At 66.8% G+C, this 56673-nt stretch carries 53 protein-coding genes and 1 pseudogene (1 of these 54 only partly in view); 27 read left to right on the top strand and 27 right to left on the bottom strand.

From position 1 onward, the window contains the following. Positions 1 to 257, bottom strand: the 5' portion of a protein-coding gene (locus ACMGDM_RS19505; protein ID WP_436805796.1) for a LacI family DNA-binding transcriptional regulator. The gene continues 805 nt to the left of window position 1, outside the view; only the first 257 of its 1062 coding nucleotides appear in the window; it begins with the start codon at positions 255 to 257; its stop codon lies off the left edge, out of view. Between the two features lie 90 nt (positions 258 to 347). Here ACMGDM_RS19505 and hisD point away from each other — a divergent pair, with 90 nt between their 5' ends. After that, positions 348 to 1649, top strand: coding sequence for a histidinol dehydrogenase (gene hisD / locus ACMGDM_RS19500; protein WP_436805795.1), 1302 nt, complete (start codon positions 348 to 350; stop codon positions 1647 to 1649). A 468-nt stretch (positions 1650 to 2117) separates the two neighbouring features. Here hisD and ACMGDM_RS19495 read toward each other — a convergent pair whose 3' ends face one another. Next, entirely contained in the window at positions 2118 to 3128 is a 1011-nt protein-coding gene (locus tag ACMGDM_RS19495) for a cupin domain-containing protein (protein WP_436805794.1), read from the bottom strand. A 109-nt stretch (positions 3129 to 3237) separates the two neighbouring features. Here ACMGDM_RS19495 and ACMGDM_RS19490 point away from each other — a divergent pair, with 109 nt between their 5' ends. Next, positions 3238 to 5109: an alpha/beta fold hydrolase gene (locus ACMGDM_RS19490; RefSeq protein WP_436805832.1), complete on the top strand. Its 1872-nt coding sequence runs from the start codon at positions 3238 to 3240 to the stop codon at positions 5107 to 5109. A 762-nt stretch (positions 5110 to 5871) separates the two neighbouring features. Here ACMGDM_RS19490 and ACMGDM_RS19485 read toward each other — a convergent pair. Beyond that, entirely contained in the window at positions 5872 to 6630 is a 759-nt protein-coding gene (locus tag ACMGDM_RS19485) for an aspartyl/asparaginyl beta-hydroxylase domain-containing protein (RefSeq protein WP_436805793.1), read from the bottom strand. Positions 6631 to 6948: 318 nt separating this feature from the next. Between ACMGDM_RS19485 and ACMGDM_RS19480 the strand changes: the two genes are divergently transcribed. The 3 genes from ACMGDM_RS19480 (at position 6949) to ACMGDM_RS19470 (ending at position 9365) form a co-directional block, all read left to right on the top strand. Continuing rightward, positions 6949 to 7368, top strand: coding sequence for an HAD family hydrolase (locus ACMGDM_RS19480; RefSeq protein ID WP_436805792.1), 420 nt, complete (start codon positions 6949 to 6951; stop codon positions 7366 to 7368). A gap of 681 nt (positions 7369 to 8049) precedes the next feature. Continuing rightward, positions 8050 to 8652 (top strand): outer membrane protein, encoded by a 603-nt coding sequence (locus tag ACMGDM_RS19475; protein ID WP_436805791.1) that lies wholly within the window; start codon positions 8050 to 8052, stop codon positions 8650 to 8652. 185 nt (positions 8653 to 8837) lie between these two features. Then, entirely contained in the window at positions 8838 to 9365 is a 528-nt protein-coding gene (locus ACMGDM_RS19470; protein WP_436805790.1) for a Dps family protein, read from the top strand. Positions 9366 to 9481: 116 nt separating this feature from the next. Here ACMGDM_RS19470 and ACMGDM_RS19465 read toward each other — a convergent pair whose 3' ends face one another. Further along, the gene (locus ACMGDM_RS19465; RefSeq protein ID WP_436805831.1) at positions 9482 to 10351 is read right to left on the bottom strand and encodes an SDR family oxidoreductase; all 870 of its coding nucleotides are present in this window, start codon (positions 10349 to 10351) and stop codon (positions 9482 to 9484) included. 92 nt (positions 10352 to 10443) lie between these two features. Between ACMGDM_RS19465 and ACMGDM_RS19460 the strand changes: the two genes are divergently transcribed. Beyond that, entirely contained in the window at positions 10444 to 11103 is a 660-nt protein-coding gene (locus tag ACMGDM_RS19460) for a hypothetical protein (protein WP_436805789.1), read from the top strand. Between the two features lie 264 nt (positions 11104 to 11367). On the opposite strand, the gene ACMGDM_RS19455 is transcribed toward ACMGDM_RS19460, so the two are convergent. The 5 genes from ACMGDM_RS19455 to ACMGDM_RS19435 all read right to left on the bottom strand — a co-directional run bounded on the left by ACMGDM_RS19455 (position 11368) and on the right by ACMGDM_RS19435 (position 14283). Further along, a complete protein-coding gene (locus ACMGDM_RS19455; RefSeq protein WP_436805788.1) occupies positions 11368 to 11859 on the bottom strand; it encodes a cupin domain-containing protein in 492 nt (163 codons plus the stop codon). After that, entirely contained in the window at positions 11856 to 12374 is a 519-nt protein-coding gene (locus ACMGDM_RS19450) for a VOC family protein (RefSeq protein WP_436805787.1), read from the bottom strand. The genes ACMGDM_RS19455 and ACMGDM_RS19450 overlap by 4 nt, the downstream gene beginning before the upstream one ends. Then, entirely contained in the window at positions 12371 to 13219 is an 849-nt protein-coding gene (locus ACMGDM_RS19445; protein WP_436805786.1) for an alpha/beta fold hydrolase, read from the bottom strand. Before ACMGDM_RS19445 ends, ACMGDM_RS19450 begins: the two co-directional genes overlap by 4 nt. An 80-nt stretch (positions 13220 to 13299) precedes the next feature. Beyond that, positions 13300 to 13929 carry a TetR/AcrR family transcriptional regulator gene (locus ACMGDM_RS19440; RefSeq protein ID WP_436805785.1) on the bottom strand — a complete coding sequence of 210 codons (630 nt, stop codon included), beginning with the start codon at positions 13927 to 13929 and terminating at the stop codon, positions 13300 to 13302. 69 nt (positions 13930 to 13998) lie between these two features. Next, on the bottom strand, positions 13999 to 14283 hold the full coding sequence (locus ACMGDM_RS19435) for a hypothetical protein (RefSeq protein WP_436805784.1): 285 nt from the start codon (positions 14281 to 14283) through the stop codon (positions 13999 to 14001). Between the two features lie 421 nt (positions 14284 to 14704). Between ACMGDM_RS19435 and ACMGDM_RS19430 the strand changes: the two genes are divergently transcribed. The 8 genes from ACMGDM_RS19430 (at position 14705) to ACMGDM_RS19395 (ending at position 21886) form a co-directional block, all read left to right on the top strand. Then, positions 14705 to 15622, top strand: coding sequence for an HAD family hydrolase (locus tag ACMGDM_RS19430; RefSeq protein ID WP_436805783.1), 918 nt, complete (start codon positions 14705 to 14707; stop codon positions 15620 to 15622). Next, positions 15610 to 16329: a phosphocholine cytidylyltransferase family protein gene (locus ACMGDM_RS19425; protein ID WP_436805782.1), complete on the top strand. Its 720-nt coding sequence runs from the start codon at positions 15610 to 15612 to the stop codon at positions 16327 to 16329. Before ACMGDM_RS19430 ends, ACMGDM_RS19425 begins: the two co-directional genes overlap by 13 nt. After that, on the top strand, positions 16326 to 17429 hold the full coding sequence (locus tag ACMGDM_RS19420; RefSeq protein ID WP_436805781.1) for a CDP-glycerol glycerophosphotransferase family protein: 1104 nt from the start codon (positions 16326 to 16328) through the stop codon (positions 17427 to 17429). The genes ACMGDM_RS19425 and ACMGDM_RS19420 overlap by 4 nt, the downstream gene beginning before the upstream one ends. Positions 17430 to 17439: 10 nt before the next feature. Then, complete coding sequence (locus tag ACMGDM_RS19415) at positions 17440 to 18558, top strand: CDP-alcohol phosphatidyltransferase family protein (RefSeq protein WP_436805780.1); 1119 nt, start codon at positions 17440 to 17442, stop codon at positions 18556 to 18558. A 49-nt stretch (positions 18559 to 18607) separates the two neighbouring features. After that, complete coding sequence (locus tag ACMGDM_RS19410; protein WP_436805779.1) at positions 18608 to 19075, top strand: DUF2141 domain-containing protein; 468 nt, start codon at positions 18608 to 18610, stop codon at positions 19073 to 19075. 113 nt (positions 19076 to 19188) lie between these two features. Continuing rightward, positions 19189 to 20226: a diacylglycerol/lipid kinase family protein gene (locus ACMGDM_RS19405; RefSeq protein ID WP_436805778.1), complete on the top strand. Its 1038-nt coding sequence runs from the start codon at positions 19189 to 19191 to the stop codon at positions 20224 to 20226. Further along, on the top strand, positions 20223 to 21122 hold the full coding sequence (locus tag ACMGDM_RS19400; protein WP_436805777.1) for a hypothetical protein: 900 nt from the start codon (positions 20223 to 20225) through the stop codon (positions 21120 to 21122). Before ACMGDM_RS19405 ends, ACMGDM_RS19400 begins: the two co-directional genes overlap by 4 nt. Continuing rightward, the gene (locus ACMGDM_RS19395) at positions 21119 to 21886 is read left to right on the top strand and encodes an NTP transferase domain-containing protein (protein WP_436805776.1); all 768 of its coding nucleotides are present in this window, start codon (positions 21119 to 21121) and stop codon (positions 21884 to 21886) included. The genes ACMGDM_RS19400 and ACMGDM_RS19395 overlap by 4 nt, the downstream gene beginning before the upstream one ends. Here the strand turns inward: ACMGDM_RS19395 and ACMGDM_RS19390 are convergent. After that, complete coding sequence (locus ACMGDM_RS19390; RefSeq protein WP_436805775.1) at positions 21859 to 23184, bottom strand: lipopolysaccharide biosynthesis protein; 1326 nt, start codon at positions 23182 to 23184, stop codon at positions 21859 to 21861. The two genes, ACMGDM_RS19395 and ACMGDM_RS19390, sit on opposite strands and share 28 nt — an antisense overlap. A gap of 113 nt (positions 23185 to 23297) precedes the next feature. On the opposite strand from ACMGDM_RS19390, the gene asnB reads away from it, so the two are divergent. Both asnB and ACMGDM_RS19380 read left to right on the top strand, forming a co-directional pair. Next, positions 23298 to 25193: an asparagine synthase (glutamine-hydrolyzing) gene (gene asnB / locus ACMGDM_RS19385; protein ID WP_436805830.1), complete on the top strand. Its 1896-nt coding sequence runs from the start codon at positions 23298 to 23300 to the stop codon at positions 25191 to 25193. Between the two features lie 74 nt (positions 25194 to 25267). After that, positions 25268 to 25519: a hypothetical protein gene (locus ACMGDM_RS19380; RefSeq protein ID WP_436805774.1), complete on the top strand. Its 252-nt coding sequence runs from the start codon at positions 25268 to 25270 to the stop codon at positions 25517 to 25519. Here ACMGDM_RS19380 and ACMGDM_RS19375 read toward each other — a convergent pair. The 5 genes from ACMGDM_RS19375 to ACMGDM_RS19355 form a co-directional block, all read right to left on the bottom strand. After that, positions 25465 to 26634, bottom strand: a complete 1170-nt coding sequence (locus tag ACMGDM_RS19375) for a putative hexosyltransferase (protein ID WP_436805773.1) — start codon at positions 26632 to 26634, stop codon at positions 25465 to 25467. The two genes, ACMGDM_RS19380 and ACMGDM_RS19375, sit on opposite strands and share 55 nt — an antisense overlap. A 106-nt stretch (positions 26635 to 26740) precedes the next feature. Next, on the bottom strand, positions 26741 to 28771 hold the full coding sequence (locus tag ACMGDM_RS19370) for a TonB-dependent receptor (RefSeq protein WP_436805772.1): 2031 nt from the start codon (positions 28769 to 28771) through the stop codon (positions 26741 to 26743). 452 nt (positions 28772 to 29223) lie between these two features. Then, the gene (locus ACMGDM_RS19365; RefSeq protein ID WP_436805771.1) at positions 29224 to 30153 is read right to left on the bottom strand and encodes a FecR family protein; all 930 of its coding nucleotides are present in this window, start codon (positions 30151 to 30153) and stop codon (positions 29224 to 29226) included. Further along, positions 30150 to 30638 (bottom strand): RNA polymerase sigma factor, encoded by a 489-nt coding sequence (locus tag ACMGDM_RS19360; protein ID WP_436805770.1) that lies wholly within the window; start codon positions 30636 to 30638, stop codon positions 30150 to 30152. Before ACMGDM_RS19360 ends, ACMGDM_RS19365 begins: the two co-directional genes overlap by 4 nt. A gap of 140 nt (positions 30639 to 30778) precedes the next feature. After that, a complete protein-coding gene (locus tag ACMGDM_RS19355) occupies positions 30779 to 33916 on the bottom strand; it encodes an autotransporter outer membrane beta-barrel domain-containing protein (RefSeq protein WP_436805769.1) in 3138 nt (1045 codons plus the stop codon). 180 nt (positions 33917 to 34096) lie between these two features. On the opposite strand from ACMGDM_RS19355, the gene ACMGDM_RS19350 reads away from it, so the two are divergent. Further along, entirely contained in the window at positions 34097 to 34342 is a 246-nt protein-coding gene (locus tag ACMGDM_RS19350) for a hypothetical protein (protein WP_436805768.1), read from the top strand. Between the two features lie 245 nt (positions 34343 to 34587). Here ACMGDM_RS19350 and ACMGDM_RS19345 read toward each other — a convergent pair whose 3' ends face one another. Both ACMGDM_RS19345 and ACMGDM_RS19340 read right to left on the bottom strand, forming a co-directional pair. Further along, a complete protein-coding gene (locus ACMGDM_RS19345; RefSeq protein WP_436805767.1) occupies positions 34588 to 35334 on the bottom strand; it encodes an MASE1 domain-containing protein in 747 nt (248 codons plus the stop codon). Between the two features lie 101 nt (positions 35335 to 35435). After that, entirely contained in the window at positions 35436 to 36245 is an 810-nt protein-coding gene (locus tag ACMGDM_RS19340) for a hypothetical protein (RefSeq protein WP_436805766.1), read from the bottom strand. A 582-nt stretch (positions 36246 to 36827) separates the two neighbouring features. On the opposite strand from ACMGDM_RS19340, the gene ACMGDM_RS19335 reads away from it, so the two are divergent. Then, positions 36828 to 37817 (top strand): alpha/beta hydrolase, encoded by a 990-nt coding sequence (locus tag ACMGDM_RS19335; protein WP_436805765.1) that lies wholly within the window; start codon positions 36828 to 36830, stop codon positions 37815 to 37817. A 216-nt stretch (positions 37818 to 38033) separates the two neighbouring features. Then, positions 38034 to 38780 (top strand): YoaK family protein, encoded by a 747-nt coding sequence (locus ACMGDM_RS19330; protein ID WP_436805764.1) that lies wholly within the window; start codon positions 38034 to 38036, stop codon positions 38778 to 38780. Here ACMGDM_RS19330 and ACMGDM_RS19325 read toward each other — a convergent pair. The 4 genes from ACMGDM_RS19325 to ACMGDM_RS19310 form a co-directional block, all read right to left on the bottom strand. After that, entirely contained in the window at positions 38739 to 40016 is a 1278-nt protein-coding gene (locus ACMGDM_RS19325; protein ID WP_436805763.1) for an MFS transporter, read from the bottom strand. The two genes, ACMGDM_RS19330 and ACMGDM_RS19325, sit on opposite strands and share 42 nt — an antisense overlap. A gap of 125 nt (positions 40017 to 40141) precedes the next feature. Further along, the gene (locus ACMGDM_RS19320) at positions 40142 to 40564 is read right to left on the bottom strand and encodes a GFA family protein (RefSeq protein WP_436805762.1); all 423 of its coding nucleotides are present in this window, start codon (positions 40562 to 40564) and stop codon (positions 40142 to 40144) included. Positions 40565 to 40739: 175 nt separating this feature from the next. Next, a complete protein-coding gene (locus tag ACMGDM_RS19315) occupies positions 40740 to 42854 on the bottom strand; it encodes a xanthine dehydrogenase family protein molybdopterin-binding subunit (RefSeq protein ID WP_436805761.1) in 2115 nt (704 codons plus the stop codon). After that, a complete protein-coding gene (locus tag ACMGDM_RS19310) occupies positions 42851 to 43312 on the bottom strand; it encodes a (2Fe-2S)-binding protein (protein WP_436805760.1) in 462 nt (153 codons plus the stop codon). The genes ACMGDM_RS19315 and ACMGDM_RS19310 overlap by 4 nt, the downstream gene beginning before the upstream one ends. 287 nt (positions 43313 to 43599) lie before the next feature. Between ACMGDM_RS19310 and ACMGDM_RS19305 the strand changes: the two genes are divergently transcribed. Both ACMGDM_RS19305 and ACMGDM_RS19300 read left to right on the top strand, forming a co-directional pair. Continuing rightward, positions 43600 to 44871: a c-type cytochrome gene (locus tag ACMGDM_RS19305; protein ID WP_436805759.1), complete on the top strand. Its 1272-nt coding sequence runs from the start codon at positions 43600 to 43602 to the stop codon at positions 44869 to 44871. 137 nt (positions 44872 to 45008) lie between these two features. Beyond that, entirely contained in the window at positions 45009 to 45386 is a 378-nt protein-coding gene (locus tag ACMGDM_RS19300) for a hypothetical protein (RefSeq protein WP_436805834.1), read from the top strand. Positions 45387 to 45436: 50 nt separating this feature from the next. On the opposite strand, the pseudogene ACMGDM_RS19295 reads toward ACMGDM_RS19300, so the two are convergent. Beyond that, positions 45437 to 45550: pseudogene (locus tag ACMGDM_RS19295) on the bottom strand (histidine kinase); the annotation flags it as partial. Positions 45551 to 45751: 201 nt separating this feature from the next. Between ACMGDM_RS19295 and ACMGDM_RS19290 the strand changes: the two are divergent. Further along, positions 45752 to 46627, top strand: a complete 876-nt coding sequence (locus tag ACMGDM_RS19290) for an endonuclease/exonuclease/phosphatase family protein (protein WP_436805758.1) — start codon at positions 45752 to 45754, stop codon at positions 46625 to 46627. Between the two features lie 454 nt (positions 46628 to 47081). Here the strand turns inward: ACMGDM_RS19290 and ACMGDM_RS19285 are convergent, their stop codons facing one another. Next, positions 47082 to 47237: a hypothetical protein gene (locus ACMGDM_RS19285; RefSeq protein ID WP_436805757.1), complete on the bottom strand. Its 156-nt coding sequence runs from the start codon at positions 47235 to 47237 to the stop codon at positions 47082 to 47084. 526 nt (positions 47238 to 47763) lie between these two features. Next, the gene (locus ACMGDM_RS19280; protein WP_436805756.1) at positions 47764 to 48324 is read right to left on the bottom strand and encodes a Ros/MucR family transcriptional regulator; all 561 of its coding nucleotides are present in this window, start codon (positions 48322 to 48324) and stop codon (positions 47764 to 47766) included. Between the two features lie 237 nt (positions 48325 to 48561). Here ACMGDM_RS19280 and xth point away from each other — a divergent pair, with 237 nt between their 5' ends. Both xth and ACMGDM_RS19270 read left to right on the top strand, forming a co-directional pair. Beyond that, positions 48562 to 49389: an exodeoxyribonuclease III gene (gene xth / locus ACMGDM_RS19275; protein ID WP_436805755.1), complete on the top strand. Its 828-nt coding sequence runs from the start codon at positions 48562 to 48564 to the stop codon at positions 49387 to 49389. Positions 49390 to 49592: 203 nt separating this feature from the next. Next, positions 49593 to 50162 (top strand): hypothetical protein, encoded by a 570-nt coding sequence (locus tag ACMGDM_RS19270; RefSeq protein ID WP_436805754.1) that lies wholly within the window; start codon positions 49593 to 49595, stop codon positions 50160 to 50162. A 77-nt stretch (positions 50163 to 50239) separates the two neighbouring features. Here ACMGDM_RS19270 and ACMGDM_RS19265 read toward each other — a convergent pair whose 3' ends face one another. Continuing rightward, positions 50240 to 50887 carry an NADPH-dependent F420 reductase gene (locus ACMGDM_RS19265; protein ID WP_436805753.1) on the bottom strand — a complete coding sequence of 216 codons (648 nt, stop codon included), beginning with the start codon at positions 50885 to 50887 and terminating at the stop codon, positions 50240 to 50242. A gap of 7 nt (positions 50888 to 50894) precedes the next feature. Continuing rightward, positions 50895 to 51608: an SDR family oxidoreductase gene (bdcA, locus tag ACMGDM_RS19260; RefSeq protein WP_436805752.1), complete on the bottom strand. Its 714-nt coding sequence runs from the start codon at positions 51606 to 51608 to the stop codon at positions 50895 to 50897. Positions 51609 to 51684: 76 nt separating this feature from the next. Between bdcA and ACMGDM_RS19255 the strand changes: the two genes are divergently transcribed. Next, entirely contained in the window at positions 51685 to 52275 is a 591-nt protein-coding gene (locus tag ACMGDM_RS19255) for a TetR/AcrR family transcriptional regulator (protein WP_436805751.1), read from the top strand. Positions 52276 to 52394: 119 nt separating this feature from the next. Here ACMGDM_RS19255 and ACMGDM_RS19250 read toward each other — a convergent pair whose 3' ends face one another. Further along, complete coding sequence (locus tag ACMGDM_RS19250; protein ID WP_436805750.1) at positions 52395 to 54290, bottom strand: methyl-accepting chemotaxis protein; 1896 nt, start codon at positions 54288 to 54290, stop codon at positions 52395 to 52397. 342 nt (positions 54291 to 54632) lie between these two features. On the opposite strand from ACMGDM_RS19250, the gene ACMGDM_RS19245 reads away from it, so the two are divergent. Both ACMGDM_RS19245 and ACMGDM_RS19240 read left to right on the top strand, forming a co-directional pair. Continuing rightward, positions 54633 to 55553: a calcium-binding protein gene (locus tag ACMGDM_RS19245; RefSeq protein ID WP_436805749.1), complete on the top strand. Its 921-nt coding sequence runs from the start codon at positions 54633 to 54635 to the stop codon at positions 55551 to 55553. A 143-nt stretch (positions 55554 to 55696) separates the two neighbouring features. Continuing rightward, entirely contained in the window at positions 55697 to 56587 is an 891-nt protein-coding gene (locus ACMGDM_RS19240) for an exonuclease domain-containing protein (protein WP_436805748.1), read from the top strand. Positions 56588 to 56673: the final 86 nt, after the last annotated feature.

Genomic DNA, 56673 nt, shown 5'->3' with positions numbered 1-56673 from the left:
ACCAGATGCGTTCGTCGCGAAATCAGCCCTTGCGCGAGGGCGTTTGGCCGATAGCCGAGCTCCGTGGCGGCCTTCATGATGCGGTCGCGCGTCGTCGCCGATATCGATCCGTTCGGCGCGAAGCAGCGCGACACCGCCGATTGCGACACGCCCGCACGCTTCGCAACATCATAGGACGTCGCGCGACGGGATGGACGATCAAACCCCTCCGCCTCTTCGGCCCCGGGCCCCTCGCCCGCGCTCTTGCTTCCGGCCACCCGCGCCCCCGTGACAACTGCATTCGAATTCATTAACGTCGCACGCCAGCAGCCTCGCACATCGCGACGCTCGCAGGGGAGACGACGCACATGGCCGATCATGCGCCGAAGGGGTTCGAGCACGGCACCAGTTATGTCAAGGCACCGGCGCGCGACTCGATCGCCGACACGAGCGACGTCGTCGGCATCGTCGAGGCGGTGCTCGCCGACGTGAGATCACGCGGTGACGAGGCCGTGCGCGAGTACTCGATCAAGTTCGATCGCGCGGCCATCGACAGCTTCGAGGTCACACATGAGGAGCGGCTCGCCGCGGTGGCTGCACTGGAAACCCAGACGCGTGAGGACACCGAGTTCGCGATCGACAACGTGCGTCGATTCGCCGAGGCGCAACTGGCGACCATGCTGCCCTTGGAGGTGGAGCCGCTACCGGGCCTTCACCTCGGCCACCGGGTGATACCGATCGAAAGGGTTGGCGCGTACGTTCCGGGCGGGCGCTTCCCCCTGCTCTCCGCGCCCATCATGACCATCGTGCCCGGCAAGGTGGCGGGTTGCGACGAGGTCGTCGCGTGCCTGCCGCCCAACGCACACCAGGCGATGATCGCAGGTTGCCACCTATCGGGAGCCGATCGCATCTTCCGCATCGGCGGAGCGCAGGCGATCGCCGCGATGGCGTTCGGCACCGCGAGCGTTCCACAGGTGAACAAGATCGTCGGCCCTGGCAACGCCTTTGTGAACGAGGCCAAGCGGCAGGTCTTCGGACCGGTCGGCATCGACCAGCTCGCCGGTCCTTCGGAAATCTTTGTGCTCGCCGACGCGAGCGGCGATCCCCGCCTGATCGCCACCGACCTGCTCGCCCAGGCGGAGCACGACGTGCGGACGCGCGTCGGGCTGATCACCACCGATCGCGCTGTTGCGGAGGAGACCGCCCGCGAGGTGGCGCGGCAGCTGGAGACGCTGGCGACGGCCAACATCGCAGGTGAGAGTTGGGCCAACTACGGCGAGATCGTACTGTGTGACGACGAGGCGTCCATGATCGCCTACTCGGACCATGTCGCCGCGGAGCACCTCCAGATCCACACCGCCGACGCGCACGGCCTGGCGAGGAAGCTGCGCAACTATGGTTCGCTGTTCATTGGGGAGAATGCCAGCGTGGTTTATTCCGACAAGACTGTCGGCACCAACCACACGCTGCCAACGATGGGTGCCGGCCGCTACACCGGCGGCCTATGGGTCGGCTCCTACGTCAAAATCGCCACGCACCAATGGCTCGAAGACGAGGCTGTACTGCGCGTCGGTCCTCCAGCTTCGCGGCAGAGTGCCAGCGAAGGACTGGACGGCCACATGAAGGCGGCCCAGGTGCGCGTAGACAAGCTGCACCAGCTGGCAGGCTGATGATGCGCGATGGCGGCGACACATGCCGCCATCGCCTCGCTTGGCGGACGAAAAACCGCCCAATCGCGATAAAGCTGCTCATCGCCGGAACAGTTCAACGACGGCGATGATTGCGGATCTCGTGATGCCTTCGGCACGCACAGAGGCGTGCCGGTTCCTCGGCGAAACGGCGTGAACGGATCCACGTGACGCCAACATGGCGCCGCGTTCCCCGATCGACGTCGCCTCATTCTAATGCGAGCTTGCCGAAGCAGACCGACCGTCGACCTCTGCCCCCTGCCACAGCCGCTACGGCCTATGCGATCGCATCCGAGAATCTCCGCTTCAGCGACTTAGCTAAACTAAGCGGCTCGCTGGCACACCGCCGGCGGTGGCGCCCGGCATTCCGACGACGATCGCAAAGACGTCAGCCTGCCACGCGGAGCGCACCGCTGGCACTCGGATTGCACCGGTAGCCGTGGCTCACGATCAATCCTGCGGGCGGTCCTCGAACAGGGGCATCGACGGTGCGTCGCCACCGCGCACGACAAAGGCGACCATGTCAACGGACGCGGTGTTGCGGAATGCGTGCGGCAGACCGACCGGCACGCTCAGAGTGTCGCCCGCCCCCATCAGGATCTCTCCGCCGGCCCAGCTAACCTCCAGCGTGCCGCTGTGCACGAAGACCACCTCGACCTCACGACGCGCGTGGCTCGGCACATAGGCGCCCGTACTCATCGTCAGTCGTCGTAGATTGAAGTCATGCGGCCACCAGCCCGCGATCGGTCCTGGTATGAAGCCGTCCCCCGTCGCCACAGGCGTAATCACAGGCGCCTCCTCAACGCCCTCACGTGCGAGCAGCGAGCGCGGATTGCCTGTCATGGCATCGGCCGAGACGACGCACTCCAGCAAGCGGTCCAGCGGCGGCGTCTTAAGCTCCGCGGCCTGGTCCTCGTCGGTACCCTCAAGCAATTCAACATCCTGGAGCTCGTAATCTCCCTTTGACGTGTCGATGAGACGACCGCCCTTAGCGAGCTTCAGTCCATGGCCTTGCGCCGCCTCAAAGACGGCGGGCGCCCAGGTCACCTTGCCGGGATCGTCCTGTCCCAGTACCGTGAAGAGGAAGCCAACCCCCTCGTCCAGCTTTTCGAAGCCACGGAACATGTGGATCGGCACCGACGCGACGTCGCCCGGAGCGATGTCGATGTGGCCGTCCTCCTTATTGGGGCCGAACGGCAGGCGCCAATGACCGGAGTGGACGACAAAAACCTCGGCGGTGTCGTGGCTGTGCTGAGAGTTGACACATCCGAACGGCTGCCGCGCCGCCCCGATGTTGAAACCATGCGGCTCGACAATGTGGACGTGCTGGTCCGCGCTCTCCGATACACCAGCCCCGATGATCGTGAAATTCTCCTTCTCCGTCGAGCCCGGCGTGCGCGTGTCGATGAAGGCCGTGCGGCACGGCACCAGATCGGCGTAGCGCACCAGCCGCGCCTTCATGGCCTGCTCAGTCCATTCCACTTCATATCTCCACTCACGGAACGCTATTGCATCCGAATGCAGAACAGGTAGATCAACGCTCTACCCAGCGCAAGGCAGCTTGAGCATCGTGAACGCGCAGTCAGAAGTGACATCGCATATTGCGGATACGATACCGCTGGTGCTGCTGCCGGGCACGCTATGCGACGAGGCCCTGTTCGCCCCCCTGCTGACGCGCCTCGCGCCCCGTCCGGCACAGGTTACGCCTGTCCGCTGGAGCGATGCCTCCCTTGCCGCCGAGGCCGTCCTCGCCGCTGCGCCTAAGCGCTTCGCCCTCCTAGGATTTTCACTTGGCGGCCTCGTGGCGCTAGAGCTGGCGCTCCGAGCGCCTGAGCGCGTAGCTGGCTTGGCGCTGATCGACAGCAACGCCCGGGCGCGGGCGGCAGGCCTGGGACCTGCCGACGTGTCGCCGCTCACGGCGGTCACGCGAGCCTGGCCCAAGCACGTCGCCGCCCACCGCAGCGGCGATGCCGATCTGCGGGACGCAGTAACAGCAATGGCTAAGCGCACGCCCGACCGGACGTTTGCGGCACAGGAGGAGCTGGCATGCACGCGCAGCGACAAGCGCGGGCGGCTCTCCAAGCTTTCGATGCCTGCCCTGGTGCTGGCCGGCGCGGAGGACGAACTCTGCCCACCAATCATGCAGCGCGAACTGGCCGACGGTCTTGCCGACGCAGAGTTAGTGCTGATCGACGGCGTGGGTCACTTCGCGCCGCTTGAGGCGCCTGAGGTGGTGGCCAAACACGTTTCTGTGTGGCTTGCCCGCGTCGATTTGGCATCAAGCATCCGATACGTTTCTGAAGCGACTGGGAGGGACCCGATGACCGAAGCGCCAACCGCCACGCCTGAAGCGCAGCAGACGGAGGCTCGCGTGCTCCAGGTGGAACGACGCGACTTTACGGAACTGGTGCCAACGGATCGCGCTCGTGCACAGGGCATGCGCGGCTTCGACCCCATCTACACCGACATTGTCGACTACATCGTTCGTTGCACGCACCGCATCTGGGACGAGCGTGACGTGGGCCTGATCTACACCCACTACACGCACAATTGCGTCGCCTATACGACGATGGGCACGATGTATGATCGTGAGACGCATATCCGCGACACGATCCAGCGGCTGGTGGAGTTCCCCGATCGGCGCGGGCTGGCGCAGCAGGTCATCTGGCGGGGCAATGACACCGAGGGATTCTACACCAGCCACATGACCCATGGTCAGGGTAGGCACAGCCAGTACGGGATGTACGGCAAGCCGACCGGACGCACCTTCCTGACTAGGACGGTCGCCGACTGCATGATCATCGAGAATAAGATCTACAAGGAGTGGATCGTCCGCGACAACATGGGCCCGATTATCCAGCTCGGACTCGATCCGCAAGCATACGCGACCGACATCGCCCGACGTAAGTTCGAGGCCGGTGAACCAATCATGGAGGTGGTAGAGAACCGCCGCCTACTCGGTCAATATCCCCCGGAGACGGAGGCAGACGTATCGATCGCGCACAGCGAGGACGAAGCACAGCTGCTGCGCGACCTGCACCACATCTACAACAAAAGAATGTTCGGCCGCATTCACGAACTCTACGCACCGAACTGCCAATGGCATGGTCCGCTCATGCGCGAGTACTACGGTGTTGCAGCCGTGCTGCAACAGACCATGCGGCTCGTCGCGCTCATTCCCGACGGCTACTTCGTGCCGCAGCACATCTGCTCGGTCGAAAGCGAGGAGGGCGGCACCAAGTACGCCATCCGCTGGACGCTTGACGGCCATCATCTCGGCTACGGACCGCTCGGCGCACCGACCGGACATCCGCTCTTCGTCATGGGCGTGACGCACTTGCACGTTCGTGACGGCAAGGTTATCGATGAGTGGGCGGTGTACGACGAGTTGTCAATGCTGGCGCAGATTAAGCTGGCCGAAATGCAACGTCAGGCAGGCTGAGGTCGGAAGCACCGACGCCGCGAACGACACCACTTCTGCTTGCTCGGTGGATTGGCAGCGCGAGGTGAACTTAAAGCAAGCTCACCCCCGCTGCCGCTGTACGCCGACCGATTAGGCTTTGGCCTTATTCCTGTGGGCTTTATGCACACGCGTGATCTTGGGACAGATATCCTAATTAAGGAGGCGCGGCAAAGCTGCTTCTTCAATCATCAAGTCTGTCACGCAACGCCTTCCCTACGTAGCCCGAGCAGCAGCTCGCAGGCGTGGCGCCCCGCCCGTCCGCGTCCTCTTTCCGCTCTGCAATTGCGGATCCGCAGCAGGCGCCGACATTGGGGGTCGTAGACCGCCTCGACTTCTCACGTCGGCAATGGGCGCGGCTCCGGCTGCGCCGCGTGCCCAGCGGTTTGGCGCCGACTCGGCGTAGCTACGCGGAAACTCGACTGCCATTTCTCACGTAGGACGCGCTACCCACCCCCGTCCGAAGGCAAAAAACGAGATCCAGAAGCGGTCGTCCCCGGCGCCCTTCCCGCCGTCCAACTCCGGCCGCTCACTCATATCGGCGTCCGCGCATATGGCCATTCCGCGCAGCTGTCCGGCTGGCTCAGCCGGGACGATTGCGGACAAGCTTCTCCCGTTTGGCTGGCAACAAATCGTAGATGATGCCTACCAACTTAAACGCGACCTTCGCCGTTAATTAAAACCGGTCAAACCGCCCAGCGGATTCTGAGGCAGGGATGAGTGACATCACAGCCTCGTGAGTAATCACAATCGATGTCTCTTCGGCGTCGCGCCAATGGAATGGCGTGCTTGCTGCACGTATTTCGTCAGGTTCATGAACTTAATGATGGCGTGTGCGAGCAGGCGGCCAGAGGCCTTCATCGGGCGGAGGACTTGAATAAACAGAATCGCCCGCGACTTATCGCTGTCGTTCCAAACTTCGTGCGGAAAGCTTTCGTCGAACATCAGGATCTCGCCGTTCGCCCAACCGCGTGTCTGATTCTCAACCTCGATGCGGCACTCCTCGACTCCCGCCGGAACGCGGAGACCGAGATGAATATTCAGCAGCGCCTTAGAAAACCCTTTGTGACGAGGGACATGTGTACCGGCGTCCATGACCGAGAAAAAGGCGGTCACGAGATCGGGTATGTCGTCTAACATTGCGGCGGTGTTCGGGCATTTTGCTTTGTTGGCGACCACTTCGTAGCCATGTGCTTCGAAGAAGAAACTACGCCACTTGTCGTCGGGAGCAATCCGTCGATGGTAGGCTGCGATCTGGCCGAGCGGCGGAATGACGTCGCGTTCGGTGGCAAGCGCATCATATTCCGCCTGGATAGCCAGCCAGTTTGCCCTCAACTGCTCGATCCACGGGAGCACCGCCGGATCGAGGATCGGCGTTACCGGGATCAACGAGGCGCGCTCGATGCGGCGATTCAGTGCCGGACGAAGCTTCTTGCCGAAACGGAGAACAGTGGAGTTGGAGCGCTTGCCGGCTTTGCCGACGGTCTGGACTTGGTCGTGCATTTATATGGCTCCACGGTTCGGACAGAACTTCGGCTCTGTGCTCATCTCCAACCCTAGGGCAAACTGCATTGACGTCCCAGCCCATTCGCTTGGAGAGGTAAGACAGGATTGGTGGCGTTTCTCAGGTTACGGCTACTGTGCCTCCGCTTCGCGACAGCAGGAACGGAAGGTGACATAGAAGCGGGTTGAGATGTCTGCGATTGTGGGCGCAGATGCACGGTAGCGGGTACCCTGCGGGTACGAGGGGCACGGCAGAAAGCGCCTGCCGAGAGCGCACGGGGTGCCGGGCCGGAGGGTATCTCCGCCGCGATCTTCACGTTGCGCGCAGAGGGACGATCGAGCACGCTGGAGCGGTCGCAATGGGTCGGACCGCGTTATGGAAAACATATTTTCCGGTTCCCATCTTTCCCTTTCCTGTTTGACCTGGACGGAACCATTCTCACGTCGATCGAAGCGTCGCGGAGAGTGTGGGGGCGGTGGGCGGCGCAGTTCGGCCTGGATGGGGACACGTTCTTGCCGAGCGCTCATGGCATGCTCATAAGGGAAGTCATCGCCGGACTGTCACTCCCGGACATCGATGCCGATCGCGACGCCGAAAACATTCTTGCTGCCGAGATGGTCGATCAGGACGACGTCGACCAGCTTGCGAAGCTTGAGCGGCGTCGCATCGATGTAGCCAGCCTCGATCGGCGGGGGTCATGCCTCAGGCTTTTGCGAGCTTTGCGCCCGCCGCGCTAACCTCGAGCAGGCCAACCGGTTGCGTCTGCTTGCGCGGTCCTCGACATAATTTCACCCGACATCGTTCGCGACGACCGCCGCGCTCTGTTCAGAGATCCGTAGTTCCTTACTGGTCGCATTAACGACGGGTCGCTCTCCCGACACGGCGCTCCAAAGCGGCCGGTCCGCTCTCCACCCGGACGCAGGCCCTCGAGCCCCCGCCCTGCCTCCTAAACAAACGTCCGGTTCTCGAGACAGACGGCTTAACAGCGGAGGAGGCCGGTATCCAACCAACCAAGCCACACCGACAGCTTCGCGGAACGCTCAGACGGATCGTTCGCCCAGATGAATGTGTGGCCGCACTTAGAGGTGCGCAGGCGCCGGGAACGACAGCTTCTGGATTCCCCGCGCGAGGAACTTTGGGCGCAACTCAATTTCTGCACAGGGTGAGCGGTAGCGCGCAAGCCGGCCGCCAATCCTCTCGCAACCCGATCAGTTCCGGTTCGCCTTGGAAGTCCTTCCCCCCAACAACTTCCCACTCCTAGCCGCGGGGATGATCCTGGTCGTTACCCGTATGATCAAGACCTCACGTTCGGATGATCCGATGCGCCCGCGCAGCTGAATGATGGTGGTGGCGTCGCCTCGTAGAAGTCGTTTGGTCAGCCGCACTGATCGACAGGCGGCGCAATTCGGAGATCAGACATGAAGCGCTTCCTCGTCGTGCCCGCCCTCGCCTCGATCGCGCTCGCCGGCGCCGCCCAGGCGCAGGACTTCAGCGGCCCCAGTGTCGGCGTCCAGCTCGGCTGGAACGAGGAGACCATCCGCAACCCGCGAACCGAGCTCGGGACGGTCGCCATCGACCAGAAGCGAGACAGCTTCGTCGGCGGCGTCTTCGCAGGCTACGACCAGCAGATCCTGCCGAACGTGGTCCTGGGCGTACAGGGCGACATCAACATCGCGGCCAGCGACGAACTCCGCCAGCGGAACGCCGCCTCGAACGTGAACTTGGATCCCAAGTACTCGTTCGATCTCACTGCACGTGCCGGCTACGTGGTCGCACCGGGCACCCTGCTCTACGTCCGTGGAGGCTACGCGAACGAGCGTGTCCGGACTACCGTCGCGGCGGCGAGTAGCACCACCACGGACGCGAGCAATCGCGACGGCTGGACGGTTGGCGGCGGCGTGGAGCGCGTCCTCTACGACAAGATCTCCGCTCGGGTGGAATACCGCTACGCCGACCTGAAGGACGATGGCGGCAAGTTCGACCGCCACCGCATCATGGTCGGTGCGGCCTACCGCTTCTGAGCTTTGGCGGTCGACGGAGGCAGGCGAGCGACCGCTCCTGCCTTCGCCGCCCGGAGCAGCCGACCGGCGGCCGGCACGAAGCACCCCCGGGCCGCTCCATTTGATCGACGGCAGCTGCATCGAACAGGCCGACGATACGCTCGCACGTGCAGCTGTGACCCTGCTCAAGAGAAGAAAGAGCAAGCATGACCCACCAGAACAGCACCGTCAGCCTCGGGCGACGCTTCCTCGCGACGCCCACCGACCTCGGCTCCGATGCCACTCGTGACATCTCGGCCGGCCTCGCGGGCCTGCTCGCCGACGTGTTCGCGCTCTACGTGAAAACGAAGAACTTTCACTGGCACATGAGCGGACGAAGCTTCCGCGACTTCCACCTGCTGCTGGACGAACAGGCCGAGGAAATCTTCTCGACTGTCGATCCCATCGCCGAGCGCGCGCGCAAAATCGGAGGTACGACCATCCGGTCGATCTCCGACATCGCGGGACGGCAGCGCCTGCTCGACAACAACGCCGAGTACGTCGACCCGATCGACATGCTGGCCGAGCTGCACGGCGACAACAAGCAAATCGTCTCCGAGATGCGCCGCGTGCACGAGCTCTGCGAGTCCTATTCGGACACCGCCACGACCAGCCTGCTCGAGAACTGGATCGACCAGGCGGAGCGCCGCTCGTGGTTCCTCTTCGAGACGTGCCGGGACGCCGTGGTGCGCTGACCGAGGATCGCCGCAAAGAGCGAACGCCACCGGCGCGCAACTGCGTGCCGGTGGCGTTCCAATTGTACGTGAAAGCGACCGCTCCGAGAGACGCCTTGTCCGGTCAGGACGGCGGATCAGGCGTTGAGACCACCGTCTACGGTGATGCCGGTACCGTTAATGTGCCTGCCGCCCGGTCCCGCGAGGAACGCGACGGTCGCAGCTACGTCCTCCGCGGTTCCGTAGCGGCCGAGCGCGATATTCGCTCGCTGGCTCTCGGCTCCCGGACCGTCGGCCGGGTTCATGTCGGTGTCAGTCGGTCCGGGATGGACGACGGTCACCGCGATGTCGTCCTCGCCGAGATCGCGGGCGAGCGCCTGGGTGAGCGCGAGAAGCGCCGACTTGCTCGCGGAATAGACCGCCACGTTCGTCTGCAGGACGCGCTCCGCCAGGCAGCTGCCAATGTTGATGATACGCCCTCCCCCCTTCAGGTGCGGGATCGCGACCTGCGACGCGACGATGACCGACTTCACGTTGACGTCGAGGATGGCCTCGATGTCCTCCAGCGACATCTCGGTAAGCGGTCCGCCGCGGGCGATACCTGCGTTGTTGACGAGCACGTAGAGACCACCGAGCTCCTCCACCGCCTGCGTGACAGAGGCCTTCACCTGAGCGGCATCCGCGCTGTCGGAGCGGATGACGACCGCCTTGCGGTCAAGGGCGCGGATCTCGGCCGCCACCGTCTCCGCCGCATCCGCCGACGCCTGGTAGGTCAGTGCGACGTCGGCCCCCTCCTCGGCGAGACGTCTCACGATCGCGGCTCCGATGCCGCGGCTGGCGCCGGTGACGAGCACCTTCCTGCCTTCGAGAGTGGCCACGTCGATTCCTTCCTTGCTGAGAAAGTGTTGCCCGGCATCAGCCGGCAAGCGGGCGGACGCCGTGGGCGTTTTGGGTCCGTGCCGTCGTCCGGCGAACGATCGCGAGAACGACGTGAGCGAGGAGCGCACCGACAACGGGCAGTGCCCGCACGCCGAGCCCGCACTGCAGCGCGATCGCCCCGATGGCCGCGCCGAGCGCGTTGCCGAGGTTTGAGGCGCCGATGTTCGTCGACGACGACAGGGCTGGGGGCATCCGCCGCCTTGTGGACGACCCAGAGCTGAAGCGGCGGCACCAGCGCGAACGCGGCCACGCCCCACAGCAGCATGACGGGCGCCATGATCGCCGTCGAGCCGACCGCAAGGGTCATGACCGCGAGGAGCAGCGGAATCGAGCTCAGCGCCACGACCATCGTACGCTCGAGATCACGATCGGCGAAACGGCCCTCGATCCAGTTGCCGAGTGTCATGCCGACGCCGAGGAGGACCGACATGGCGCTGACGTAGAGAGCGGAACCCGACGTACCCTCGTGAAGAAGCGTCGCTACGTAGGTCAGCGTTACGGACATGACGGCCGACTGGATGGTGGTGACGGAAAGTGCGACGAGCACGGATCGCGACATCATTGCACAGGCGTCCCTGCGCACCCCTATGCGAGCTTCCGCGCCGCTCGGCGGAAGGACGGCGAGAAGGATGAGCGCGGCCGCGAAGCCAACGCGGCGGTGGCGAGAAAGACGATCCTCCACCCGATCGCATTCCCGGCCCACGTCGCCGCCGGAACGCCGGCGACGATGGCCACGGCAAGCCCGGGGGCGGCGACGACCGCGTGCGCCTTGCGGGCGAACCTCGCCGTCGACAGCGTGACGAGCGGGGTCCGACGGTGACGCCGACGGTGTAGGCGGTGACCAGGACGCCCGCCGCCGGGATGGTGACGGCGAGATCCCGCGCCATGACCGGTAGCATGCCCATGGGTGCGAATTTGGTCACGCCTATCCCGAAGGCACCCACGGCGAGCGCGGGGATGGCGAGCTTGCTGGTCATGTTGGCTCCGCTGGCTTCGCAGCGTTAATGGGGACCGGTCGGTCCACAATCAAGGACATGCGACGGCGTTGCGGGCAGAGCCTCTTCGAGCGACCGCCCCGCGGTAATCACCGCGCCTGCGTGGGATCGTCGCTCGGGTTCTCGTAGACGGTGTCGGTCGGCCCCGTGCCGGTCAGCAGCACGACGACCGGCTCGGCCCCCGTCTTCGCGAAATGAGGCGCGTTAGTCGGCTCGGTGTAGACGGATCCGACCGGCAGCGTCTTGAGCTTCGCCCGATCGTACTTCGCCCCGAAGCCAAAGTGCCAGGTGCCCTTCAGCACGGTACCGATACGGTCACCGGAATGATGATGCGCAGGGATTTCGGCATTCGGGCCGACCTTGAGGAGCTGCGCGTACATGCCGGGCTTCGACGCGTCGCCTAGGATAGTGACGACCTGCACCTTGGCATTTCCGGAGCCACCTGCCCCTCCCGTCGCCTTCTCGACCATCAGTTCGGCGAGCGTCTTCTCGTAGTTCGGCAGCGTAGCGGGAGCTTCCTGCGCGAGCGCCGGCGCGACCGCGAGCATGCCAGCCAGCCCGATGACAGACAGCTTCTTCATCGTACTTCCTCTCTGGTGTTGGGTGGACGTTGGTCGTCCCCGGGTTTCTCTAGAAACTCGACGGTCACGCCGTCGGGACCCCGCACGTAGATGAGCCGCAGTCCCCTTCGATCGCCTTCGGCGACGGTCTGGACGCGTCCGACGGCATGCCACCCCTCCGCTGCGATCCGGTCGAGCAGCGCGTCGAGGCCGGACACGTAGAAGCCTATATGCACCGAACCGACGTCGCACGCGCGCGGGTGAAAGGAGCTGCGGTCGGCCGGCGCCGTGTACTCGAGCAGCTCGATGCCGTGTCCCGGCGCCTGCACCATCGCCAGTCGCATTGCCGCTCCGGGCACCCCCACCAGCTGCTCGATGAACTCCGTCGCCTCAAACTTCCAGGTGTAGAGGTGCTCGAACCCGAGCACCCTGATCCAGAAGTCGAGAGCCGCGTCGAGAGAGCTGACCGTGATCCCGGTGTGCTCGGCCGCGACGATCGAGAACGCGCCGGCTCCAGTCGATTGCGTGCCGATCACGAGCCTGTCCGTGACCAGAAGGCGTCGCACTCGCCCAGGATGAAGTCGGTCTTTTCCTCGAACACCCAGTGGCCGCAGTCCTCGATCACCCCGCCATGCGCGTAGTCTGAGAGGGAACGGGCGCTAGCGATGCAGTGCTCGCCGAACGATCGGCTGCCCGCCCATGCGAGCACTGGAATCTGCAGCTTCTCGCGCGCGAACTCCGCAAGCTGTGCCGATTTTTCGGGGATGAAGCCGTAGTGGTTGAGGCTGGCGCGCAGATTGCCGGGCTGCTTCATCTGCATCGCGTACGCCTGGACCTCCTCCTCGGAGATCGCCTCGGGATCGTAGGCGAAGTCGCGGAAAAAGTGCCGGAGGTACTGCTCTTCTCGACCTTCGATCAGGAAGCGGGCGACGTCCATGCTCGCGTGCATGCCGAGATGCCAGTACGGCACACGCGGATCGACGTAGCCGTCGTAGCTCAGGCCGAAGAACGGCGTCTCGATCGTCGCCAGCGACAGGGCGCGCTCCTTGGCCATGTACGCGAGCGCCACGGACGGCGGGCCACCAAGATCGTGGCTCAGGATGTGGAAACTGTTGGCTCCTTCGACGTCCGCCAGTTCCAGCAAGTCCCGGGCGATCGTCGCCGGCAGGTAGTCGGCGTAGGGCTTGTCGCTGTCCGCATAGCCACGCAGGTCGGGTGCGATAAAGCGATAGCGCGTTGCCAGTCGCTCGAAGAAGGGCGTGAACTCGCGATGGTTTTGCGGCCAGCCGTGAAGGCACAGCACGGCGGGCCCGGTTCCCGCCGTCACGTAGAAGAGCGTGATGCCGTTCACCACGGCACGCCTGCGCTGCAGCTCCGCCATCGCCCATCTCCCGAAAGTCGTTCGGGAGGTGTGGTGCGCCGTTCAGCCGGTAAGCGACATCATGCGCTCGGCACCGTCCTTCATACCTTGGTGTAATGTAGACTGGAGTCCGGCATGAACGCGGCGTTCGGCTCCGGCCAGGATCGCAGGAAGACCTCCGCCACCCTTGCGAGCTCGTCATGCGAGGCGCCCGACCTTGCCTGCACGGCCATTCCCTGGATCATCGTCTGCACAAGGGAGGCAGCCTCGTCGGCGCTCGCACCGGACGGCAGGTCCGAGCCGCCCGACACCTCGGCGAGCCGCACGCCGAGCGCGCGCCTGAACGCCTCGCGCTCCTCCACCAGCTTTAAACGGACCCCGTCGCTCTCGGGCGAGCAGGCCAGTGCGGCGTTCGTGACCAGGCAGCCGCGCGGCGTATCGTCGCCAGCATGCAGCGCGGCCATTCCGCGAAGCAGGGACGCCACGATGCTGCGAGGCGTCGTCTCGGCGAGAGCCCGTCGGCGGAAGTCCAATTGGCGATCGTCGTACGAGGCGACGACCTTGCGGAACAGGTCCTCCTTGCTGCCGAAGGCCTTGTACAGACTGGACTTTGTGAGACCGGTGTGAGCGAGCAGTTCACTTAGGGACGTGCCCTCGTAGCCACGATCCCAGAAAAGGCGCTTCGCCCGATCGATAACCACCTGCTCGTCGAACCCGCGCGGCCGCGCCATCAGCCTCCTCCTCGGTCGCCGTCAAGGAGATATGGACCGAACGGTCCCGACGCAACGGCGCGGTCCTGATCAGCGCTCGGCGGCCCCTGATAAGGCAGCGGCGATCTCGCGTTTCCGCTCCGACGCCCTGGTTGTCTTCCGCCCGTGGTACAGGGACGTTAGATAGCCCTGCCGAACGCCCTCATGCTCAGGCGAACGCTCGAAGAGCGCCAGTGTCGACCTTTGCTCCATCGGGGGCGGGACGCGATCGTAGCCGTCCGCCTGGCCGAGCACCTTGACGCTGAATGCCTCACCGTAGGTGGTAAGACCTCCGTCGACTTGCCGGTCTATCGTCTCGACCAGCTTCCTGATCACCTACGCGCTGCGGCGACCTCGCCTTACCGCGAGCTCGTCGGCCAGCGAGAATTGACTGCCCAAGCAACATCCGCTCCAGCAACCGTCATGACTACCGCCGAGGCGTGAACGCGGACCCTTCGTGCGCGAGACAGGACGCCGACGAGCGTTGCAGAGCTCGACCTCGTCTTCATGGCTTCACCGCTGCTGCAGGACTACGACGTCATTCGCGTCCGCTCCGCAACCGGTCCGGTAGCCGGACGCGGTGGGCCGCACGCTGACGTCATGTCATGAGTACCTATCTCCGGTGCCGCTGCGAGGTGGCCATACACGGGTGTGATTGACCGCCGGGTGCAGGCCGCCTCTAGAACACGTGTCCCGAGCAACGTAGTCCACCTTCCGCCACCGTCATGATCATCCGCCTACCACGCCGCACGACGGCTTGCTCCGCCGCTGCGGCCGCGCAGCCGAACTGCACCGCGATCACTTCATCGCGACCTCTTCGACGATCGTGCTTGCAGAGTCGGGCTGGCGCACGAGATCACTGCATCATGCACCAGACGCATTTCCCACGTTCGATCCTCCAGAAGCCCCACCTCGCGGCACTTCCCGCGGCGTCCTGCGCCGTCCGGATGAGCGCTTCCTAATCGTGCGCGTCGCTTTCTACGATCTGGACAGGACCGTCACGCGCCTTCCTACGTGGACGGCCTTCCTCGTGTTCGCAGCGCTCCGCAGAGCCCCGTGGCGCCTCGGCCTCCTCCCGGCCGTCGCGATGGCGGCGCTGGCCAAGCGGGCCGGCCTGCTCTCGCGCGATAAGCTCAAGGAATTGATGCATGCCTTTATGCTGGGCCGATCCCTTCCCGCCCTGGCGGAAGCCAGCCTCGCGGAAGCCTTCGCCAGGCGGGTTCTCGCACGGAACGTGAGACCAGGAGCACGCGCGAGGATGTCCGCAGACCGGAACGCCGGCTACCGCGTCGTGCTCGCGACCGCCGCGCACCGCTTCTACGCCGAACCGATCGCACGCGGCCTCGGGATCGCCGACATCGTGGCGACCGAGGCCATGCGCTCGGCCGAGGGCGATCTCCTCAACAGGCTGGCAGGCGCGAACGTCTACGGTCGGGCCAAGCTCGCGGCCGTGGAGAAGTGGCTTGCGCGCGAGGGGATGGCACGCGCCGGCACGACGATCCGCTTCTACAGCGATCATGCCACCGACGCCCTGTGCCTCGAGTTCGCGGACGAGCCCTTCGTCGTGAACCCGGATCGCCGGTTTCGCCGAGAGGCGCAGGCAAGAGGCTGGCAGGTCCTCGACTGGAACGTGCCCGGCGAAGCGTTGCGGGAGGAGAATGCATGCGCGCGGTGATCCTGAGCGCCGGCCGGGGGTCGCGCCTGCTGCCCCTGACCGAACTCATGCCGAAATGCCTCGTGCCGGTCGGAGGACGCGCCATCCTGGATCATCAGCTCGACGCGCTCGCCGAGGCCGGGGCGGACGCCGCCATCGTGGTCGCAGGCTACCGCTACGATCAGGTCGGCGCCCATCTCGCCACTCAACGCCCGTCCCTGCCGGTGGAGCTGCGCTTCAATCCCTTCTGGGCCGTCTCGAGCAGCATCGGCAGCGCGTGGATGGCGCGAGACGCCTTCCGCGAGCCGTTCTGCCTGCTGAACGGCGACACGACCCTGACCGGCGACATCCTGCACCGGGCCATGAACGTCACCGTCGAGAGCGTCGCGCTCGTCGTCGAGCCGCTGGGCCAGGCGGCGGCGGACGACATGCTGGTCCGGGTGGAAGGAGGTAGGGTAGCTGCCGTATCAAAGGCGGTGCCGCCCGAGTTTGCGACCCATCGGTCGCTCGGCGTGGTGCTGGGCGCGCGGGGCAGCGGCTACGGCGCGGTGCTGGAGAGGGTCATCGCGGGCGAGAACGGGATTCAGGCCTACCACCACGACGTCGTCGCGGCGCTGGCGGCGCAGGGCCAGGTGACGGCGATCGTAGAGGACGGCGGCGGCTGGGCGGAGATCGATCGGCCCGAGGACATCAGCCGCTGGGCCTCGCGCAGGGGCGCGGACGCTTGAGGCGAAGCGTCAGCTTTCTCCTGCTCGGCGAGACGCTGCTCGTTCCTCACCTCTTCCCGATCGTCGAGGCGGTGGCGAAGCGGGCAGCGGACGTGGCCATAGACCTTTGGATCTCCAACGTCGGACTCGAGGCAGTGCTGCAGCCCTGGATCGCCGACCTACCGACAGTCCGCCTGCGTCGCGCACCGGGCTTCCGGCATGACGCCCGCCTGCCATCGAAGCTGCCGATGCTCGCGCGCCTGGTGCCGCATCTGGCGCGTACGCCCGTCGTCGTGTGCGCCGAGCAGACGAGCCTCTGGCTACCTCGCCTCCTGCCCTGGCTGCCAACGCGCTTCGTGAAGACCTCTCACGGCGTTGGCTCGATGAGCGCGCGGGACGATCCCCGCCGAATGGCCGCGCACCGTACGCTCGTGCCGAGCGAGAAGGAGCGCGCGACCTATATCGCACGCGGGATGGCGGCAGACCGGATCGTGGCCACTGGCTACGTCAAGGCGGCCTTCCGCCATCGCACCGCCGCGAGGTCGCTCTTTGCGGATGACCGCCCGACCGTGCTGTATGCCCCTCACTGGCAGCCTCACCGGTCCTCGTGGCCCGCGTGGGGGCGCCGCGTCGTCGAACTGCTTGCGGAACAGGCCGAGTGGAACGTGATCCTGGCGCCGCACCAGCGCCTTTTCGAGCGGGCACCGGAGGTCCGCGGCGTCCTTGCTCGGGTCGCCGGCCTTCGGCACGTGCACTGCGACCTCGACAGCTTCTCGATGGTGGACGGCAGCTACACGTCGGCCGCGGACATCTACCTCGGCGACACGTCGAGCCAGCTCATGGAGTTCCTGATGCGACCGAGGCCCGCAGTCTTCCTCGATCCGGATGCACGCAGCTGGCGCGACGATCCGAGCTACGCGATGTGGCGTGCCGGCGAGGTCGTCACGGATCCCGCCGACATCCTGTCGGCTACCGCCCGTGCGCCGGAACTGCACGCCAGCTTCCAGCAGATACAGGTCGAACTGGCGGCGGACGCGCTCGGCGACGTGAGCGGCGCTGGCGCAGAGCGGGCCGCGGACGAAGTGCTCCGGGTGCTCGCCACGGTCGGTTTACGAAGGTAGGGGCGCGACGATGCGGTCAGACGAAGCTCCGCCGGCCCTGGTGCCGGTCAACGACAATCCGACTCCGATATGGGGAATGAGCTCGCGCGAGCGGGTCCGGCGCATCGCCGCCGGACGAAATCTCCCCTTCGACGACGCTCCGACCTCGGGCACGGCGATCCTCGCGGATCTCCGCTACGCCTTCGACCCTGCCTGGATCGCCTGGCTCCAGAAGCGCCCTGGGACGGTCGTGACCCGCGAGGGCGTGCCGGTACTGGCGCACGTGCCTGCCGAGGACCTTGCCGCGTTGAAGGTCGCGATGACCTCGGGAGCGCCGCTTGCCACCGATCTCCAGATCGTGCCGGCTGAGCGGGACGAGGGCATATTCAACGAGGCGCTCCGCAAGCGCGAGCGTCCGTTCGTCGAGCGCCTCGTGCCCGCGAACGTGCCGCTTATCGAGCGGGCGAGCTACGTCGGCGCCTACAAGGGCGTCACCGACGTCCTCACCAAATATCTCTGGCCCGAGTGGGCCTTCGCACTTACCCGCGTCGCCGCGCGCCTCGGGGTCACGCCCAACGGCGTCACGGCGATCGGGTCCGTGCTTTGCATCGTGGCCACCGTCGCCTTCTGGCACGGCTGGTTCTGGTCGGGTCTCGCCACCGGGCTGCTGTTCATGGTGCTGGACACCGTCGACGGCAAGCTCGCGCGGTGCACGATCACCTCGTCGAAGCTCGGCAACGCTTGGGATCACGGGGTCGATCTCGTGCATCCGCCGTTTTGGTGGTGGGCCTGGGCGGCGGGGTGTGCGCCCTATGGCCGTCCGCTGGAGGACTCCACGTTCTGGGGCGTGATGGCCGCCATGCTGTTTGGCTATGTCGCACAGCGGCTGATTGAGGGTGCGTTCATTGTGCGCTTCGGCATGCACATCCACGTGTGGCGCCGGTTCGACAGCTGGTTCCGGCTGTTCACCGCCCGCCGCAATCCGAACATGGTAATCCTCTTCGCTCTCCTGCTCGTTCGCCGTCCCGACTGGGGGATCGTCGCGGTGGCCGCCTGGACCATGCTGTCGCTAGTGGTCCATCTGGTCCGCCTCCTGCAGGCGATGGCGGCCGCGCGTGGTGGCCGCAAGCTGACGAGCTGGCTTGCATGAGCAACTGGGCTTCGCTTGCGGAGGCCGGCGCCGAAACCATATCGCGCTCATGACTCGCATCGTCAGACTCGCCGCCGGCATCGCCGGCATAGCGCTAGCCGTGCCCGCCACCGCCCAAGGGGGCGCCTGTGTCGGCACTCGTCAGCCCGGCAGCGTGCGCCTCGCGCTGATCGCTACCGGTGTCCGTAACACGCAGGGCGAGGTGGCCTTCACGCTCTACCCGGACGACTCCCGACGTTTCCTAGCGAAGAAGGGCAAGCTCCTTCGTGCCCGCGTGCCGAGTCGCTCACCCGAGACGACCGCCTGCTTCTGGGTGATGCCGGGCCATTATGCCGTGGCAACCTATCACGACGAGAACGGCGACCGTCATTTCAACCGAACGCTTTTTTCCGTGAAGGAGGGGTTCGGCTTTTCCAACGACGCGCCGACCACTTTAGGACTGCCGAGCTTCGAGCGGGTGCGCTTCGCCGTTCCTGGCGAGACGGAAATCAGGATCAGCACACGGTATTCGCGCTGATCTGCTTTAGTCGTACCAAGGTATGATTGGCGCCAAGCCTCTAGCCTGCCACATTTCCGCCAGTATCGGACGTACAAGGAAAGTGTGACAGTTTCGTGAGGAGCGACGTTCAGATGATCCCCGGGATCGGCAACGTGGCGGCGCTGGCGCCGGTCGCGGCAGGTGGTCTGCTGAAGGAACTGGCGTTTCCGCAGCCGCTTGACCGTGTCGCCCGGCTCAGCCCGCCCATGCCGGCACCTGCGCGCGTCGGCATCATCGGCAATCCGCGAAGCCGTCGCAACCGGAACGTCTCGTTCCTCCGCAGGACGGAGGGCGAGGTCCTCACTCACGCCCCGTCTTCGCAGGAGGAGCTTGCCGAGACGCTTGCGGAACTCGCCGCACGCCGGGTGGAGCTGCTCGTCATCGACGGCGGCGATGGGACGGTTCGCGAAGTGCTGACCGCGGCGCCAAAGGCTTTCGGGACCGGGCTGCCCCCGATCGCGGTGATCCCCTCGGGCAAGACGAACGCGCTGGCGATTGACCTCGGCATTCCCGCAGGGTGGACGGTTCGCGACGCCAGGGCTGCGCTTGCCGAAGGGCGTACCATCGAGCGCTCGCCGATCGAGATCAGTCGCGAGGACGGCACCTCCCTTCGTGGCTTCCTCTTCGGCGCGGGCGGGTTCGTGCGGGCGACGGAACTCGCGCAGCGCACGCATGCGATCGGTGCCTTTGGCGGGATTGCCGTTGGTCTGTCGATCCTGGGCGCACTTGTCCAGACCGCGTTCGGAACCAGCGGCAATCCTTGGCGGGCTGGCACACGGATTCAGCTGGAGGATCTGCAGGACGGGACGACGTGGGAGGACGACCTCTACGTCCTCTTCGGCTCAACGCTACGCCGGCTGCCGCTCGGTGTGCGGCCGCTCGGCGCCAACGCCGAAGGTCTGAACCTCCTGGCCGTAGAGGCGCCGCCACGGCTTTTGCCTATCGCCGCGCCCGCGATCCTGGCCGGTCAGGAGGGCGGCTGGCTCGAACGTGCAGGCTACCACCACCGCCACGACGTTCCTTCCTTCAGGCTTCGGCTGGACGGAGGCTTCGTGCTGGATGGCGAGGCGTACCCGGCCGAGGTCGTGACGATCCGAACGGGGACGCCGATCCGCTTCGTCACGGCGTGAACGCGCTCGGCGACATGGTTGAGGCGGAGCTGGCCCGGCCGGTCTCCTCCACGATCCGCGACGCGGCTCACGCGATCGCACGACGCATGGGCGGAGCGGCCGTCCTCTTCTACGGCTCCGTCCTCCGCACCGGTGATCTCGACGGCGTGCTGGACTTCTACGTCCTGCGCGCCCCGGAGGAGCGAACGAGCCTGCTGAGCCGGCTGATCTGGCCGGACGTGAGCTATCACGAGGTGGAAACCGGAGGGCGAACCGTACGCGCCAAGGTGGCGTCCATGCAGATCGCGACATTCGAGCGTGCCGCCAGGGGCGCGACGCTGGACACGACGATCTGGGCCCGCTTTGTGCAGCCATGCGCACTGATATGGGCACGGGACGAGGCGATTCGCCGCCGCGTCGCCGACGCCGTCGCCCATGCGTCAGTGACCGCCGGCTGGTTCGCGACGCTGCACCATGAGACGTCGGGCGAGGCGGGCGACTTCTGGCGCGGCCTGTTCCGGGCGACCTACTCCACCGAGCTGCGCGTCGAGGCCCCCGGGCGTGAGGACCAGATCCTGAGCTACGACCGACGCCGCTACGACGATCTCCTGCCTCTCGCCTGGGGAACCGGTGGCATCGAATTCGATCAGGAAGGCGGGCACCTGTCCCCGCGACCGACGGAGCGGCAGATGCGCGCGATCGCCTCGGCCTGGTTCCGGGTGGCCCGTGCCGGCCGATCAATCAACCTGGTCCGCCTCGTGAAGGCGGCCTTCACCTTCGAGGGCGCGGCAAGGTACGGCCTTTGGAAGATCGAGCGCCACACCGGCGTGCGCATCGCCCTGACTCCCTTTCGCGAACGTCACCCGATCCTGGCCGCGCCAGGCGTGTTCTGGCGTGTGTGGAGACGTCCGTCGTGATCGCGTCGGCGCTCGTCCTCGCCGGATCGCGCGGCGACGGGGATCCGGTCGCGGCCTACGCGGGAGTGGCGGAAAAGGCTCTAGTCCCCGTTGGCGACTGCTCGATGCTCGCCCGCGTCCTCGCCGCCCTTCAAGACGCCGGCGTCCGGAAGGCAGTCGTGTCGGCGAACGCTCCCGCGGTTCTCGCAGAGGCCGAGCGCCACGGCGCCACGTGCATCGCGGCGGCGGCTGGCCCCAGCGCCAGCACGGCCGCGGCGCTCGACAAATTGGGAGCTCCCCTTCTGGTGACCACGGGCGACCACGCGCTTCTGCGACCCGAGTGGATAGTCGACTTCGTCAGGCAGGTTGAGGCCGGAGTCGACGTCGCGGTGCTGCTGGCGCGGCGCGAAACGATCGAGCGCGCGGCTCCTGGATCCCGACGTACCTATCTTCGCTTCTCGGACGGGGATTGGTCGGGCTGCAACCTCTTCCTGCTCGCCACGCCTCAGGCCGACAGGATGATCCGGCTCTGGCAGGAGGTGGAACGCGACCGCAAGAGACCCTGGCGGATCGTTCGGCGGCTCGGCCCCGGCCTGCTCGTGCGGTATCTGCTCGGGCGGCTCTCGCTCGCCGAAGCCGTCGCCCATCTGGGTCGACGCGCAGGGGTGGTGGCGGCGATCGTCGAGGCGAAGGATGGACTGGCGGCGGTCGACGTCGACAAGCCTGCCGATCTCGACCTGGTCCGCCACCTCGTCGGTCAGGCAGAGGCGCGCGATCTCGCATAAGTTCGAACGGTGGCGCCGAGGAGGATCGCACCGGATAGCGACGCGCCGAACACGCCGATGGCCGCTCCCGCGGCACCGATGCGCGGCAGCAGGACCAGGGACAGCGTGAGCTGAGCCGCGACACCGGCGGCCCGGGCCGTCATCGCCGCGCCGGACCGGTCGGCGGCGAGAAGGACTGGCTCAAGTCCGACCACGGCGAGGTCGATCGAGCCTGCGGCCGCAAGCCACATGAGGAGCCAGTACGCGCTGCCGTAGCTTTCATCTCCGCCCACCAGGACGAGCAGGGGTCTGCCGACGATCGCGATAAGCAGCAGGATCGCGACCGCGCCGAGTGCGCTCGCCCTGATCATGCGTGTCAGAACCGCGGCTATCTCCGAGGGCGCGACACCACGTACGGCCCTGACCACCTCGGGGAAGGCAGCCCGTGCGATGAGCTGGGCAAGCTTCGCCAGTGCCTGTGCGATTTGGAGCGCCAGCCGGAACGCGCCCGCCGCGACCGGACCGGCGAAGCCGCCGACGAGCAGCAGCGGAAGCTGCTTGGTGGCGAGCCCCAGCGAGGAGACGAGATTGCTGTTGAGGAGAAACCGCCCGATGTGCGGGTTCTCGGCTCGGACCCGCCTCCCAATGCGCGCACGCCACATCAGAGCGGCGTCGCCGCTGCGGACGAGCAGAAACCAGTAGGCGGCCGCCGTCGCGATCTCGGCCACGCTCCACGCCCAGAGGAAGGCGTGGAGCGTAGGCAGGAGAGCTGCCGCCAGGATCGCGCCGACGAAGCGCACGATCGGCGTGACGCTGTCCGCCATTGCGGCCTCGCGAAAGCGGTCCGACAGCCTGAGAATGCCGATCGCCGTGGAGCGGATCGACAGCAGCTGCGCGGCCGTAAGGACGATCGTGTCGCGGAGCAGCGCGGCGGAGATGCCGAGCCGGTCGCGCCAGACCGCAAGGATCACCGTCGCGAGAAGAAGGCCGAGCACCGCGCTGGCACCGTCAAGGAGCATGCAAAGGCGGTAGAGCCGCCCGAGCGCCTCCTCGTCTGCCGCCGTGCGGTGATCCATTCCAAAGCGGACCACAACCTGCCACGTTTGGAAACCGGCGAGCACCGCGAGCGCCTGTGCGGCTCCGCCCACGAGCGCGAACCGACCGAAGTCGGCCATGCCCAGAGTACGGGTCGCAAGACCGAGGTAAAGTAGCGACAGCACTGCGAGGACGCCGCGGCTGGCCAAGAGCCAACTGAGATTGCGCAGCGCTGCGCGGATCGCACCGCCGCCGTCCTTCGACTGTCCTGAACCCCGGTCCATGCGGGACGGCGTAGGAGGCGCGCCGCCCGCCGGCAAGGCGACGGTGACACGGGGCCGGGTCGCGGCTAGACGCCTGCGCGAACTGCTCATCAGGTCAACGAGGGGGAAAAGTCATCTGCGGGATAGCCGGTCAGTATGCGCCAGGGCTGGAGGCGATCGATCCGGCGTCGGTCACCCGGCAGTGCGACACGATCGTCCACCGCGGACCCGACAGCCAAGGCTCGTTCGTCGACCGCGACTTCGGCTTCGGCATGCGCCGGCTCAGTATCATTGACCTGGCAGGCAGCGATCAGCCAATCTTCAGCGACGACGGCCGCCACGTCATCGTCTTCAACGGCGAGATCTACAACTATCGCGCGCTGCGCGCCGAGCTGGCCGCTCTCGGGCATCGCTTCTCGACGAACGGCGACACCGAGGTGATCCTGGCGGCCTGGCGCCAGTGGGCCGAGATGGCCTGGCACCGCCTGGACGGCATGTTCGCGGCGGCCATCTGGGATCGCACGTCGCGGCGCCTGACCCTCGCGCGGGACCATGTCGGCATCAAGCCGCTTTACTACACGTGGCAGGACGGCCGGCTCGCCTTCGGCTCGGAGCTTAAGACCCTGCTGACCCTGCGGCATCTGCGCTTCGATCCCGATCCGCGGTCCGTCCACGACTACTTCAGCTTCGGTCACGTTCGAGGGCCCCGGTCGATCTACAGTCAGGTCGCCGTCCTGCCGCCCGGACACGTTCTGCGGCTCGACGCGGGCGGAGCTCCGCATGTCCTGGAGTTCTGGCGTCCGCGCTACCGGTCACTGGACGCCCCCGAGGCGATGGACTGGATCGAGGAGTTCCGCACCGCCTGGCTCGGTGCGGTGCGATCGCAGATGGTCGCCGCCGACGTGGACGTCGGCGCCTTCCTGTCGGGTGGGGTCGACTCGTCGGCGGTGGTCGCCGCGATGGCACGGCAATCGGACCGGCCGATCAGGACGTTTACGATTGGCTTCGCCGAGCGCGCATATGACGAATCGCCCTATGCCGAGGCGGTCGCCCGCCATCTCGGGTGCGTGCACCGGACGCACCGGGTGGATCCGCAGAAGGCCTGGCGCGTGCTGCCGCAGATTCAGCGCGCGTACGACGAGCCCTTTGCCGATCCCTCGGCTGTGCCGACATGGTACCTCAGTGAACTCGCCGCCAGCGAGGTCAAAGTCGTGCTCTCGGGAGACGGCGGCGACGAGCTCTTCTTCGGCTACAAGCGGCATCTCACCGAACGACGCATCGGACAGCTGCCAGCGGTCGTCCGACGCGGCATGCGCGGCTTCGCGCACCTGCCCCCTTCCTCATGGTCCGGGCTCAACAGGGTCATGCAGCGATGGCAGAAGACCGCACGCAGCGCCGGCCTTCCCACTGGCGTAACGCGTTTTTTCTCAAAAACGCAGATTACCAGTCCGGAACTCCGCCGTCGTCTGTTCACCGGAACGCTGCTCGACGGCCGGGATCTCGACGGCGCCGTCCTGGCGCTTTCTGCCGAGTACTACCCCGATCCGGCATCTGTCTCCGCCGACGGGCTCGAGCAGTTCGCCATGGCCGACCTGCAGCTGAACCTGCCATCTGCCATGCTGACCAAGGTCGATCGAGCGAGCATGGCACACTCGCTCGAAGTGCGCGTGCCTATGCTGGCGCAGTCGATCGTGTCTCTCGCACTTGCGATGCCGGCAGACGTCAAGCTGCGGAACGGGACGGGCAAGTACCCGGTCAGGGCCGCGGTCGCGCCATGGCTGCCTGACGGCATTCTCGACCGTCGCAAACAGGGGTTCCAGATGCCGGTGGGCGAGTGGTTCCGGGGCGACCTGGACGGCTTCGCCCGCGAGCTCTGGCGCGAAAGCGGGGTTGCCGCCGCAGGCTACCTGAACGTCGCTGCGGTGGAAGCCACCTTCGAGGAGCATCGGACGGGTCGTCGCGATCACGGCAGGCTGCTGTACGCCCTCTCTCTCTTCTGCCTTTGGTGGCTGGGACGCAACACGTACTGACCGATCTGCATCCGGGTCGAATGAACGGCGTGCGAGCCCTTGTGCGGTTTCGTGCGAGGATCGATCTTCTCGCAATGCTCACCTACGATCGCCCGTCGCCTGCAGGACGCCTTGCGCTGGCTCTGTTAGGATTCGTCATCCTGGGGCTGCTCGGCTGGGACGTCGCCGACGGCGTGATCCATCTCGGCGGCCGCGACGTGACCCGGCGGGCGAACCCGATCATCTTCTGGCTCGAGGCGGTCTGCATCACTCTCGTCGGGCTGACCGTGCTCTATCTCGCGGTATTCGGTCTGCGCCGGCGCAGGGCAAGTCGCGTACGTTCCTGAACCCCTAGCCTTACGCGCAGGCCTGTCCCGAGAGGCGCCACCTTGGCGCCAAACTCGCGAATAGTTAGAAACAGGGCCGACGTCATGATCAGCGCCCCGACCAAGGCGCCGCCCGTGAGATGGACGAGGAAGGTCGCATAGGCGAGCAGCGAGGCCAGCTGCACCAGAATGGCGATCCGGACGGCTCGCCGCGACGGAGAGGCAATCGCGTACGCGAACGACAGCACGTCCGCGAGGAAGAAGTAGCGATTGTGCATCTTCGGCAGAACGTAGGGGACGAGCATCGCACCGGTGAGCGCCACCAGCAGGACGCGCCGGGGATCGTCCAACCGGTCGCGCGCGGCGAAGGCGACGACCAAGACGGCGACTGCCGCCAGGATCAGCCCCACCGCCACGCCGGGACCGTATGGCACATTCGGCGCCACAGCGCGCAGCACCTGCCACATGTTGGGCACCGAGCGCGCGAGATCGTGGAAGTACTCGCCCTGTGCTAGGTACAGCAGCGCGAGATCACGAACCGGACGACCGGCCAGCCACGCCGGAACCATCATGGCGGCGCAGGCGGACGGCATGAACGCCAGCGTCCACCAGCGTCCGCGTGACGCCAGCAGCGTGGCGAGAACAAGAGGCGCTACGAAGACGGCCTGCAGCTTGAAGGACACCGCCATTCCCGTAGCGAGCATGGCGAGCGGAATGCGTCCGCGTGCGACCGCGCCTACCGCGACGAGCACGAAGCCCGCATAAAGTGCGTCGCATTGCCCCCATGCCGGCCCGTTCGCGACCACTGTAGGTACGATGAGTAGCAGCAGCGCGCCGCGCCGCGCGGTGTCCCTGTCCACGACTGCGGCGAGGAGCCAGCGCATACAGCCGGCGAGGAACAGCGTGCCCACGATGGACACCAGCTTGATCGCGACCAGCTGCCCGGTCAGCGGCGCAAGAAGGGTGGCGAGCGACAGCAGGTAGAGATAGGGCGGCGCGTATTCGGAGAAGACGTCCCCCAGCGCTGCAAAGCGCCCATGTTCGATGAGGTATGCGGTCCAGTGCAGCAGATGCTGCCGGATGTCGCCGTTGGAGAGCGGCAGACAGGCGACGTAGAGGATCACCGCCAGCAGCACACAGAGTGCCGGTGCAGGCCACCTGAAGGTCCTGCCGCCGGTGAGCGCGTTCCGCACCACGGGGCGGCCAGGCTCGCAAAAATCCGCCGGCTTCCTCATGCGCACCTCAGAAGCTCGCGTCGACGCCGAGGCGCAGCGTGCGCGGCCGCAAGGGAGTAACCTGCTCCCGCCCTGTCGTGAAGGGAGTGCCGAGCGCGAAGCGGTTTCCACGCTCGTCGACGAGGTTGGTCACGCTGGCCGTCAGGGCCATGGGGCCGAGCGCCAGGCGTGCGGTCAGACCGTTGTCGAGATAATCGCCTTGCGCCTGGCCAAGCACGGGTCCGACGCCCAGCCTCGATCGGCCGACGTAGCGCAGCCAGCCGTCGAGCCGGAGCGCCCTCGCACCGACCTGCCCGTCGTAGCTGATGCCGAGCCGAGTCGTGATCCGGGCGATGTTCGGGATCTGGCGGAGCCGCGCCAGCACCTGCGCGCGCGTGTCGGCGGCGTCGGACGCGACACCTGCGGCAAGGGCGCGGACGAGATCCGCGGAGGGTTCGTCGATCTCGCTGTCGTTGAAGGTCACCGCAGCCTCGACGCGGACGCCGGCCAGCGGAACGACGCCGGCGGTCGCCTCGATGGTCCAGAGACGACCGTCGCCGACGTTGGCCGTGGTCGGCAGTCCCGATGGATCGATGAAGTCGGCCTGGATGTCGCGCCAGGACGTGCGCGCGACCGTCACCGCGAGGTCGAGGGCATCGCGCCGCGGACGACCCGTGCGCACCCCGGCCTCGATCGTGGCGACGCGGTCGTCGCGGAAGCGGCGCACGTAGTCGCCGTCGATCGCGATGCCGCCCGGCCGGAAGCCCTGCTGATAGCGCAGGAACAGGCTGGTGTGCGGCGCAAGGTCGATCAGCGCGGAGGCGGCCGGAAGCGCGATCGTCTGACGCCTGCTCGCGGAGATCGCGCGCGCGGCCGCGAGCGCGAACTCCGGGACGTCCTCGCCTGCCCCGCCGAGCTCGGTCCGGGTGACGCGCAGCCCGGCGGAGGTGAGCAGGCCCGGCAGCAGGCGCACGCCCGCCTCGCCGTACAGCGTGGTCTCGTCGATCCGGTTGGCGACGCCCGTCGTCGGCAGCGGAGCGTCCGACGCACCGAGCAGCCGGCGGAGCCGGGTGTCGTTGCGGACGTAGCTGAAGCCGGCGAGCCAGCCCGAGCCGCCGGGGGCCGACTGCCAGAGCCGGGTCTCGTTAGCGGTCATCCGCGTGCGGTTGCGCTGGACGAAGAGCTGCGGCTGGCCGCCAAGCGGCGTGGCGTCGTAGCGTTCCGTGAGGTCGTGCGCGGTGACGCCCGTCGTGGAGCGCAGCCGTACGGCACCGAGCTGCCCCGCGAGCACCAGCTGCGCCTGGGCGAAGTCCGCGCGGAACCCCTCCGTGACCATGGCGCCCCGCGTCAGCGGCGCTGCGTCCCGGTCGGCATACTGGCTGTCCGCGCCGCGAATGCGCTGGCCGACCGCGATCACCTCGGCGCTCCAGCCGTCGCCCAGTCGAAGCAGCGCCGCAGCGCGGCCGCCGTAGATGCGTGTGGCGTTCACGTCGGTGCGTCCCAGCGCCGGCTTGTCGATGTAGCCGCCCTCGCGCGTCGCGGTGCCGACCACACGGACCCCGAGCCGGTCTGCCACAAGCGGCAGATTGAGGGTGGCCTGCGCGTCGGCGCTGCCCGCGCCGTGCGCGGTGAGCGCGCCGCCGAGCGTCGCGCTGCCGTAGTTCGCCGCCAAATCGGGCTCGTTCGGCACGAGCCGAATCAGTCCGCCCAGCGAGCCGGCACCGTAGAGCGTGCCCTGCGGCCCCTCGAGCACCTCAACGGCTGCGAGGTCGGCGAGCCGCAGGTCGGGGTCGGGCGCGTTGTAGCTCAGCCGCAGGTCGCCCAGGTACTGACCGACCGTAGCCTGCGTGGGGCCGGTGAAGCTCGAATCCGCGATGCCGCGGATGAAGAGCTTGTTGCGCCCTGCACCCAGGTAGGTGGAGGCGATGCTGGCGAGGCGAGTGGTCAGCCGGTCGGTGCCGGCGGCGCCGCCGAGCTCGAGCTCGGCGCCCTCGACGCGGTGCGTGTCACCGGCGAAGCGCTCGCGCGGGATCTCGCGCTTGCTCGCGGTGACGATCACGTCGTCGGGAGCAGGCTCAGCTTGCGGGACCCTGTCGGCAGGCGGCTGCGTCGGGATCCGCACCGCGGTGGTGGCGGGTACGATCCTCCAGCTCGCGGTTCCGAGCGGCTGGGCACGGGCGCCCGCCGCCTTGGCGATCGCAGCAAGGGCTGCTTCGGGATCGTATCGTCCTCGCAGAGCCGGAACCGGCCGTGCCCAGAGGCGGCGGTCCGGGACCACCACACTGATCCGCGCGGCCCGGCCGAGCCCTATGACCTGCCGGCCGAGCGGCGCGGCGGGCAGATCGAGCGCTAGGGTTTGTGCCGAGGCGGGGGCCGTCCAGATCGCCGCGGCCAGGGCAAGCGGCAGCGGTCCTGAGATCAGGTCGGCGCACCAAGAACGCCGCGATCTAGGTTTCGCAGGCACTTCTGCTTCAATCGGGAAGGAACGAGGACATCTGCCCTCAGCCCCTCTCACTCGCGCGCTTCCAGAGTCCAGCCCGATGCGTCCGCGTGCACCCGCACGTCGAGCAGTGCCCCAAGGGTCGCCGGGTCGGAGCGCAGGCTCGGCACGTCGAGCGTACCTCGGAACTGTCGGGTCGCCACGGCGGGCGAGACCCGCACGCGCCGGCCGAGCTGGCGCGAGAGGTCCGCCGCCACCTCGCCAAGAGGGGCACCGTCATAGGCCAGGCGCCCCTCTCGCCACGCTCCGACGTCCGACACCGCGACCCGGCCTGCCACCAGCCGATCGCCGTCAGCGACGACCGTCTCGCCAGCATCGAGACGCAAGGCCGCGCCCTCGGGGTCGACGAGCACCGCACCCTCTGCGACCGCGACACGGGTCAGCGCGCCGGCACGCTTGACGCCGAAGACGGTCCCGATGTCGGTCAGCGCGAGGCCGCCCGCGTCGACGCGGAAGGGACGTGCCGCATCGTGACGGACACGGAAGAGCGCTTCGCCGGCCTCCATGGTGGCATGTCGCTGATCCGCGCGGTCGAGCATGAGCCGCGAACCGCCAGCGAGGATCACCGAGCTGCCGTCGGCGAGCGCCACGACGCGCTGCTCTCCGGCCCGGGTTTCCACGGCATAGGGTTGTGCCCGCTCCTGCCAGGCCGTGATCCCGATTGCACCGATCACGGCAGCAGCCGCTGCGGCACCAAGCCAGTGTCTGGCGTTAGGGCTGGCTGGGCCAGGCTTTCGCGACCGTGCGGCTACCGCCGAAGTACCGGCAGGCAGCTGCGCCACCGTCCGCTCGGCGCCTGCCAACGCGACGACCGCGGCGTCATAGCGGGCCGAGTTGGCGACATCGGCCTCGAGCCAAGCGGTGAAGCCGTCCCAGTCGGTGAAATCCCGGTCGGACACGCGCGCCGCCCAGTCCACCGCTTCCTCGTCGATCCGTGTCATAACTCTTCCTTCAGGGCGGCGAGCGCGCGGCAGGCGACTCGAAGATCCGCCTCCACGGTGCTGAGACTCACGCCGAGCTCGGCGGCGATCTGCCGCTGGGGCACACCATCGAGCCGGGCCCGACGGAACACCGCCTCCCGTCGGGACCCGAGCTCGGCGAGCACGTGCGCGACGCGCGCCATCTCCTGCCGTCCGGCCACGATGCGCTCTCCCGTCGCGACTTCTCCTGCGTCCGCTTCGCTCCAGGCGGTGTCGCGCGCCTGAGCCTGCGTGCGCGAGCGATGCCGATCTATCATCAGCGTGTCCGCGGCGCGGAAGAGGTAAGACAGCGGGTTGTCGATCGGCCCGCTCGGCCGCGCCGTGACCTTGATCCACAGATCGTGCAGCAGGTCCTCCGCCATCTCGCCTGCGCCGCGCGCGACGAGGAAGCGGACGAGCCGGTCACGATTGTCGAGAAAGACGGCTTCGAGCCCGATCGGGGGCATGGGCCTCACTGCCTGTGGTCGCGGAAACAGCGTGTCCCTAGCCGTCGCCGCTTGAAGAAAGAAGGAGCTCCACCCGCTAGGGGTGGACGGGTGGAGCTCCCGTAGTCCGCACGTGGCAGGGGAATGCACGTGCGGTTCGCCTAAAAGGCGAACTGCAGGGCGGCGCGCGCGGAAAGCGCGACGTCGCCGAAGCGGCGCTCGGCGGCAGCTTCGCCGCTGAGCCTGACCTCGCTGGTGCCGGTGACCGCGCGCGCCTTGGCAACCCAGCCGCCGTCGCGCGCCTCGGGGTCAAGCGTGAAGGCCTTGCCATTGGCGAAGCTGGCGGTGGTGCGGCCGATGCCTCCCGCAACGGGCTCGCGCCAGCCTCCCTCGAGCTCGAGCCGGGTCCACTGATCGTACCTGTTGGAGCCGCCGATGTTTAGGCCGGCGGCGAGGCTGCCGGTCAGCGCGAGCTCGTCGCTCTTACGATCTCGCACGGCGAGGTCCATCGCGGCGCCGCCACCACGCTCGCGATAGGCGTCCTCGTTGAGCCGGTAATAGTCGAGCGCGACCGTGGGACGCAGCGAGATGCGCCCGATCAGCTGCTCGTATGCAACCGCCGCTGCGCCGGAGTAGAGCTGGGCGTTCCAGTCGGCGGTGGCGCGGCGGCTGACCGCCTCGTTGCCGATCGCGCCGTCGAAGCGCCGCACGCTGTCCAGCGAGATCCACGCCGCCGAGGCGCGCGCGCTCGCCGTCAGGCCGCCCCAATGACCGCGCCAGTGGCCGGCGAGCTCATACTGCTTGTGATCGACGCGGTTGAGCGCCTCGCCCTCGCTGTCGCGACCGGACAGAAAGCTCAGCGACACGCCGATGTTGCCCATGCCGGTCTTGCGCTCGAGCCCGCCGGAAAAGCCCCAGCCGTTGACGTCGTAGCTGAGCGTGTCGCGCGTCGCTTTGGACGAGTCCCAGCCGAGCGGGGTGAGCCAGGCCCCCCAGCCGCCTTCCTCGGTGAAGCGGCCGCTCGGCTCCAGCAGCTGGCGTGCCGCGACGCGCGAGCCAAGCGTGACGCCCTCGAACACGCCGCCGGCATAGTTGGGCAGCATCTGGTCGACCGCGTCGCGGAACTCGCCGCCGTCGTAGATGCCGCGGATCGCGGCGGCGACCTTGGCATCGCTGCCGACCGCGGCGTCGATCGCGTCGAAGGCGCTCGCCTGAGCGCGGTTGAAGCCGAGCTCGCCGGTCGCCTTGCGCACCACGTCGACCGCGACCTGGTTGGGCAGCGTCGTCACCAGCGCGCCCTTGTAGAGGAAGGGTACGTTCTCGGTGGTGAGTGAGAGGTTGGCCGCGCCGGTCAGCGTGCCCGAGGTGAGCACGACGTAGCGTCCGGCAACGTCGCTGCCGCCTGTGACGCGCAGCGCGAGCTTGGTATCGGCGCCGATCGTCGTCGCGCCGGCGACCTGGATGACGTTGGCGGCGGGGTTGCCGCGGTCGAGTCCGACGCTGAGCACCGACTTGGCGCCGAGATCGAGCGAGCCGATGCTGGTGGCGCCGGTGGGCGCGAAGGTCCCGCCCCCCGCCGCGACGCTCACCGCGGCGCCGCCAGCGTTGAGCAGGCGTCCGGCGAATACACCTGTTCCTGCGATCGTCAGCCGGTCGGCACCGCCACCGAAGTCGGCGGTGCCGGCGAACTTCGCCGTGCCGGAGATCGCGAGCGTATCCGCACCGGCGCCGAAGGTCGCGGTGCCCGCGTAGCCGCTCGCTCCCGCCATCGTGAGCCGATTGTTGCCGGCACCGAACGTCAAGTCGCCTGCGACCGTGCCGGCCTGGACGTCGAGCAGATCGTCGCCGCTGCCAAATTGAATCCCGCCTGTGATGGACGGAGCGGCCGCCCCGCTCGCGCCTGCCACCTGGCGCACGACTGTGCCCGCGGTCGTCGCCGAGAGGTCGATGGCCACATTGCCGCTGGCGGAACTCGCACCGCCCGCGACGATCGCGCCGCCGTTCTCGACCAGGAGCAGCGTGCCCGAGCGGTCGAGTATCGCGGTCGCCGCGGTGCCCGCACCGGCGCGGATCGTCCCGCTGTTCCGAACCGCCGGCAGCGAAGCTCCCGCCTCAATCGACACCGCGATCGCCTGCGTCGCACCGCCGCTCGCCGCAGCATTCACGAGACCGGTCACGCGCAGCTCGGGCGTGGCCGCCCCGGCGCCGAAGCGGATCGCGGTGGCGTTGCCGCCGCTCGCACCCGCCTGGACGCTGCCACCGACTGCAACGCCGCCGGCGATCGTCACGCCGCCGCCCAGACCACCGATTGCGAGCGCGTTCGACGCGACGCCGGTGTAGGCACCGTCCGCGGTGACCTTGCCGTCGATCACCAGACCGGCGACCGGCGTCTTGCCAGCCACCGCGCCGACCGTGACGGCGCGTCCCGTCCCGCCGATCTGGAGGGCGGGGGCGCCGCCGAAGCTGACCACGTCGGCGACCTTGCCGGTGGCGTTGCCGAGCACGATGCCGCCGCCGACGTTGCCCGCGACGATCAGGGCAGGCCCGCCCTGGAGCAGGTCGTCGGCGTCGAGCTTCGACGCGCCTGCAGGCGCCGTGGTGTAGCGGTAGCCAGTCGCGCCGATCAGCCCCTGCACGGTCAGAGCGCCGCCGACGTCCCCGTCGAGCCGCGCGCCCACCGCGCCCTGACCCGAGGCGGTAACCGTGCCGCCGAGCGTCACGCTGCCGCTCACCGCCTCCAGTCGCACCCCGACGGAGCGGTCGCCGATGACGGTCGTCTTGCCGTCATGAGTGACGTTCCCGCTCGTCGCCCCGCCGAGGTAGATGCCCGCGGAGTCGTTGCCCTCGACCGTGATCTCGCCGGCGTTGCCGATATTCCCCGTGAAGCGGCCGGAGGTGCGAATGCCGTAGCGGCGGGCACCCTGCGCGAAGGCGCCGTCTAGATCGCCGTCCTTGTCCGTGTCGACCGGCGCATAGGTCTCGTCGACGATCAGCTTGCCGGTGTTGGCGATGTCGCCGCGCACGTTGTCCTGCGCCAGGATCGCGGTGGCGTCGCCGGCGTCCGTGATCTGGACGAGGCCGCCGTTGGCGACCTTGTTGTCGCTGTCGATCGTCACCGCAACGCCGCTGGTGGGCACGACCGCGCCGTTGGCGCCGATCCGGATGTCGTCGCGGGCTCCGGCCTTGACGGTGGAGGTGCGCACCGGCGTGGTCTGGCGCGTGTCGATCGCGGTCTGCGCCGACGCGGCGCCAGCGACGAGCAAAGTGGATAGGCTGGTGGAAGCAAGCAGTCTACGCAACGAAGAGCCCCTATGATCTTGTTCTCCAGGGGCAGGACGGAGCCGTGCGTGGAAAACCTTGGTCCTACGCTGACGAAATAATCTTCGATCGTCGCATCAAGGTGTCGGCCGCACGTCTCCGTCTCATGACGGGGTACTACGGGTCAGGCACGTCGCCGACCGCACCCCAAGGAGACGATCATGATCATGAAGTTCCTCAGCGCCACGGCCGCACTGACGCTCGCAGCGGCGCCCGCCCTCGCGGCACCGGCGAACCCGGCCGCGTCGCTGTCGGTCGCCAAGTCCAGCCGTGCCGCGTCGTCCGCTGGCCGCTCGAGCGAGATGCTGGCGCGTGGCGGCGTGATCGTCGCTGCAGTCGCAGCGGCTGCGGTCATTGCCGGCATCATCATCATCGCCGACGATGGCGACGACTCCGACAGCAACTGAGTGTCGGTGGGCGGCGTTGGCCCCGAGCGCCGCCCGCTTGCAGCCTCCCACGTTAAGCGGCCGCATACGGGACGGTTCTGGTCGACATCGGCATGGCTCAGAGGCCTCGATTGACACAATCCGTCAAACCCTGACGTCAACGATGCGCGCGCGAAACAGGCGAAGGCTTGCGTCAGGCGGACATGGAGCTGCTAGTCAGGCAGGAGTGGATGCAATTTACGTTGACGGTTTTTGTCCGCTTCGACCTAGATGTGCCGCCCGAGATCCGTGCAGACGGAGCCCACGAGACTGATGAGGAGCAGCCCGGACGCGCTCCCTTTCAGTCCCACGTGCCAGGTGACGCCGAGCAGAACCGCGAGAGGTAGGAACAGAAGCGGGTAGCCTGCCTGCGCGAAGGAGGCGACCGTAACGACGGGGAGCGCACCCAGCCACCACGTCCTTCTCGCGACGTCCGGCTTCGCGGAGTCGGCTTCGAGGAAGCGCTCGTCGGTCATGACGACCGGAGTGACCAGCAGCATGCCAAGCGCCACGGTGCAGAACCACGATAGAACGAAGAGCGCACCCGGGCGTCCGAGCGTCGCGGCGGCGAGGACGGCGCTCACGCACGCCGATCCTATCACCGACGTGGCGAGCCTCAGGACGTCGACCCAGGACGAGAGTTCTCGCCGGCCATCCGACAGGCGACTCCAGATCCAGCCTCCTGCGAGCGCCTCGAACACGTTCGCTATCGTGAAGCCTGCGCTGACCGTGGGCGACATGCCGGCCATCAGGTTGGCGGCAGCGCTCGCTGCCGCCGCCGCGACGATGCAGGCCACCTTCGTTCGCCCACTCGTGCGGATCACGGCGGCCAGCAGCACGCCACTGGCAGGCCACATGGAGGAAACGCCGTCCGTCCCTGACGTGAGCCACAGGGACGTGGTCGCCGCAACCCAGTAGAGGATGCCGACCAGCAGCGGAACCGCCGTCAGCCTCGGCAGAACGCGACGAAACATCGACGCAGGTTAGACGGGATGTTCCAAGATCCCGCTAACACGCCGCGGCTGACGCCCGCGGTTCGCCGGGTCGCCGGGGCGTACCGTCGATCCCGCGGGAGTCAGCGCCGGTCGGCAGCTGCCGTTTCGACGATCACGCGCCCGGTGCGTGGAGGTACGCCGCCGTATTCGCGAGCCTCGACCGAGCCGAGACGGAAGCCGTCGTCGTGCCGGTAGAGGGTCGCGACAGCGGGGTAGATCCCGTCCGTGGTGGCGAGGACGTAGGCGTCCCCGACCATGCGGCGGAGATGGGCCGGATCTCGCCGGTCAAGCGAGGCGCCTCGGGTGCGGCCCAACCCCGATCGGTCGAGCTCGCTCCCGGCGATCGTCACCACCCTGGTATCGCCGCAGCGCACGACCACCCGGCTGACGCCTGCGGCGGCGGTGGGCGGGATAGCGAAGCGGACGCCCGGCAGCACGTCCACATTGGCCTCGATCGCGTACACTCGTCCGCTGGCAAGCAGCGAGCTGAGCCTCTCCGTAAACCCGGTGGTCCTGGTGGCATCCTCCAGCACGGCCCGATCCACGAAGATCCTCGCATGAGGGAATCGGACGCGCCCTTCATCCATCACGCCTTCGATCTGCGCGTTCTCGAGCGAGGTCAGAAGCACAGCATCAAACGGAACGCCCTGCCCTGACGTTCGACCATCGACGCCTGCCACCGGGGCTATGAGAATCCTGTTCCTGCCGGCCTGGACCACGATCGATCGACGGCTGGCGAACTGACCGGCGTTGGTTGCGGTAGGATCGTCGTAGGACGAGACCTTGCAGGTACCCGCACTGTGCTCACGCACGGTGTCCGGTGTCTCGGCGGCGGTAGGTGCCGGCGCGATGAGAGCGAGCAGCGGCGCCAGAGCGGCGAACCGGATCATCTAAGCCTCCTTGCCGCGGCTTCGTCTGCAAGCGACGTGATGGTGATGCTCTCCGGCAGAGGTGAGGCAAATCATACGGTCGGTGTGACGGCTAACCCGGGGGTTCGTCTTTCGCCGCCTGAGGTATCGCGATCGGTCTGGATCGGTTCGAATGGTTCCTTGCGACCTGCAAGCCGCTTTGCGGGACGGTAACGTCACACAGGCACCGTCGGCCGCCGTCAAGACACGTCACGTCGACGCGATCGCCGCGACCTTTGGCTCCTCCACGCGAGCTGATTGGTCGTCGATATGAGGCAGCCCAGGCGCACGACGGACAGCGGCAAGTCCGCAGCCTTCAGATCGATCCGCTGCCGGGCGCTGCCGGATACACCCCGACGTTCTGCCAGGTTTTATCGGAGGGCGTGTGTCCTCATACCAGCATATAGTTCCAGGCTCTTCGCTCAAGAACTAGATACTAGTTCGTCAGCGACCGGCAGCAGATCGCAGACCTGCAGACCATTGCGCTGCAGCTAATCTCTTCTCAGTCGGGACGTGAAAATGCACAAGATCGTTAGAACTGCCGCCCTTGCACTTGGAGCAACGATGATGACCCAGACAGCCGCCGCTCAGACCGCAGCAGATCCTGCGACGGACGTGAACTTGGACCCGCGCGTGCGGGCCTTCCTCTCGGAGGTGAACAAGTCGCCGAGCCCCTTCTGGGAGCTCCCGCAGCCGCAGCCTCAGGACGCGCTCACGGCGCTGCAGAACAAGACGCAGGTCGACATGAGCGGCGTCACGACCACCAGCCGGACGATCAGCGAAAACGGTCGGCAAGTGAAGATCCACATCATGAAGCCCGACCACAACTCCGGGACCCCGGGCGTGCTGCTCTTCATCCATGGCGGCGTCTGGATCATCGGCAACTTCGACAACCACAAGCGCCTACTGCGCGACCTCGTCCTCGGCTCGGGTCAGGTCGGCGTCTTCGTCGAGTACTCGCCCCTTCCCGCCGCCAAGTTCCCGACGCAGCTCGAGGAGAGCTACGCGGTGCTGCAGTGGATTTCGAAGCATGGTCGCGAACTCGGTGCCGACGGCACCCGCGTCGCGGTGGCCGGCAACTCGGTCGGCGGCAACATGACGGCGGCGCTGTCGCTAATGACGAAGGATCGCGCCGGGCCGAAGATCGACTATCAGGTCCTTCTCGTACCCGCCACGGACGCAAGCGTCGACACCGCGTCCTATCACGAGTTCTCGGACGGCTACTTTCTGTCGCGCGGCTTCATGAAGTACGGCTGGGACCGCTATGCGCCCGAAGAGCGCGACGATCCGTACGTGGCCCCGCTTCGCGCCGGCGCCGAGAAGCTGAAGGGTTTGCCCCCGGCGCTCGTCGTCACCGCGCAGAGCGATCCGCTGCGCGACGAGGGAGAAGAGTATGCGCGCAAGCTGATGGCTGCAGGCGTGGACGTCACCGCGGTTCGCTACGACGGAACGATCCACGACTTCGTGGCGCTGAACGCGCTTCGGAACGTGCCGTCGACCGTGGCGGCGCTGGACCAGATCTCGGCGGGTATCCGCACGCACATCGGCGGCTGATCGCCCTGCTTACGGTCGAGCGGGTCACCCGCTCGACATGCCGCACCCCGGTGTCGGCTACTGCCATCGAGCGCCTGCAGGTGCTCGGTGGCCGTAGCCGTTCAGGGTCGGCCGGTTTGAGCCTCCCTCCTGGTCGCCTCTGGTCCGTCACGGGAACATGCTAGGATGTCCGAAGCTCAAGGCCGGCCACTGCCCGGTTCCATGAGACCTCTGCTCATGCTGCTGGCGTTCACCACGGGCCTCGTCGACGCCATCAGCGTCCTCGGCCTGGATCGCGTCTTCACGGCGAACATGACCGGCAACGTGGTCCTGCTGGGGTTCGCCCTCGCCCGCGTACCCGGCTTCCATCCCGGCCCATACCTCGTGGCGCTCAGCAGCTTCTGCATTGGCGCCGTCGCCGCGGGCCGGCTCGCCCTCTTCACGTTCGATCGGCCGATGCGGGGCTGGCTCGTCGCAGCAGGCGTATTCGAGTGCGCGCTGCTCGGGCTGGCGGCACTCGCGCTCGTCGACGTCGGCGGGCCGGAAGCTTCCGGCCCGCCGCAGGCGATCCTGGCTACCGCGCTCATCTCCGGTGCGATGGGCTTCCGCAATGCCAGCGTGCGAAGGCTCGGCATGCCGGACATGACGACGACGGCGCTGACGCAGGCGATCGCGGCGCTGGCGGGCGAGTCGCGGCTTGCCGGAGGACAGAACGTCCGCTGGCGGCGCGAAGGCGGCGCCGTCGCCGCCATCCTGCTCGGCGCCTGGGCGGGCGCGCTCGTCGTGCCGCGCATGGGGTGCGCACTTCCACTCTTGGCCGCAGCGCTGCTGGTTCTCGCAGGAAGCATCCTGGCGGCTGCGCACCCGCGGACAGGGCACGCGCGGTGGGCGACTGCTACCTGCCCGTACAGGGCATGTCGCGCTCGGCGAGCGGGGTTCCGGTCAGTCCGCCTTCGCTGCTGTCAGCGAGTAGACGAGCACTAGCAGGCCGGCCAGCAGTCCGAGAATGCCGCCGACGGCGAAGCCGCTGGCGAGACCCATCCGCCCGACGACGACGCCGCCGAGAAGGCCGCCTGCCGCCAGTGCGCCCTGGATGATCGTCACGATCCAGGCCGCGCCCGCCTCGTAGCGCTCCGGCGCGGCGCGGTGCGTCCAGAGCTGGACGCCGAGAGGCACGGCGCCGAAGGCCGCGCCCCAGATAGCCACCACGGGTACGGCCGCCATGGGGAAGCGGCCTGCCGCGAAGAACAGCAGCATGCCGAACCCGACCGAGCCGCAGATCGCAGCGAAGCCCCATGATCCTCTTATGCGCATGATGCGCGCGCCAAGGGCCAGTCCGAGCACGCCCGAGGCGCCATAGACCGCGAAGGTGGCGCTGACGCCAGCCCCCGCCAGCCGCGTGATGCTCGAGAGCGCCGGCTCGAGGAAGGTGTACCCTGAATAGTGACCGCCGCTGACCAGCGCGACCGCGACGAAGCCGACCAGCACGCGCGGCACCCTGAAGAGACCAATCAGATCCGCGATTGCGGTCCGGGTCCGCGTCGGCATCGGCGGCAGCGTCGCGAACTGTATGGCGAGAACAGCCAGGGCTGCGGCCGACATCACGGCGAAGGTCGAGCGCCAGTCGAGAAAGCTGCTTGCAAGGGCACCGGCGGGCACGCCGACGACAGAACCGAGGGAGATGCCCGCCATGACGATGGTAGTGGCGCGAGCGCCTTCGTCGGGCCGCACGAGGCGGCGAGCGGCGGCCAGCGCGACCGCCCAGAAGCCGCCCAGGGCCGCTCCAAGCAGTGCGCGGCCGAGCAGTATCCCTGCGAACGTCGGTGCGATGCAGACGACGAGGTTGGACAGCAGGAAGAGACCGCTCAGGCCCAACAGCAGGCGACGCCGATCGACGCTTCCGCCCAGGAGCACCAGCGCCGGCGCGACGACGGCAGCGACGGTGCCGGGAACGCTCATCATGGCGCCGGCGTGACCGATCTCGACATCCAGGTCCCGGCCGATAGCGCTGAGCATGCCCACCGGAAGCAGCTGACTGGTCACCAGCACGAAGGTGGTCGCCGAGAGGCCGCCGACAGCGGTCCAGCGACGGCTGCACGCCACCTCGTCGCCACAGCCGGCATGCTCGGCCGCTGGCGCCGAGACGATCTCGCCGGCCGCAGGCGCGAGGCTAGCCTCCGCTCCTGTCGTCTGATCGGGTCCGGTGAAGCGCTTGTGCATGATCGACCTCGGGCAGGCGCACGTGGCGCCTCGTCAGTCGCACTACCAACACCCGGGATCGGGAGCGATCAGCCTCTCACCCTTCGCCATCATACCTTCATATGAGGCTGGGGCCCGAGGCGACTCTACTCAGCGTCGGGACGCGCTGCGAACTGCGGAACCTCAAGCGCCTTCGCCCAGGGTATCCGGCGCCTAGTGAAGATCTCCATGATCGGTGGTGCGATCTCGTCCGTGTGGTTCAGGCTGCCGAGCATGACGAAGACGGTGCCGGGAAAGCCGGAAAGCTTGTCGGTGAACAGTCGCGCACCGCAGTTCGGGCAGAAGTTGCGGACCAGCGTGTTGCCGGTGTCGGCTACGTACTCGTAGCCCTTCGGCGCGCCGCTGAGCAGCGTGAAGTCGTCCTCCGACACGCTCATGTACGTCGCCATGACTCCACCAGACGACCGCTGGCAGTCAAAGCAGTAGCAGTCCGCAATGAAGGTAGGGTCGCCGTCAAACTCGAAGGTTACGGCGCCACACTCGCAGCGGCCCTGATGCTTCTTGGTCATTCGAGGCTCCTCGTACCGGCCGTTCGATGGTCCGTAGCTTCCGCTCCGTCCTCGAGGCCGTTGGACGAGGCGACTGGAGCGCGGAATCATACGCCGGTATGGAGATCGGTCTTCCCGGGGCAGGCAGGTCAACCAGCTCTGCGCAAAGCGGCCTGCAGCGCCAGACTGCTGAAGCTTAGGCGAAGTGCTTCAAAATCGGCAGCTCGCGTATGCGCCTGCCGGTCAGCCGGAAGATCGCGTTGCACACCGCCGGCGCCACGTTCGGCGAACCGCCCTCGCCGGTTCCCTCGATCTCGCCGTTCTCGAGCAGCTCGGTACGAAAGACCGGCGCCTCGCTCAGCCTGACCATCCGGTAATCGTGAAAGTTCGACTCCTGCACACGTCCCTGATCGATCGAGACCTGCCCGAAGAGCGCGGATGTGAGACCCCAGATCGCCGCGCCCTCGAGCTGGGCAATCACGGCGTCGCGGTTCACGGCCCTTCCGGGGTCGGCGACCGTCCAGAGCCGATCCACGACGGGCTGCCCGTCCTTAATCCGCACGCGAGCCACCTGCGCCGCGAGACAGTCGTCCCGCTTGTGGCTGATCGACAGCCCAAGCGCCGAGCCGGAGTCCTTGCCGGGCCAGCCCGACAGCTCCGCCACGCGGTTCAGCGCAGCCAACTCGCGCGGCGAGTTCCTGAGCAGCCCGCGTCGCATCTCCAGCGGGTCGATCGTCAGCTCGTGCGAGACCTCGTCCACGAAGCTCTCGATGGCAAAGACCGTGTGCGAGGAGCCGACCGACCGCCACATGCCGGCAGGCACGTGCGTCTCGCTGCGGACCCAGCGCGCCTCGCGATTGGCGAAGCCGTACGGCGACTGTATCGCGTCGGTGACGACCTCGTCGTATTCCTTCATCACCACCGGGTACAGGCGCGGCAGAATGGAAGGGGTCGCCTGCCGGTGAACGTACGTCTCGAACTGCCCGTCGCTGATGCCTGCCGAGAGCTCCGATACGCCTGCCGGGCGATAGAAGTCGTGCGCCACGTCCTCCTCCCGGGTCCAGATCAGCTTGACCGGAACTCCCGGGAACTTCGACGCGATCAGCGCCGCCTGCTGTGCGACGTCGGTCTCCTGACGCCGGCCGAACCCGCCGCCCGCGATCACGGGATGATAGGTCACCCTCTCGGCCAGCAGGCCGAGCAGCTTCGCCACGGCGTCGCGTGCGTTCTGCGGATGCTGAGATCCCGTCCAGAAGTCGCACCTGGCGCCGGACACCTGCGCGACGCACGACATCGGCTCCATCGTGGCGTGTGCCAGGTACGGGACCTCGTATCTGCGCCTCACGACCTTCGCGGCGTGGTCGAGCGCCTCCGCGCCCTGCCCTATCCTGTCCACCACGGCACCGGGACGGGCCGCTAGATCGCGGTCGAACTGTCGGCTGATCGCGGCGTCGTTGACCCCGTCGTTCGGCGTTGAGGCCCATACCGGGGCGAGGGTCTCCAGCGCACGTCGTGCGGTCCACCAGCGATCGGCCACGACGGCGACGCCGTTCGGAAGGTCGACCACGCCCTTGATCCCCGGGATCTTCAGCACTTCCGCACGGCTGTCGGACGCGAGTCGGCCGCCGAACACGGGAGCGCAGGCGACGGCCGCGCTGAGCATGCCCGGCAGTTGCACGTCGATCGCGTACCGTGCTGACCCGTCGACCTTCGACGGCAGGTCGAGCCGCAGCATGCGCCGGCCCACGAAACGGGGACGGTCGTCGGTACGATCGATCAGCGTCTGGGGTGCCGGCATCCGGCTGGCGATCGCGGTCAGCTCGCCGAAGCGCAGCGATCTGCCGCCTGGACCGATCACCCGGCCCTGATCGGTGTTCACGCTCGCCACGTCCACGTTCCAGCGCCGTGCGGCCGCGAGCATCAGCGCCGTGCGGGCGGTCGCGCCGGCCTTGGTGAAGCCGGCATGGAAGGCGGAGGTTCCGGTGCTGGCGCCGGTCAGCTGCGAGAAGAAGCGTGGGTTGTAGTACTCCTTCCCGACCGGCGCGAGTTCGATGCGGATGCGCTCCCAGTCAGCGTCTAGCGCGTCGCCGACCAGCATCGCGTACGCGGTCGAGGTGCCCTGACCGATCTCGGCGACTGGCGACGTGATGACGATCTCGTCGTCCGGCGTGATCCGCAGCAGGTGCTCAACGAGTACGTCGGATCCCGTGTCGCCGGAGGCGGCGGACGTGGTGAAGTTGAGGAAGTACGCACCCGGGATCGCCAGGGCGGCGGCGAGCACGGCACGTCGGCCGGGTGCCGCGAAGGTCATGCCGCCTGCGCCTGGCGGCCACGCGCCTGGTCGAGCGCGGCGCGGACGCGGGGGTAGGTTCCGCACCGGCAGATGTTGGTCATGGCGGCAAGCATGTCGTCGTCGCTCGGACTGGCGTTGGAGGCGAGCAGGGCGGAGGCGGCCATGATCATGCCCGACTGGCAGTACCCGCACTGCGGCACCTGATGCTCAAGCCAGAGCTTCTGGACCGGGTGCAGACCGTCGGCGCCGAGACCCTCGATAGTCGTGACACGTCTGCCTGCCACCTCTCCGACCGGGAGCACGCATGTCCGTACCGCCTCGCCGTTCAGGTGTACGGTGCACGCGCCGCACTGGGCGACGCCGCAGCCATACTTGGTACCGGTGAGTCCCACGTCCTCGCGCAGCACCCACAGCAGCGGCGTCTCGGGATCCACCTCAAGGGAGACGGGTCGACCGTTGACCTCGAAGCCTATCATCTCGCTCTCGCCCTTCGCTACGACGACGCGGCAGGTCACCGGTCGCCAACCCGAAGGTAGATGTCCGCAAGAGGCCGCTCCAACAATCATACGCGCGTATCCGGTCGACCGGGGCAAGTGCCATCCGCGCGTATAGTCGTCATCTCCTGCAAAGCCTGATAGATGCTTGCGTCAACTTCCGAGCCGCCTCGGCGGCACATGCCAAACCGCGCGAAAGGTCGGGATCGATGACGAGCAGGCGACCTGGCCTTCTGGCGTTGCTTGGCGCAGCCGCGATCCTTGGTGCGGTGATCGGCTGGCGCATGCTCGTCCTGCCCGCACCGCTTGCATTCGCCGGCGGTACCAGCGTGCCGCTGGGTGCCTATCGAGGGCCGTCGCCGGTCGGCGTTCCTGCGTCGTTTGCGGGCGCCGACGAGATCTCACGGGGCCGCTATCTGACCGATGCTGCCGACTGCGCTGCCTGCCACACCGCACGCGGCGGCCGGCCGTTCGCCGGCGGACGCGCCTTCGCGCTGCCGTTCGGGACGCTGTACACGCCCAACATCACGCCAGACACCAGGACCGGCATCGGGACGTGGTCGGACGCTGACTTCCTGCGGGCCATGCACAAGGGCATCTCGAAGGACGGCAGCAGGCTGTATCCAGCGTTCCCCTACGCCTCCTACTCTCTGATGACGGAGGCCGACGTGCATGCCATCAGGCGCTACCTGACGACGGTTCGGGCGGTCCGGCAGGAGAACAGGCCCAACACCTTCTCCTTTCCCTACAACCAGCGCTGGCTGATGAGCTTCTGGTACGCGTTCTTCGTGCCCAAGAAGCCCTTCGAGCCGGTGGCGGAACGCAGCGCCGCGTGGAACCGCGGCGCCTACCTGGTCGAGGGAGCCGCTCACTGCGGCGAGTGCCACACGCCGAGGACGCTCGCGCAGGCGATGGACACGCGACGCAAGTTCGCCGGCGGCGCGGCCGAGGGCTGGAACGCCTACAACATAACGACGGACGGGCAGAGCGGGATCGGCGGCTGGAGCCGCGAGCAGCTCGTCGCGTACCTCAAGACCGGCTACGCGAAGGGCCATGGCGTCGCTTCGGGTCCGATGGCGGAGGCGGTCGAGATGAGCTTCAGCCGGCTTGCCGAAAGGGATCTTGCGGCAATGGCCGAGTACCTCGCCACCGTCCCCGCCCACTCGTCGTCGATCTCGCCGAGCATCGCCGCCGCGCCGCCGGCAAGGCCAGGTGCAGGTCCGGACTACGCCTCGCCGGGTGCGCAGATTTTCGCGAACTCATGCGCGGCCTGCCACGGCTGGAACGGTCTGGGCCGGCTGGTGCCCGAGGCGCAGCTGACTGGGAACCGGGCGGCGAACGACAGGACGGCGGCGAACGCGGCGTTGATGGTCCTGAACGGCATGGGAGCTCCGGACGAGCCCCGCCGCTACATGCCGGCGTTCCGACGCAGCCATACCGACGCGGAGGTCGCAGCCGTCGTGAACTACGTCGAGGAGCGCTACGGCGGCGTGAAGTCGCAGCTCAGGCCGGAAGACGTGGCGAAGCTGCGCGCTCAGTGACGACACGCGGCGGATCTGCACGGCGACGGCACCGGCCGATCCTCTCCGCCCTTCCAAATCTCAGCGATCGTCAGCGGGCGAACCAAGGCCACGGAGGACCCGTCCGTACGTAGGCACGGGGGTCCGCTATCCGGAGCGTGACGCTGGTACCCGTCACCACCGTCGCGGCAACCCGCGTTCAGGACGGTCGGCTCGATATCGATGCCCTCGTCTTCAACGCACAGCAGGCGGCTCCGGCGCTATTCCACCCGAACCTCAATGCTGGTTGCATGCGAATGTCGGCGAGCGTTTGCGATCGTCTCGCGCGCAATCGCCGCTGCCTCTGCATATACCTGCGCGGCGAAGGCCCGCGCCTTCTTCCTTCATCCGAAACGCTCATGGACGTCTCGGCTTCGCCGTCGAGGACACGAGCCGCCGAGGAGGGCGACGAGGTCAACGTCGTCGCGCCCGCGCAGCCGGCGACGCGGCCTTGCCTTCCGTCAGCGCCTGCTGCGCGGTCGCGAAGCCGCGCTTGATCGATTGCCTTGCGCCCGGCCTCGACAACCCGCAGTCCTGCGAGCGCCTGCAGCCACAGCCGCGTGCCCTGAAACGTCTGGAGCAGCGTGTCGTGCAGTTCGCGTGCGATACGCTCGCGCTCAGCCGTCTTCGCCGCGGTCGCATGCGCGTCCCTGGAGCGCATGACGGCGATGTAATCTCACCGACCGGCCGGGGCCACGCGTCCGTGCGTACGTCATCTTCGAGACAGCGCCGCAGGAGACCGTCCGTGCCGAGATTCTTGCTTCTGGTGCTGACCGCGCTGCTGCTCACGACCATCGTGAGGCCCTGGCCTGCGCGGAGTCCCGTCCACCGGCCTTGGCCTGCCGTCTCCTCGTCTGACCCGGTGAGGCTGCTGTCCTACAACGTCGAAGGACTGCCATGGCCGCTCACGCATGGTCGCACGCAGGCGGCGGAAGAGATCGGACGTCAGCTACGCCAGGTGTCGGCCCGTGGACAGCGCCCGCACGTCCTTGCCCTTCAGGAAGCCTTCGGCGGCGCGCAGGAGATGATCGGCGAGGAAGCCGGATACCGCTACGCGGCATTTGGTCCAGCTGCCGGCATGGTCTCCCTTGAAGCCGCGACCGGTGCCGAACGCACCTTTCTGGCTCAAGCCAGCATTCTTCGTGGCGAGACCGAGGGCGCGCAGGAGGACAGCGGCTTGGCAATCTTCTCCGATTATCCGATCGTAGCGACCTGGCGCGTGCCCTTTCCCCGTTTCGCCTGCGCGGGCTACGACTGCCTCGCGAACAAGGGGATGCTCGCGGTCGCGCTGCGAGTGCCGGGCCGGACTGCGCCGCTGATCGTCGTGGATACGCACCTGAACTCCCGTACCGCATCCGGAGTCGCCGACGATCGCAGCTTCGCGGCCTACGCGCAGCAGGTCGATCTTCTCGGACGCACGGTTCGCGGCTTCGCCGGGTCTGGGGCTCAGGTTCTGCTGGCGGGCGACTTCAACGTCGGCAACGACTCGGCGCGTGCGTCCTATCTGGCGCAGAGCCTCGTCGCACGCGACGGCCTTAAGGTCGCGGCCGCGGAGCTCGCGTGCGGCGCGACCTGCCGCGATCTCGCGACGACGCCGACCATCGCGCATGCCAAGACCATAGTCCTGTACGGAGGTCCGGTCGCCGCGTACCGATCACCCCGCCGCTTCGGACAGCTGCCCGGGGGACAACGCCTGTCCGACCATCTCGGCATCATCCAGGCGTTTCGGCTGCGATAGTCGAATCTCTGTTACGAGCTTCATTCTGCCAGATCGGGTTTCCCTGAGCGAATTACATGAATCGGCATCATCGAAGACCGCTCGATCCGAGAAGTTCGTGCACGACCCAGACGGCATGCTGCCGAGGGATCAGCGTTCTTGGGAAACCTGAAATGGTCACAGCGGTTCCTTGTAACCGTTGTGTTCGCCGAACAACGGTCAACGTCACGTCAAGCGGGTGCGATGTTGAGGTGCGGCATAGCACCCCGCCGGTGCGGGTCCGATGATCGAGTGTCGTCTTGCAGGCGAAGCGAGCGGTAAGCTCGCGTCTTGGTAGACAAAAGCCGAGAGGCTCGTTCGCTACCTGACCCATAAGCAGTCACTCAGAGGGTCCTGATCGCTTCCGAACTCCCGCCATCCGTTCATGTCATTACGCCGCCCTACGCCGACACACAGGGCTCCTGCACCTTCTCGCTCAATCAGCGCCCTTGATTGCTGCCGCAGGCATAGCGGCGAGCGCTTCTTCAGCCCTCTGCCTCGAGGCGAGGTTGGTGGATGACAAATCCCGTCTGATCCAGTCAGGTGCCCGGCTCACAACAGCGGCAATCACCGCCAGCTGCTCTTCCTTCATGCTGTCAAATTTCCCTTTTGTTCTCGCGCTTGCTGACTCATAGAATCGCCATGCCGATACGTCCCGAGAACCGCTGGCTCTACCCCATCGACTGGGAGCAGCTGTCGGCAGCGGTGCGCTTCAAACGCGCAGGTTCGCGGTGCGATCACTGTGGGCGCCCTCACCTGCGTAGGGTGATCCACCTGGGAGATGGCAGATGGTGGGACGCCGGCGCAGGGTGCTGGCGGTCGCATCTGGGAAGACGAGTTTCGCTGTCAGGCCTCGCACTCTCATCTGTGCGATCGACCAAGGTCGTGCTCGCTTGCGCCCACCTCGACCACGATCCCGGCAACAATGCCCGCTCCAACCTCGCTGCGCTCTGCCAGCGCTGTCACCTGATCCATGACGCGGCGGAGCACCGCTGGCAGCGTTGGTGGAACAGGTTTCGACGCCGAGCCATCCGCGACCTCTTCGAAGATCCACGTCTGGTCAGACGGCGCGTCGCTTTGGCGGCTGGCAAGCGCCGCGACGCTGCTGAAACACGAGCCTAGATGCGAATACCCAGCGTCTTGCGTGCGGCACCCAGCGCGGCTTTGCCGCCCCTCCGCGCTTTGCTGACGGCCTCCTCGGCCACATGCTCGATGGCAGCGCCGACGCCCTCCACAGCGGTAGCCGCTTTCCGACCCAGTCCAATCTGCTTGGCAACCGCTCGCCGTCCCTCGCTGTAGCCCGGTGCGACCATCGGGTAATCCGACTTGAGATTGAAACGCTCACGATACTCGGCCGGCGTGAGCCCGTGGCTGGCGAGATGGCGCTTCAGGCTGGCGTACGGCTTGCCGTCAATCATGCTGATGATACGATTGGGATCGACGAGCGACTTGCGCACCGAGACCGCGGGCACGTGCTCAACCGCCGTCGTGACATTCGTGGCCCTGGAAGGGCTCGACAAACCCAACACAGCCTCGTGCATCGACTTCAAGAAAGCGAGCACCTCGGCTGAGCCTGCGCGCGTGTGCGGATTGGCGAGCCATGCCGTCGTCAACTCCGCAGCGAGCGCAATCGTATCGGCGTGCGCGTCCGCGCTTTGCTCAGTGGATGTGGTGGTCATTCCAACGCTCTAGCGAGCGCCGATTTTGGTTGTCCAGTGGTTGTCCAGTGATCGAGCTGCTCTAGCCGGGTCCGCTGTTCAATTCTAAGGTACGCAGGCCTGTCCGGGTGCGAAGCGAGCCGCAGGGTCGTTGCGGCAGGAGCAGGTCAACCCATTAGAGGTGACGAAGTCGCATCCGACGAGCGACCAATCGGCTTTATACATTGAGCCGAATGAGATCGAAGCGTTGGAGTTCGCATGAAGGTCGCCACCTACAACGTGAACGGGGTAAATGGCCGCCTCCCCGTGCTGCTGCGATGGCTTGAGGAGGAGGAGCCGGACATCGTCTGCCTGCAGGAGCTGAAGGCGCCGCAGGAGAAGTTTCCCGAGACCGCCATCCGGGACCTTGGCTACGATGCGGTCTGGCACGGGCAGAAAAGCTGGAACGGCGTCGCCATTCTGAGCCGCGTCGGCGAGATCCACGAGACGAGGCGCGGATTGCCGGACGATCCCGATCCCGCGCAGAGCCGCTACATCGAGGCCGCGGTGAACGGCGTGATCATCGGCGGGCTCTACCTGCCGAACGGCAACCCGAGGCCCGGCCCCAAGTTCGACTACAAGCTTGCCTGGTTCGAGAAGCTCATCGAGCACGCGGCGACCCTGCTGGCGAGCGGGCTGCCGGTGGTTCTCGCTGGTGACTTCAACGTCATGCCGACGGACGCTGACGTCTATAAGCCGGAGCGCTGGGTCAACGACGCTCTCTTCGCTCCTGAGGTGAGAGCTCTCTACGCAAGCCTAGTCGACCAGGGCTGGACGGACTCTCTCCGTACGCTGCACCCAAACGAAACGATCTACACATTCTGGGACTATTTCCGGAATGCGTTTGGCCGGGATGCAGGCCTCCGCATCGACCATCTGCTGCTCAGCCCGGCACTCGCAAGCCGGTTGGAGGAGGCGCAGGTGGACAAGCATGTGCGTGGCTGGGAGAAGACCAGCGATCATGCGCCGACATGGATACGGCTTGCAGCAGAGCAGCCGGCCGGGAGGCGAAGCCGTTCGACCCGCCGGCCGGCGGGACCTCGGTGACTGAGCGCGCCGATGGATGCCTGCGACCTCATCGACAAAGCTGACACCAACCGCGGCATTGCACTGCCCTTCCTAGCAAGCGGACGCGGCGGCATGCCGTGCCTTGCTGCATGGCGGAGCCCGACGCTCCATGGGGCGTTTTCAGCAGGATGATTGGAAGGCTTGAACAAGGGAAGGACGCTCGAGCTGCCGCTCGAGTCGCCATGACTGACGCTCTAGCATCGTTCGACCAGCGTGGTCGTGTTGTCGTACTCAGCCACTTCGATGCCGATGGCCTTGGCGCGGCCGCGATCCTTCTACGCGCGCTTCGACAGTCCGATCGAACCGCGGAGCCCCTGGTGATCGGCAAGACTGGGTCGCCTTGGGAGGCAGACACTCGTGACCAACTCGCCAAATTGAAACCCGCCGGCTTGATCGTCGCAATTCCCCCGCTCGTGGTCGGCGACGTAGCGTTGATCCTCCTCGACTCACCCTGTCAGATCCACCCGCTCATCGCGCAGCAATGGCGCGGCCGCCTCAAGGACAAGATCGTGATCGCCGCCAACCGCGGCTACCGAGCAGGGTGGGTGCATTTCGCTGCACGATCGGCGAGCGGCCGCGACCTGATCGACTTCTTGGCCGAGCACCGTCCGGCTGGCGCTGATGGACGGTATGGCAACGGCCATGCTCAGGCCACAGGCGGTGCGCTGCCTGTTGCAAGCTGGAACGAGTTTGACGCGAGCCTAGGCATGCCCAAGGCACAAGTAGAAGCCAGCGCTGTTGCACATCACTGACGCGTAACCGATCCCTCTCAAGACCCACATTCGGCCGTTCGCGACCGCCGGGCGGCACCTCGAAAGCAGACGCTTGTTCACGTCCATTGATAGCGTGCGCGGGCGAGGTTAGCGACAAGCTCGGGCCGGGTCTGTGCGCTTTGCTTCCAGGCGGGCTGCCCGGGTCGGGTGCGCCAAGACTCGCTGAGCGGGCTACTATCGACGATGTCAAAACCGAACTGATCGTACAGCCGCGCGACGATCTCCACCGCCTCGGGAAAGTCACTCGATGCGGCCAGCGCAAGCCTGTCGGGTGAACCGGCCGGTCGTCCCCAGGTCAGAATGCGCGGTGCCTGGATGTGCGTAAACGCCTTGACCACCTTCGAGGCAGTTAGTTGCGCCTGGCGCAGCTCGTGCTCGGTCTTCTCGCCCGAGTCCACGATCGGGTAGTTGCCGTCACGCCAAGGCATGTAGTTGTTGGTGTCGATCACGACCTTTCCAGCGAGCGCGTGCACGGGCATGTCGTTGACCAGCTTGAGAGGCACCGCAACTACGACGAAGTCTCCAGCCGCGGCAGCCTCCGCTGCCGTCGCCGCTCGCACAGCCGGGCCCAAGTCACCAACGAGCGTCGTCAACGTCTCAGGCCCGCGCGAATTCGCAAGTACGATCGAATAGCCACTGGCGATCGCCGCGCGAGCGATGTGGCTGCCCACCTCGCCCGCGCCGATAATGCCGATGGTGGTCATCGCGCCCTCACGCTCCGAATGCGCCGTCAATCGTGTGCATCGCGCCCGTGACGAAGCCCGCCTCCGGTCCTGCCAGCCAGGCCACCATGCCCGCGACCTCCTCAGGCCGCCCGTGGCGCTTGATCGCCATGAAGCTGTGCATCAGGTCCTTCATCGGCCCGCCCGCCGGGTTGGCATCGGTGTTGATCGGGCCGGGCTGGACGACGTTGATCGTGATCCCGCGCGGTCCGAAATCGCGCGCCAGGCCTCGCGCCATGCCCTGCAAGGCCGACTTGCTCAGCGCATAGGACGCCATGCCCGGAACCGGCATCCTGTCGCCGTTCACCGAGCCGACCACGATGATCCGCCCGCCCTCAGGCATCTGCCGGGCCGCTTCGACCGAGGCATGATAGGGCGCGTGGACGTTGACCCTGAACAGCCGGTCAACCTCGTTCGGGTCCTGCTCGAGCGCATCGCCGAAGATCGCAAAGCCGGAGTTCACGACCAGCACGTCGAGCGGTCCGCTGTCCCGCACCCTGGCGATCACGGCATCGCGATCGGCACTGTCGGTCTGCACCGCCGTGCTGCCCGTCTCTGCCGCCAGCCGCTCGGCCGCTTCATGCGATCCAGCGTAGGTGAAGGTCACCTCGGCGCCGTCCGTGGCGAAACGCCGCACGATCGCTGCACCGATACCTCGGCTGCCGCCGAGCACCAGAACGGATTTCCCTTGAGATGAAGCCACGTCCGTCGTCCTTGCTGCTTACTGTACGGTGCGCTACATAAAACGGGTGCCAGCGTCGTCAAGGATTATTGTACGGGTGACTACAGATATAAAACGCGGGCGTGGCCGCCCTCGCCGCTTCGATCCGGAGGAGGCGGTCGCCACAGCCCAGCAGCTCTTCCACGCCCGTGGCTATGATGCCGTCAGCGTCGCTGATCTGACCGCCGCGCTAGGGATCAATCCGCCCAGCTTCTATGCCGCGTTCGGCAGCAAGGCCGGTCTCTACGCCCGCGTTCTGCAGCGCTACAATAGCGGCAACGCCGTCCCGCTGACCGCTCTCCTTCGCGATGATCAGTCAGTAGCGGAGTGCCTTGTGGCCGTCCTGGAGGAGGCGGCGCGGTACTACGCCGCTAATCCCGAGGCTGCTGGTTGCCTCGTCCTTGAGGGCGTGCGCTGCGACGATCCGGATGCTCGCGAGGCCGCACGCGCCTATAATCTCGCCGCTGAGGCCGTGATCCGGGACTATGTCGCTGCGCGCTGCCCAGCTGAGGCAGAACGGCTGACAGATTTCGTCAGCACGACCATGTCCGGTCTCTCGGCGAAGGCTCGCAGCGGACATGGCCTAGACCAACTCCTTGCCACGGCCCGCTTTGCGGGCTTGGCGCTACGACAAGCTGTTCAGGTTTAGGCGCGCGCCCGCTGACTCATAATCAGACATTCATGAGCTCCCAACCGCTTTCCCAAACCCGACGTTCGTTCATCTCGGGTCCCAAACCCGCTCATCGACGTGACTGGCTACTGACCTCGCTAGGCCGAGTGACCAAGGCCGCTGGTCGAACGCCGTCGCAGCTCCCCAACAAAGGTCGCGATCCGCGCGTCGAGCTCCGTCGCGCGGCGGCGGACCTGATTGCCAATCGTCTGCGTGTCGTCGGCCGAGGCCACAAGGACCGAGGAAGCTTCCGCGATGCGCATGACGATGGCGGAGGTCGACGTCGCGTTTTCGGCGACTTCCCTGGTGATCGACTGGATGCGCGCGGCCTCGCGCTCATGCCGCTCGACCGCCGCTAGGCTGCTGGACGACGAGGCCGCGAGGCTCACTAACAGCGCATGCACGCGATCCACCAGCGCTCCCGTCGATCGGCTGGCCTCCTCGATGCGCGCCACGGCCGAGAAGATGGCGGTAGTCGTGCTTGAGATCTGCGCGGCCAAACTCTTAACCTCGCCTGCGACCACCGCAAAGCTCCGCCCCTGCTCGCCAGCTCGAGCAGCCTCGATGGTCGCGTTCAGCGCCAGCATGTTCGTCCTGGCGGCAATTTGGCTAATGAGGTCCGCCGCGGCTCCCACATCCTGAACCTCTTTGCCAAGCACCGTCTGCCTAGCCTGAGCGCACGTCGCCTCTTGAATGCTGGTGCGAATGGCATCCTGGTGCGCACGCGCGTCCGCCTGGATCGTCCGGACCGCCGAGAGCAGCTCCGTCAGCGACTCCGCTATATCGCTCGTGTTAGCGACGGTCACCGCGCTGCGCTCCGTGGCGCATCCAGCCTCCCCCGTCTGGAGCGAAACGCCACTACGGGTCGCAGCCACGCGCTCGTCAAGCTGCTGAGCGTCGCGCGCGAGCAGGCGGGCGATCTCGCCGACGGAGGTCGACAGCGCCTCCGCAATTTGCCCGGTCGAGCTTCTATGCTCCTCTAGAAACGCGCGCTCGCCTTCAGCCTCTCGACGTCGGGCGACGGCGAGTTCGCGGCCCACCGCTTCAGCTCGCGCTAGCGCCGCCTCCGCCTCCACGCTTGCGGTTTCGGCCGCACGCAGGGCTGCCGTCGTCTCCCGCGCACGCTCGTCCGCGACGCGGGTCTTCTCCATCAGGGTGCGTTCGGATGCGACGATGCGAGCGGCCAGCCCCATGCTAAGGAGCAGGAACAGGAGCCCCGCAGCCGATAGCGGCGCCACGAGTGTTCGCAAAACGGCCGTCCCGGGCCGATGATTGCGCCATTCAATCATCGCGAGGGGAGGTTCGCCGGGGTTGCCGAGACCATACGACACCATGCCGCTCGTCGCGGCAGCGCCCGTTCGAACGCGCAGGTCGCTCAGGCCGAAGGTGGCCGCGAGACCCGGTATGCCGAGCTGATCGACGGGATTGACGAGCACGAGGTATCTCGGCGCGCCAGGAAGCGGACGTGACGGATCCTTGTAGCTAATGATCGCGCCGGCGACGAGCGCCGGTTTGCCATGCGCCCTGAGGAATAAGGGCGACCGCGTCCTCCGGTCCGGCCCTCGGAAAGCGCCTAATATGCGCTTGGTCGAGTGTCCAAGTGCAGCAGCAAGGCTATCCTCCGCGCCGGAGCCCGGACGGACCGATAGGAGGGTGCGGCCGTCCGCATCGATCAGGTAGGCCGACGCGCCGCTCGTCTCTATGATCGTCAGAAGCCACTTACGGTCCGGCACGCCGTACAGGTGCTCAACGGCCTGATCCCAGCGGGACACCGACTCCACTGAGGTCGCGACCGACTGCACGTCCCGTCCCAGGGCGCCGCGCACCATCTGGACACGCTCGTAGGAACCTTGCGCGTTCATCGTCGTGACGAGCGCGCCGATGGCGGCCGCGAACGCGACAAGCGCGATCGTGATGAGCGCTCCCAGCTGAACGACGGCCGACGACGGCCGTCTGCTGGTCCAACGCCTCGCGTGCTTCCCCACCCAATCCATCCGACCAGACATAAGGCGAAGCGGTTAACCTGCGGTTAGACCCGCTTTGGAAGTAGACCTCGCGCAAGCTGCGCGACCTTCAAACCGCGGACCGCCGTCATATAGATCGCAGCGACTTACCCCGTTTGCGCAAGTGGTGGCGAAAGCGCTCCCTGCGGACGCTGTCAGGTTGATGTCGAGACGACTTATTTAGCTGTAAAAATGGCTTCAATCTGTCGGAAGCAGGGGTAACGAACGAGTTACCCGCTTTGAGCCGCTAGCAAGCCGAGTGGTATCTTCTAACGTCCTCCCGCCGACTCGGCGATTGCTGAGTAGCCGGCAACCTATGCGGGGAGGAAAGCTATGATCGGCAAAGTCATGGTCGGCACGATCTACAGCGATGAGCTGCGCGGCGGCAGCGGTGACGACAACATCTATGGTGGGGCGGGCGTCGACTACCTATCTGGCGGCGATGGCAACGACTTCATCCTCGGTGGCGCCGACATCGACTACATCAACGGTGATGCCGGCGATGATCGCCTTTTTGGCGGAGAGGGTAACGACTCGATCACAGGCGGGTTTGGCGCTGACATACTCTCAGGGGATGAGGGTGACGACTACCTTATCGGATCGGACAGCAACTTCTCAGATACGAGTTTTGATCGGCTCCTCGGAGGCGCTGGAAACGACACGCTGTGGAGCATCAGCGCCGGATTGCTAGACGGCGGCTCCGGTATCGACACTGCAAGTATAAACCGCACCAACCTTGCGGTCGGATTGAGGATTGATTTTACGTCACCGGATAGGGTGCAGTCCCTTGCGGATGGCACGATCATCACCGGCATCGAAATTGCCCAATTTGCTGGTGGCAGTGGAAGTGACGTGATCCGAGGCGGCAACTACGGCAATGTCCTATACGGCGGCGGGGGCTCAGATCAGCTCTGGGGAGGCGAGGGCATCGATGTCATTGGTGGCGGGGGGGGCAAAGATCGCCTCGTGGGAGGCGGAGGGGCCGACGTTTTCACGTTCTCGTACGGCGACAATCGTGATCGGATCATCGATTTTGTGCAAGGTGAGGACAAAATCGATCTTTGGCATTTCACGTACGCGACCTTCGACAAGGTGCTAGCGGCGACCTCACGCGACGCGACAACCGGCATAGTCACGATCGATATGTCGCAGTTCGGCGGAGCGCCGAAGGATGCCATAGAGATACTCACCGACCCTTCCAAGCCGTTCGCCTTCGCAGCCGCCGACTTTAGCCTCTTTTCCTGGTGGATCTAACAGCGAAACGGCTTCCGTGACGGCGGACGTATCGGTAGAGCACCTCGAAGGCGGAGCCTGTTCCTGATGGTGGTCATCGCGGCCGACTTGGGGGTCGGCAATCATAGCTTTGGCCCTCCCCTGTCCTAGTGTATGATCCTGCTATGTTCCGCGACGCCGCTACCGAAGTTCCTATCAATGCCGCCCGCCCGGAGTGCGATCCGGCTGCAGCTGACGCAATCGACTTTGTCGTCATCGACGTCGAGACTGCCTGCTCCCGCGTCAGCAGTATCTGTCAGATCGGAATCGTCGGCTTCCGCGGCAGCGCGGTCGCATTCGAGTACGAGACCCTGCTCGACCCGCGCGATCACTTTAGCAGCTTCAACACTCGCATCCACGGCATCGCCGCCGGCCATGTCGCAGGCAAGCCGTGCTTTGCCGACGTGTACAACGTTGTGCATGGGCACCTTGCCGAGCGAACCACGGTTGCGCATTCCTACTTCGACAAAGGTGCCCTGGCGGCGGCCTGCCGCGTGCACGACCGGAGGATGGTCGAGACGACCTGGCTCGATAGCGTCCGCGTCGCTAAACGTGCTTGGCCCGAACTCGCCAGCCATAAGCTCAACGTGGTCTCGGGACACCTAGGCATTCCGCTCCGCCACCACGATGCCCTGAGTGACGCTCGCGCCGCGGGTATGATCGTTGCCAAGGCGATCGAGAGTACCGGCATACCGCTCGCGGGCTGGCTGACGCCCCTAGCAGGGCAACGCGCCGCTCCGGCGCCACCTCCCGCGGCGGACGGTCCACTCAAGGGTCATCGGGTGGCCATCCTGGGCCAGCCCCGCAACGGCCCGCTTGCTCACCGACTAGCGGGCGGTGGTGGGCGTATCGTCGCGAGCGTCGGCAGAACGACCACGATCTTGGCGGTCATCGGCGAGGAACCGTTTGGCTATGCGCGGTACGATGCGCAGTTCCGGCGTGCTTTGGAACTGCAACGGTCAGGCCGCGCGATCCGGATTCTGTCCGAGCGCGAGGTCCTGAAGCTTCTCGCCTAGGTGTTCAGTCCCGGCATCTGGTGGATCGGGTCGACGATGAACCGGTCTGGCTCTGACGTCCAGATCTTGGCGATGTATTCGTAGGG

The sequence above is a fragment of the Sphingomonas larreae genome (genome assembly GCF_051400595.1).
GTDB lineage: Bacteria > Pseudomonadota > Alphaproteobacteria > Sphingomonadales > Sphingomonadaceae > Sphingomonas.
Note: the sequence above shows the minus strand (reverse complement) of the source record. Positions and strands in the feature narration are given on the sequence as shown.

Excerpts from the sequence above, each read along its gene's own strand:
- hisD (WP_436805795.1), top strand. The coding sequence starts at position 348 with ATGGCCGATCATGCGCCGAAGGGGTTCGAGCACGGCACCAGTTATGTC.
- ACMGDM_RS19495 (WP_436805794.1), bottom strand. The coding sequence starts at position 3,128 with ATGAAGGCGCGGCTGGTGCGCTACGCCGATCTGGTGCCGTGCCGCACG.
- ACMGDM_RS19485 (WP_436805793.1), bottom strand. The coding sequence starts at position 6,630 with ATGCACGACCAAGTCCAGACCGTCGGCAAAGCCGGCAAGCGCTCCAAC.
- ACMGDM_RS19475 (WP_436805791.1), top strand. The coding sequence starts at position 8,050 with ATGAAGCGCTTCCTCGTCGTGCCCGCCCTCGCCTCGATCGCGCTCGCC.
- ACMGDM_RS19470 (WP_436805790.1), top strand. The coding sequence starts at position 8,838 with ATGACCCACCAGAACAGCACCGTCAGCCTCGGGCGACGCTTCCTCGCG.
- ACMGDM_RS19460 (WP_436805789.1), top strand. The coding sequence starts at position 10,444 with ATGTTCGTCGACGACGACAGGGCTGGGGGCATCCGCCGCCTTGTGGAC.
- ACMGDM_RS19455 (WP_436805788.1), bottom strand. The coding sequence starts at position 11,859 with ATGAAGAAGCTGTCTGTCATCGGGCTGGCTGGCATGCTCGCGGTCGCG.
- ACMGDM_RS19445 (WP_436805786.1), bottom strand. The coding sequence starts at position 13,219 with ATGGCGGAGCTGCAGCGCAGGCGTGCCGTGGTGAACGGCATCACGCTC.
- ACMGDM_RS19440 (WP_436805785.1), bottom strand. The coding sequence starts at position 13,929 with ATGGCGCGGCCGCGCGGGTTCGACGAGCAGGTGGTTATCGATCGGGCG.
- ACMGDM_RS19425 (WP_436805782.1), top strand. The coding sequence starts at position 15,610 with ATGCGCGCGGTGATCCTGAGCGCCGGCCGGGGGTCGCGCCTGCTGCCC.
- ACMGDM_RS19415 (WP_436805780.1), top strand. The coding sequence starts at position 17,440 with ATGCGGTCAGACGAAGCTCCGCCGGCCCTGGTGCCGGTCAACGACAAT.
- ACMGDM_RS19410 (WP_436805779.1), top strand. The coding sequence starts at position 18,608 with ATGACTCGCATCGTCAGACTCGCCGCCGGCATCGCCGGCATAGCGCTA.
- ACMGDM_RS19405 (WP_436805778.1), top strand. The coding sequence starts at position 19,189 with ATGATCCCCGGGATCGGCAACGTGGCGGCGCTGGCGCCGGTCGCGGCA.
- ACMGDM_RS19390 (WP_436805775.1), bottom strand. The coding sequence starts at position 23,184 with ATGGACCGGGGTTCAGGACAGTCGAAGGACGGCGGCGGTGCGATCCGC.
- ACMGDM_RS19380 (WP_436805774.1), top strand. The coding sequence starts at position 25,268 with ATGCTCACCTACGATCGCCCGTCGCCTGCAGGACGCCTTGCGCTGGCT.
- ACMGDM_RS19365 (WP_436805771.1), bottom strand. The coding sequence starts at position 30,153 with ATGACACGGATCGACGAGGAAGCGGTGGACTGGGCGGCGCGCGTGTCC.
- ACMGDM_RS19360 (WP_436805770.1), bottom strand. The coding sequence starts at position 30,638 with ATGCCCCCGATCGGGCTCGAAGCCGTCTTTCTCGACAATCGTGACCGG.
- ACMGDM_RS19350 (WP_436805768.1), top strand. The coding sequence starts at position 34,097 with ATGATCATGAAGTTCCTCAGCGCCACGGCCGCACTGACGCTCGCAGCG.
- ACMGDM_RS19345 (WP_436805767.1), bottom strand. The coding sequence starts at position 35,334 with ATGTTTCGTCGCGTTCTGCCGAGGCTGACGGCGGTTCCGCTGCTGGTC.
- ACMGDM_RS19340 (WP_436805766.1), bottom strand. The coding sequence starts at position 36,245 with ATGATCCGGTTCGCCGCTCTGGCGCCGCTGCTCGCTCTCATCGCGCCG.
- ACMGDM_RS19335 (WP_436805765.1), top strand. The coding sequence starts at position 36,828 with ATGATGACCCAGACAGCCGCCGCTCAGACCGCAGCAGATCCTGCGACG.
- ACMGDM_RS19330 (WP_436805764.1), top strand. The coding sequence starts at position 38,034 with ATGCTGCTGGCGTTCACCACGGGCCTCGTCGACGCCATCAGCGTCCTC.
- ACMGDM_RS19325 (WP_436805763.1), bottom strand. The coding sequence starts at position 40,016 with ATGCACAAGCGCTTCACCGGACCCGATCAGACGACAGGAGCGGAGGCT.
- ACMGDM_RS19320 (WP_436805762.1), bottom strand. The coding sequence starts at position 40,564 with ATGACCAAGAAGCATCAGGGCCGCTGCGAGTGTGGCGCCGTAACCTTC.
- ACMGDM_RS19315 (WP_436805761.1), bottom strand. The coding sequence starts at position 42,854 with ATGACCTTCGCGGCACCCGGCCGACGTGCCGTGCTCGCCGCCGCCCTG.
- ACMGDM_RS19310 (WP_436805760.1), bottom strand. The coding sequence starts at position 43,312 with ATGATAGGCTTCGAGGTCAACGGTCGACCCGTCTCCCTTGAGGTGGAT.
- ACMGDM_RS19285 (WP_436805757.1), bottom strand. The coding sequence starts at position 47,237 with ATGAAGGAAGAGCAGCTGGCGGTGATTGCCGCTGTTGTGAGCCGGGCA.
- ACMGDM_RS19280 (WP_436805756.1), bottom strand. The coding sequence starts at position 48,324 with ATGACCACCACATCCACTGAGCAAAGCGCGGACGCGCACGCCGATACG.
- xth (WP_436805755.1), top strand. The coding sequence starts at position 48,562 with ATGAAGGTCGCCACCTACAACGTGAACGGGGTAAATGGCCGCCTCCCC.
- ACMGDM_RS19270 (WP_436805754.1), top strand. The coding sequence starts at position 49,593 with ATGACTGACGCTCTAGCATCGTTCGACCAGCGTGGTCGTGTTGTCGTA.
- ACMGDM_RS19265 (WP_436805753.1), bottom strand. The coding sequence starts at position 50,887 with ATGACCACCATCGGCATTATCGGCGCGGGCGAGGTGGGCAGCCACATC.
- ACMGDM_RS19250 (WP_436805750.1), bottom strand. The coding sequence starts at position 54,290 with ATGGATTGGGTGGGGAAGCACGCGAGGCGTTGGACCAGCAGACGGCCG.
- ACMGDM_RS19245 (WP_436805749.1), top strand. The coding sequence starts at position 54,633 with ATGATCGGCAAAGTCATGGTCGGCACGATCTACAGCGATGAGCTGCGC.
- ACMGDM_RS19240 (WP_436805748.1), top strand. The coding sequence starts at position 55,697 with ATGTTCCGCGACGCCGCTACCGAAGTTCCTATCAATGCCGCCCGCCCG.